Source organism: Massilia sp. 9096, from assembly GCF_000745265.1.
In the GTDB taxonomy this organism is placed as follows: domain Bacteria; phylum Pseudomonadota; class Gammaproteobacteria; order Burkholderiales; family Burkholderiaceae_D; genus Telluria.
Map to the genome: position 1 here is coordinate 4,166,827 of NZ_JQNN01000001.1, position 56,853 is coordinate 4,223,679.

The 56,853-nt window shown below is 64.7% G+C and carries 52 protein-coding genes and 2 tRNA genes (2 of these 54 cut by a window edge); 11 read left to right on the top strand and 43 right to left on the bottom strand.

What is annotated here, in order from left to right:
* On the top strand, positions 1-200 hold the 3' portion of the coding sequence (locus FA90_RS18000) for a catalase (protein WP_036171055.1). It extends 1,435 nt beyond the left edge of the window; 200 of the gene's 1,635 nt are visible here — the last part of the coding sequence; its start codon lies beyond the left edge, outside the window; its stop codon occupies positions 198-200.
* Positions 201-319: 119 nt separating this feature from the next.
* Here FA90_RS18000 and FA90_RS18005 read toward each other — a convergent pair whose 3' ends face one another.
* From FA90_RS18005 to FA90_RS18025, 5 genes are all read right to left on the bottom strand, one after another.
* Entirely contained in the window at positions 320-1,216 is an 897-nt protein-coding gene (locus FA90_RS18005) for a recombination-associated protein RdgC (protein ID WP_036171057.1), read from the bottom strand.
* A gap of 87 nt (positions 1,217-1,303) precedes the next feature.
* Positions 1,304-2,380, bottom strand: coding sequence for a DNA polymerase IV (dinB, locus tag FA90_RS18010; protein WP_036171059.1), 1,077 nt, complete (start codon positions 2,378-2,380; stop codon positions 1,304-1,306).
* 126 nt (positions 2,381-2,506) lie between these two features.
* On the bottom strand, positions 2,507-4,375 hold the full coding sequence (locus FA90_RS18015; protein WP_036171062.1) for a S8 family peptidase: 1,869 nt from the start codon (positions 4,373-4,375) through the stop codon (positions 2,507-2,509).
* Positions 4,376-4,572: 197 nt separating this feature from the next.
* Complete coding sequence (locus FA90_RS18020) at positions 4,573-6,399, bottom strand: S8 family peptidase (protein WP_036171065.1); 1,827 nt, start codon at positions 6,397-6,399, stop codon at positions 4,573-4,575.
* A 661-nt stretch (positions 6,400-7,060) separates the two neighbouring features.
* Positions 7,061-9,298, bottom strand: a complete 2,238-nt coding sequence (locus tag FA90_RS18025) for a TonB-dependent receptor (protein ID WP_081933920.1) — start codon at positions 9,296-9,298, stop codon at positions 7,061-7,063.
* A 334-nt stretch (positions 9,299-9,632) separates the two neighbouring features.
* On the opposite strand from FA90_RS18025, the gene FA90_RS18030 reads away from it, so the two are divergent.
* From FA90_RS18030 to FA90_RS18045, 4 genes are all read left to right on the top strand, one after another.
* Positions 9,633-9,708 (top strand) — tRNA-Val (locus FA90_RS18030).
* A 40-nt stretch (positions 9,709-9,748) separates the two neighbouring features.
* Positions 9,749-9,825 (top strand) — tRNA-Asp (locus FA90_RS18035).
* Between the two features lie 278 nt (positions 9,826-10,103).
* Positions 10,104-10,946 (top strand): DUF6159 family protein, encoded by an 843-nt coding sequence (locus FA90_RS18040; protein ID WP_036171067.1) that lies wholly within the window; start codon positions 10,104-10,106, stop codon positions 10,944-10,946.
* Positions 10,943-11,155, top strand: a complete 213-nt coding sequence (locus FA90_RS18045; RefSeq protein ID WP_036171069.1) for a hypothetical protein — start codon at positions 10,943-10,945, stop codon at positions 11,153-11,155. The genes FA90_RS18040 and FA90_RS18045 overlap by 4 nt, the downstream gene beginning before the upstream one ends.
* Positions 11,156-11,211: 56 nt before the next feature.
* On the opposite strand, the gene FA90_RS18050 is transcribed toward FA90_RS18045, so the two are convergent.
* From FA90_RS18050 to FA90_RS18105, 12 genes are all read right to left on the bottom strand, one after another.
* Complete coding sequence (locus FA90_RS18050; protein ID WP_239700810.1) at positions 11,212-12,363, bottom strand: diguanylate cyclase; 1,152 nt, start codon at positions 12,361-12,363, stop codon at positions 11,212-11,214.
* Positions 12,364-12,612: 249 nt separating this feature from the next.
* The gene (locus tag FA90_RS18055) at positions 12,613-14,937 is read right to left on the bottom strand and encodes a YgiQ family radical SAM protein (protein ID WP_081933921.1); all 2,325 of its coding nucleotides are present in this window, start codon (positions 14,935-14,937) and stop codon (positions 12,613-12,615) included.
* A gap of 112 nt (positions 14,938-15,049) precedes the next feature.
* A complete protein-coding gene (locus FA90_RS18060) occupies positions 15,050-15,340 on the bottom strand; it encodes a DUF4404 family protein (RefSeq protein ID WP_036171074.1) in 291 nt (96 codons plus the stop codon).
* A 21-nt stretch (positions 15,341-15,361) separates the two neighbouring features.
* Positions 15,362-15,568 carry a VF530 family DNA-binding protein gene (locus tag FA90_RS18065; protein WP_036171077.1) on the bottom strand — a complete coding sequence of 69 codons (207 nt, stop codon included), beginning with the start codon at positions 15,566-15,568 and terminating at the stop codon, positions 15,362-15,364.
* A gap of 140 nt (positions 15,569-15,708) precedes the next feature.
* Positions 15,709-17,835, bottom strand: a complete 2,127-nt coding sequence (locus FA90_RS18070; RefSeq protein WP_036171080.1) for a M3 family metallopeptidase — start codon at positions 17,833-17,835, stop codon at positions 15,709-15,711.
* 139 nt (positions 17,836-17,974) lie between these two features.
* Positions 17,975-20,125: a M3 family metallopeptidase gene (locus FA90_RS18075; protein ID WP_036171082.1), complete on the bottom strand. Its 2,151-nt coding sequence runs from the start codon at positions 20,123-20,125 to the stop codon at positions 17,975-17,977.
* A gap of 135 nt (positions 20,126-20,260) precedes the next feature.
* A complete protein-coding gene (locus FA90_RS18080) occupies positions 20,261-20,875 on the bottom strand; it encodes a TMEM175 family protein (protein WP_036171085.1) in 615 nt (204 codons plus the stop codon).
* A 44-nt stretch (positions 20,876-20,919) separates the two neighbouring features.
* Positions 20,920-21,297: a DUF6869 domain-containing protein gene (locus FA90_RS18085; RefSeq protein WP_036171088.1), complete on the bottom strand. Its 378-nt coding sequence runs from the start codon at positions 21,295-21,297 to the stop codon at positions 20,920-20,922.
* Positions 21,298-21,456: 159 nt separating this feature from the next.
* A complete protein-coding gene (locus FA90_RS18090) occupies positions 21,457-21,639 on the bottom strand; it encodes a hypothetical protein (protein ID WP_036171091.1) in 183 nt (60 codons plus the stop codon).
* Between the two features lie 127 nt (positions 21,640-21,766).
* Entirely contained in the window at positions 21,767-22,198 is a 432-nt protein-coding gene (locus tag FA90_RS18095; protein WP_156116764.1) for a hypothetical protein, read from the bottom strand.
* A gap of 124 nt (positions 22,199-22,322) precedes the next feature.
* Positions 22,323-22,619 carry a DUF3144 domain-containing protein gene (locus FA90_RS18100; RefSeq protein ID WP_036171097.1) on the bottom strand — a complete coding sequence of 99 codons (297 nt, stop codon included), beginning with the start codon at positions 22,617-22,619 and terminating at the stop codon, positions 22,323-22,325.
* 166 nt (positions 22,620-22,785) lie between these two features.
* Positions 22,786-24,273 carry a hypothetical protein gene (locus tag FA90_RS18105; RefSeq protein WP_036171100.1) on the bottom strand — a complete coding sequence of 496 codons (1,488 nt, stop codon included), beginning with the start codon at positions 24,271-24,273 and terminating at the stop codon, positions 22,786-22,788.
* Positions 24,274-24,282: 9 nt separating this feature from the next.
* On the opposite strand from FA90_RS18105, the gene FA90_RS26605 reads away from it, so the two are divergent.
* The gene (locus FA90_RS26605) at positions 24,283-24,438 is read left to right on the top strand and encodes a hypothetical protein (RefSeq protein ID WP_156116765.1); all 156 of its coding nucleotides are present in this window, start codon (positions 24,283-24,285) and stop codon (positions 24,436-24,438) included.
* Positions 24,439-24,744: 306 nt separating this feature from the next.
* Here FA90_RS26605 and FA90_RS18110 read toward each other — a convergent pair whose 3' ends face one another.
* Both FA90_RS18110 and FA90_RS18115 read right to left on the bottom strand, forming a co-directional pair.
* On the bottom strand, positions 24,745-24,948 hold the full coding sequence (locus tag FA90_RS18110) for a SlyX family protein (RefSeq protein WP_036171103.1): 204 nt from the start codon (positions 24,946-24,948) through the stop codon (positions 24,745-24,747).
* Positions 24,949-24,993: 45 nt separating this feature from the next.
* Positions 24,994-27,066, bottom strand: a complete 2,073-nt coding sequence (locus FA90_RS18115; RefSeq protein WP_081933922.1) for a UvrD-helicase domain-containing protein — start codon at positions 27,064-27,066, stop codon at positions 24,994-24,996.
* A 192-nt stretch (positions 27,067-27,258) separates the two neighbouring features.
* Between FA90_RS18115 and FA90_RS18120 the strand changes: the two genes are divergently transcribed.
* The gene (locus FA90_RS18120) at positions 27,259-27,744 is read left to right on the top strand and encodes an SRPBCC family protein (protein ID WP_036171105.1); all 486 of its coding nucleotides are present in this window, start codon (positions 27,259-27,261) and stop codon (positions 27,742-27,744) included.
* Between the two features lie 15 nt (positions 27,745-27,759).
* Here FA90_RS18120 and FA90_RS18125 read toward each other — a convergent pair whose 3' ends face one another.
* Entirely contained in the window at positions 27,760-29,208 is a 1,449-nt protein-coding gene (locus tag FA90_RS18125) for a dihydrolipoyl dehydrogenase (RefSeq protein ID WP_036171108.1), read from the bottom strand.
* A 106-nt stretch (positions 29,209-29,314) separates the two neighbouring features.
* Between FA90_RS18125 and FA90_RS18130 the strand changes: the two genes are divergently transcribed.
* Positions 29,315-30,496, top strand: a complete 1,182-nt coding sequence (locus FA90_RS18130) for an MFS transporter (RefSeq protein ID WP_036171111.1) — start codon at positions 29,315-29,317, stop codon at positions 30,494-30,496.
* Here FA90_RS18130 and FA90_RS18135 read toward each other — a convergent pair whose 3' ends face one another.
* Positions 30,497-32,503 carry a primosomal protein N' gene (locus FA90_RS18135; protein ID WP_036171114.1) on the bottom strand — a complete coding sequence of 669 codons (2,007 nt, stop codon included), beginning with the start codon at positions 32,501-32,503 and terminating at the stop codon, positions 30,497-30,499.
* A 543-nt stretch (positions 32,504-33,046) separates the two neighbouring features.
* Positions 33,047-34,129: a uroporphyrinogen decarboxylase gene (gene hemE, locus FA90_RS18140; protein WP_036171117.1), complete on the bottom strand. Its 1,083-nt coding sequence runs from the start codon at positions 34,127-34,129 to the stop codon at positions 33,047-33,049.
* A 150-nt stretch (positions 34,130-34,279) separates the two neighbouring features.
* Between hemE and FA90_RS18145 the strand changes: the two genes are divergently transcribed.
* The 3 genes from FA90_RS18145 (at position 34,280) to FA90_RS18155 (ending at position 42,430) form a co-directional block, all read left to right on the top strand.
* The gene (locus FA90_RS18145; RefSeq protein ID WP_036171120.1) at positions 34,280-36,232 is read left to right on the top strand and encodes a prolyl oligopeptidase family serine peptidase; all 1,953 of its coding nucleotides are present in this window, start codon (positions 34,280-34,282) and stop codon (positions 36,230-36,232) included.
* Entirely contained in the window at positions 36,229-40,413 is a 4,185-nt protein-coding gene (locus FA90_RS18150) for a DEAD/DEAH box helicase (RefSeq protein ID WP_051971899.1), read from the top strand. The genes FA90_RS18145 and FA90_RS18150 overlap by 4 nt, the downstream gene beginning before the upstream one ends.
* A 118-nt stretch (positions 40,414-40,531) precedes the next feature.
* Entirely contained in the window at positions 40,532-42,430 is a 1,899-nt protein-coding gene (locus FA90_RS18155) for a DUF885 domain-containing protein (RefSeq protein ID WP_036171123.1), read from the top strand.
* A 100-nt stretch (positions 42,431-42,530) separates the two neighbouring features.
* Here FA90_RS18155 and tatC read toward each other — a convergent pair whose 3' ends face one another.
* The 21 genes from tatC to FA90_RS18260 all read right to left on the bottom strand — a co-directional run.
* Complete coding sequence (gene tatC, locus FA90_RS18160; protein WP_036171125.1) at positions 42,531-43,283, bottom strand: twin-arginine translocase subunit TatC; 753 nt, start codon at positions 43,281-43,283, stop codon at positions 42,531-42,533.
* On the bottom strand, positions 43,284-43,799 hold the full coding sequence (gene tatB / locus FA90_RS18165; protein ID WP_036171128.1) for a Sec-independent protein translocase protein TatB: 516 nt from the start codon (positions 43,797-43,799) through the stop codon (positions 43,284-43,286).
* Between the two features lie 25 nt (positions 43,800-43,824).
* Positions 43,825-44,064, bottom strand: coding sequence for a Sec-independent protein translocase subunit TatA (gene tatA / locus FA90_RS18170; RefSeq protein ID WP_036171131.1), 240 nt, complete (start codon positions 44,062-44,064; stop codon positions 43,825-43,827).
* A 136-nt stretch (positions 44,065-44,200) separates the two neighbouring features.
* Positions 44,201-44,575 (bottom strand): histidine triad nucleotide-binding protein, encoded by a 375-nt coding sequence (locus tag FA90_RS18175; RefSeq protein WP_036171133.1) that lies wholly within the window; start codon positions 44,573-44,575, stop codon positions 44,201-44,203.
* Between the two features lie 32 nt (positions 44,576-44,607).
* Entirely contained in the window at positions 44,608-44,961 is a 354-nt protein-coding gene (locus tag FA90_RS18180) for a phosphoribosyl-ATP diphosphatase (RefSeq protein ID WP_036171136.1), read from the bottom strand.
* On the bottom strand, positions 44,958-45,392 hold the full coding sequence (gene hisI / locus FA90_RS18185) for a phosphoribosyl-AMP cyclohydrolase (protein WP_051971900.1): 435 nt from the start codon (positions 45,390-45,392) through the stop codon (positions 44,958-44,960). Before hisI ends, FA90_RS18180 begins: the two co-directional genes overlap by 4 nt.
* A gap of 16 nt (positions 45,393-45,408) precedes the next feature.
* Entirely contained in the window at positions 45,409-46,170 is a 762-nt protein-coding gene (gene hisF / locus FA90_RS18190) for an imidazole glycerol phosphate synthase subunit HisF (RefSeq protein ID WP_036171138.1), read from the bottom strand.
* A 4-nt stretch (positions 46,171-46,174) separates the two neighbouring features.
* A complete protein-coding gene (gene hisA, locus FA90_RS18195; RefSeq protein WP_036171140.1) occupies positions 46,175-46,951 on the bottom strand; it encodes a 1-(5-phosphoribosyl)-5-[(5-phosphoribosylamino)methylideneamino]imidazole-4-carboxamide isomerase in 777 nt (258 codons plus the stop codon).
* 39 nt (positions 46,952-46,990) lie between these two features.
* Entirely contained in the window at positions 46,991-47,632 is a 642-nt protein-coding gene (gene hisH / locus FA90_RS18200) for an imidazole glycerol phosphate synthase subunit HisH (protein ID WP_036171143.1), read from the bottom strand.
* A 7-nt stretch (positions 47,633-47,639) separates the two neighbouring features.
* A complete protein-coding gene (gene hisB, locus FA90_RS18205) occupies positions 47,640-48,230 on the bottom strand; it encodes an imidazoleglycerol-phosphate dehydratase HisB (RefSeq protein ID WP_036171146.1) in 591 nt (196 codons plus the stop codon).
* Complete coding sequence (gene hisC / locus FA90_RS18210) at positions 48,230-49,330, bottom strand: histidinol-phosphate transaminase (RefSeq protein ID WP_036171149.1); 1,101 nt, start codon at positions 49,328-49,330, stop codon at positions 48,230-48,232. The genes hisB and hisC overlap by 1 nt, the downstream gene beginning before the upstream one ends.
* Positions 49,327-50,157, bottom strand: coding sequence for a site-specific DNA-methyltransferase (locus FA90_RS18215; protein ID WP_036171152.1), 831 nt, complete (start codon positions 50,155-50,157; stop codon positions 49,327-49,329). The genes hisC and FA90_RS18215 overlap by 4 nt, the downstream gene beginning before the upstream one ends.
* Positions 50,157-51,476 carry a histidinol dehydrogenase gene (gene hisD / locus FA90_RS18220; RefSeq protein WP_036171155.1) on the bottom strand — a complete coding sequence of 440 codons (1,320 nt, stop codon included), beginning with the start codon at positions 51,474-51,476 and terminating at the stop codon, positions 50,157-50,159. The genes FA90_RS18215 and hisD overlap by 1 nt, the downstream gene beginning before the upstream one ends.
* A gap of 3 nt (positions 51,477-51,479) precedes the next feature.
* Positions 51,480-52,154 carry an ATP phosphoribosyltransferase gene (gene hisG, locus FA90_RS18225; protein WP_036171158.1) on the bottom strand — a complete coding sequence of 225 codons (675 nt, stop codon included), beginning with the start codon at positions 52,152-52,154 and terminating at the stop codon, positions 51,480-51,482.
* Between the two features lie 38 nt (positions 52,155-52,192).
* Positions 52,193-53,455 (bottom strand): UDP-N-acetylglucosamine 1-carboxyvinyltransferase, encoded by a 1,263-nt coding sequence (gene murA / locus FA90_RS18230; RefSeq protein WP_036171162.1) that lies wholly within the window; start codon positions 53,453-53,455, stop codon positions 52,193-52,195.
* Between the two features lie 9 nt (positions 53,456-53,464).
* On the bottom strand, positions 53,465-53,701 hold the full coding sequence (locus FA90_RS18235; protein WP_036171165.1) for a BolA family protein: 237 nt from the start codon (positions 53,699-53,701) through the stop codon (positions 53,465-53,467).
* 15 nt (positions 53,702-53,716) lie between these two features.
* A complete protein-coding gene (locus tag FA90_RS18240; protein WP_036171168.1) occupies positions 53,717-54,484 on the bottom strand; it encodes an ABC transporter permease in 768 nt (255 codons plus the stop codon).
* Positions 54,481-55,419, bottom strand: coding sequence for an ABC transporter ATP-binding protein (locus tag FA90_RS18245; RefSeq protein WP_036171171.1), 939 nt, complete (start codon positions 55,417-55,419; stop codon positions 54,481-54,483). Before FA90_RS18245 ends, FA90_RS18240 begins: the two co-directional genes overlap by 4 nt.
* 161 nt (positions 55,420-55,580) lie before the next feature.
* Positions 55,581-55,856 (bottom strand): lipid asymmetry maintenance protein MlaB, encoded by a 276-nt coding sequence (locus tag FA90_RS18250; RefSeq protein ID WP_036171173.1) that lies wholly within the window; start codon positions 55,854-55,856, stop codon positions 55,581-55,583.
* Between the two features lie 2 nt (positions 55,857-55,858).
* Positions 55,859-56,509 carry a phospholipid-binding protein MlaC gene (locus FA90_RS18255; RefSeq protein ID WP_036171178.1) on the bottom strand — a complete coding sequence of 217 codons (651 nt, stop codon included), beginning with the start codon at positions 56,507-56,509 and terminating at the stop codon, positions 55,859-55,861.
* An 83-nt stretch (positions 56,510-56,592) separates the two neighbouring features.
* Positions 56,593-56,853, bottom strand: partial view of a VacJ family lipoprotein gene (locus FA90_RS18260; protein ID WP_036171181.1) — the 3' end only. The gene runs 657 nt beyond the window's last position; only the last 261 of its 918 coding nucleotides appear in the window; its start codon lies off the right edge, out of view; the stop codon is at positions 56,593-56,595.

The window sequence follows — 56,853 nt, forward strand, 5'->3', positions numbered from 1 at the left end:
ACTACGGCCGCCGCGTGGCGGAAGTGGCCGGCATCGACCTGGAACAGGCCAAGGCCTTGCCGCCGATGCCGGGCAAGCCGGCCCCGCACGCGAACCGCCAGGGCGCGACCTACACCAGCGGCCAGTCCGAGCAAGCCGGCGCCGGCGCCGGCGCAGCCAAGGAACCGTCGACCAGCGAGGAAGCCGCGGCGGCCAAGTAAGCGCCCTCGCGCGCGCGTACACACGTACGCACGCGCATGAACGAAAAACGGCCCGGGCATGCACCCGGGCCGTTTTTCCTCGTCCCCGCGCAGGCGGGGTTCCAGGTTTCTTACCTGCCTTACGCCTTGGCTTCCCCGCCCAGCGCCTCGACCAGGTCGGCCAGCAGCTTGGCCAGTTCGCCGGTCATCAGCATGATGTCGTTGTCGAAACGCTCGTCGTCGCTGTAGGTGATGGTTTCGCCTTCCTTGATCACGTCGAGCGGCTTGATCGACTTGACGGCCAGCTGCTCGGTCAGCGTGAACGAGATGCGGCTGGTCCAGGTCATCGCCAGGCGCGTGCACTGCTTGCCCGAGGAGATGTGGCGGCGGATGTCTTCCGGATCGAGCGAGTGTTTTACGTAACGCACGGTCGCCTTGCTTTCGCCGGTGGCGCGCAGCTCGGTATCCTGGTCGATCGTGAAGTTGTACGGCGCCTCGTCCGATTCCAGCCAGGCGGTCATCACGCCCACCGGAGAGCGCTGCACGCGCAGCGATTCCAGCGGCATCTTGTCCACGGCCTTGAGCAGCAGCTTGATGACGTCGTCGGCTTTCGACGGGCTGGCGGCATCGACGACCAGCCAGCCGTTGACCGGATCGACCCAGACCCAGGTATTGCTGCGGATCGAGAAGGCGCGCGGCAGCAGCTCGTCGGCGACGCGCTCCTTGAGTTCCTTCATCGCCTTTTTGCCCGGCGGGAAGCCCTGCTGCTCTTCCAGCTCGGCGGCGCGCGCCTTGGCGACCTGGTTGATGACCGAGCTCGGCAGCAGTTTCTTTTCGGTGCCCAGCATCATCAGCATCTGCTTGTTCACCACGTGCACCAGCTTGCCATTGCCGCGCGGCGAATCCCAGCCTTGCTGCAGCAGCTCATTGCTGTTGGCCGGTACGAACGCTTGCGATTGCAGCGCGTCTTCCATTTGTTCAGGGGTGAACGCCCAGGGAGCGGGCAAGCGGTAAATCTGCAGATTCTTGAACCACATAACGTTAGTCGAGTTATCCAGTATTTCGAAGGAACGACATTCTACACGCTGCCGAGCAGCAATCTTCAGGTCGTCGGTAAGGGTTTTTCAGTGTGTTGTGCGTTCGTCAAACAAGCTCAGTTGCTCGACTTGCTCGACGTCGGCCAGGCGTACGCCGACGCCGAGCAGGCGCACCGGGCGGCTGGCGCGCTGCCAGCCGGTTTCCATCAGGCGCCGGTAGGTTTCCAGGTTGGGCGCATGGCCGACGCACTCGACCGTCGTTTGCTGGAAGTCGGAAAATTTAATTTTCACGAATAATTTGTTGATGAACTTGTCGGCATTGTTTCTCTTGATACGGCCTTGCAAATGCTCCATCAGCTCGGGCAACAGCGCCAGGCAGGCCGGCAGATCCGGCACGTCGGGTGTGTACGTTTCTTCGGTGCTGATCGATTTGCGTTCACGCACCGGGTTGACCTCGCGGTCGTCGATCCCGCGGCATAAATCGTACAGGCGCGCGCCGAACGAGCCGAAATGCTCCTGCAGCCGCGCCATGCTCCAGTTGCGCAGGTCGGCGCAGGTCTGGACGCCGAGCCCGTTCATCTTGGCCGCCGTCACTTTCCCGACACCGTGCAATTTCTTGACCGGCAGCGCGGAGACGAACGCGTCGACTTCATCCGGGCGGACCAGAAACAATCCATCCGGCTTGTTCCAGTCGCTCGCGATCTTGGCCACGAATTTATTCGGCGCCACCCCGGCCGAGGCCGTGATGCCGACGGTGTCGAAGATGCGGCGCCGGATCTCCTGCGCGATCAGGGTGGCGCTGCCCTTGCAGTGTGGCGAATTCGTCACGTCCAGGTAGGCTTCGTCCAGCGACAGCGGCTCCACGAGTTCCGTGTAGTCCTGGTAGATCTCCATGATCTGGCGCGAAGCGATGCGGTACTTCTCCATGTTCGGCGGGATCATCAGCAGATCCGGACACAGCTTGATCGCCTGCGCCGTCGCCATCGCCGAGTGGATGCCGTACCGTCTCGCTTCGTAATTGCAGGTGGCGACCACGCCGCGCTGGTCCGGCCGTCCACCGACCGCCAGCGGCCGTCCACGCAGCGACGGGTCATCCCGCATCTCGACGGACGCGTAGAAACAATCGCAATCGCAGTGGATGATCTTGCGGACGGGGTCGTTCATACTGTAATTGCATACAGTATCGCCGAAGCGATGTTGTTGTGCAAGCCAATGACAAAAAGGCCCACCCCGGTTCGCCGGAATGGACCTGTTATTTCAACCTGGCTCAAACAGCCTCAACTACCCGGATTACCAGGCCAGCTTCAGTGAATACTTGCCGTTGGTGGCGCCGGTGCCGCCGCGGTAATACACCACGCGCACGTAGCGCGCCGCGGCCGTCGTGCCGGTGTTGGCGGTCGATGCCGCTTCCACCACGCCATTGCCGTCCTTGGCGCTGTAGGCCAGGCGCGTGCCCGCTGCATTGTAGATGTAAAGGTCGTAGTCCGAGCTGGCGTTCGGGCTCAGGGTCGCGCTCAGGGTCTTGCCGGCCGGGAGCTGGACCACGAAATAATCCGTATCCGCGCTGTTGGCGATGGTGCCGTTGACGATCGTGCCCGAGGTCGCGATCTTGTTGGCGGTGGTGACGGTGTTGTTCGACTCGGTTTCCGCGATCGTCGGCGCGACCGGCGCCGGGGCCGGCGCCGGCGTCGTGCTCGCGCCGCCGAGCGCCGCGTTCACGGCCGCGCCGGCGTCGACGATGCCGGCGCCGCAACCCGGGCAGGCGGCCGGGAAGGCGCGCGCGGTCGACTTCAGCTTGGCGGCGACGTCGTCCGGGGTCAGGTTCGGATTGGCCGACAGCATCAGCGCGACGACGCCGGCCACATGCGGGGTCGCCATCGAGGTGCCCATGTAATAGGCATAGCTGTCCGCGCCCGGCGTGGTGGTGCCGGCGTTCAGCGTCGACAGGATGCCGGCCCCGTTGTCGCCGCCCGGGGCCGCGATGGTCACGATGCTGCCGGTATTCGAGTACGAGGCCTTGCCGCCGGTGCGGCCGGTCGCCGCCACCGCGATCACGCCGGCGCAGTTGGCCGGGCTGCTGGTGCTGGCCTCGGTGTTCGAGTTACCCGCCGCGACCACGACCACGGCGCCGCGCGAGCGCGCGCTGTTGATCGCGTTTTGCGTGGTGGTGTCGCAGGCGCCGCTGCCGCCCAGCGACAGGTTCAGTACGCGCGCCACGTTGGCGTTGGCCGGCACGCCCGAGACGCTGCCGCCCGAGGCCCAGATCATGGCGTCGGCGATGTCCGAGGTGTAGCCGCCGCATTTGCCGAGCACGCGCGCCGGGACGATCTTCGCGTTCCAGGCGATGCCCGCCACGCCGATGCCATTGTTGGCCTTGGCGGCGATGGTGCCGGCCACGTGGGTGCCGTGCCAGCTCGAGTTTTCGTCGGCCGCCGGCACGCCCGCCGCGCATTGGCCGGCCGTGGTCCAGTCGCCCGGATCGCTGGCGTCGCTGTCGCGGCCGTTGCCGTCGTTGGCGATGGTGGTGTTGGTGATGAAGTCGTAGCCTTGCAGGATCTGGTCGGCCAGGTCGGCGTGCGGGCGGTAGCCGGTGTCGATCACGGCGACGTTGACGCCGGCGCCGGTCGAGCGGTCCCAGGCGGCCGGGGCGTTGATGCCGCCGGCGCTCTCGAACAGGTCCCACTGCTGGCCGTAGCTTGGATCGGTCGGGGTCGCCTGGGCGGTCATGATGCGGTCCGGCTCGGCGTACTCGACGTTGCTGTCGCGCGCCTTCAGCTCGGCGGCCAGCTGGCGCGCCTGATCGAGCGTCATCGTGTGGTTCAGCTGGAACACGTGGGCGCCGCCGGCGGTTGCGCGCAGCGCGCGCAGGGTGGCGCCGAACTGCTGGCCGGCGCGGTCGAGGATCGCCTGGCGCGCGGCCGGAATCACAGCAAGATTCGCGGCGGCAGCAGCCGGGGGCACGATCTTGCCGTCTACGGCGTTGACGTCGACGCCTTGCGCGGCGTCCTTGTATTTGACGATCAGGCGGTCGGTCTGGGTGATGAAGTGGGGCGTCTTGTTGCCGTCCTGCTGGCCGGCATGCGCCATGGCCAACGGCCCGGCGGCGAGCAAGGCGCCCATGAGGGCCGATACGATGAGGGACGTGTGACGCTGCGTCATTTGTTTCCTTGGGAAGTAACTCTGGGGAACGATGCGAAGGGAATAAAGCTATCCTGCAGCGTAATAAAAAACGGCCCGCTTGGGGCCGTTTTTGGGTAATTTACCGCAGGAAATTTTTCTCAAGTAATTGAATATTAAGAAAATTCCAGACAACGCACGCCCGTGCGAGCGTGCATGCTGCTCATGCTACGTCCGGCTTACCACACCAGCTTCAGCGTGTACTTGCCGCTGGTCGAGCCGGTGCCGCCGCTGTAGTAGACCACGCGCACATACACCGTCACCGCCGTCGTGCCGTTGTTGACCACCGATGCCGAATCGACCGCGCCGGTGCCGTTGGTGCTGGACGTGATCTGGGTACCGGCCGAGTTGTAGATACTCAGGTCGTAGTCCGAGCTCGAGTTCGGGGTCAGGGTCGACGCCAGGGTCTTGCCGGCCGGGAGCGAGACCGAGAAGTAGTCGGTGTCCGAGCTGCTCGACATCGTACCGTTGACCGTCGTGCCGGACGTCGTCACCTTGTTGGCGGTGCTGACCGTGTTGTTCGACTCGGTTTCCGAGATCGTGGTGCCGGTGCCCGAGCCCGCGCCGGTGGCGGCGTCGATTGCGGCCGATGCATCGAGGATGCCGGCGCCGCAGCCCGAGCAGCTGGCCGGGAAGGCGCGCGCGCTCGACTTCAGGCGCGCGGCGACGTCGTCCGGGGTCAGGTTCGGGTTCTTGGCCAGCATCAACGCGACCACGGCGGAGACGTGCGGGGTCGCCATCGACGTGCCCATGTAGAACGCGTAGCTGTCGGCGCCCGGCGTGGTGGTGCCGGCGTTCAGCGTCGACAGGATGCCGGCGCCGGTGTCGCCGCCCGGGGCCGCGATCGTCACGATGGTGCCGTAGTTCGAGTAGGATGCGCGCCCGCCCGAACGGTTGGTCGCCGCCACGACGATCGTGCCCGAGCAGTTGGCCGGACTCGAATTGCTGGCGTTCTGTGCCTCGTTGCCGGCCGCGACCACGACCACGGTGTTGCGCGAGCGCGCACTGTTGATCGCGTTTTGCGTCGTGGTGTCGCAGGCGCCGCCGCCGCCCAGCGACATGCTGATCACGCGCGCCGGGTTGGCGTTGGCCGGGACACCCGAGACGCTGCCGCCCGAGGCCCAGACGATGGCGTCGGCGATGTCCGAGGTGTAGCCGCCGCACTTGCCGAGCACGCGCAAGGGCACGATCTTGGCGCCGTAGGCGATGCCGGCGACGCCGCTGCCGTTGTTGGTCAGCGCGGCGATGGTGCCGGACACGTGGGTGCCGTGCCAGCTCGAGTTCTCGGCTGGCTGGCCGCTGCCGCATTCGCCGGCGGTGACCCAGTCGCCCGGGTCGCTGGCGTCGCTGTCGCGGCCGTTGCCGTCGTTGCCGATGGTGGCGTCGGAGATGAAGTCATAACCTTGCAGGAACTGGCCGGACAGGTCCGCGTGCGGGCGGTAGCCGGTGTCGATCACGGCGACCTTGACGCCGGCCCCGGTCGACTTGTCCCAGGCGGCCGGCATGTTGATGCCGCCGGTGGCCTCGTAATAATCCCACTGCTGGCTGTAGCTGGTGTCGTTCGGGGTGAGCAGCGCGTGCATCATGCGGTCCGGCTCGGCGTACTCGACGTTCGGATCGCTGGCGACCAGGTCGGCCGCGACCTTGCGCACGTCCGCCAGCCCCATCTTGCGGTCGAGCTTGAGGATGCGGGCGCCGGTGGCGATCGAGTGCAGCTCTTTCATTTGCGTGCCGTGCTTCTGGCCGACGCTGTCGAGCAGCGCCCTGCGGGTGCTCGCGAGCGGCGCGGCCTTCAGTTGTGCAACGGCGGCGGCATTGCCCTTGACCGACATCGGCGCGGCATCCTCCTTGTATTTGACGATGAGGCGGTCGGTCTGGTCGCCGATGGCGGCCACCTGCGACGCCGGCGCGGCCGAGACGCCGGTGCTGGCGGCGGCGCCCAGGCCGATGACGGCGGCGGCGCACAACTTCAGGACTGCAGGGGTGATCGATTGCTGAGACTTCATGTTTCTTCCTTAATAAAGAAAAGCATCAAGTTTTTGATTTTCCGCAAGCACGAATGCTTGAGATCTCGTTTTATTCAGCGCCAGATCAGCACGCCGAATTTCCGTCTGAAAGCGGATAAGGCAGAGTAGCGCGAACTTTATATGTACGCGGAAATTTCACAATTGAATTCGATGCAAATACAACAGATCTGCCATGCGGTAGCGCTAAAACCTATATTGTTCGGGAAATTGTGAAATCGACAGAAGAACATATTCCTAGGCAAAAGACCCATCGATTACACTTTTGTATTGACTTTCAGGCGTTGATCGACTGCTCAGGTATTCGTATTGATCTGGAACAGATAATTGTTAAATCTCCCCCCGTTGCAGGACGCTGCGGTAGGGCGATAAAAAAGGCCGCGTTTCTTCGCGGCCTGTTACCGCATGCGGCTGCAGGCTTGCCCTGCCACCCTTGCCTATCGCTGCAGGCAGTGCAGCGCGCCGCAGCTCGTCACGTACAGCGTCCGACATCGGCGCCACATGGTGATACCAGAAAGCGTACGAGGTGCCTTCCGGATTTTTTCATGTCAAACAAAAACACCCTGCCAGCGTGCGCTGTGCAGGGTGTCGGACTTCGCATGGGCCGCGTCGCGCGCGACCCGTTTCACGTCATGCGTTCAGATCAGAAGTTGCCCTTGAACTGCAAACCGAAGACGCGCGGCTCGTTGGTGAAGCCGGTCAGGTTGTTGAAGTCGATGGCGCCGGTGATGCGGCGCTGGTCGAGGACGTTGCGGGCGAACGCGGCCAGTTCGTACTTGCCTTCCGCCCAGGTGTAGCCGACGCGCACGCCGCCTTCGGTCAACGGCTTGCCGGTGAACTCGGCGGCTTCGTACAGGAAGAAGTTGATCTTCGAACGCCACGACCAGTCGGTGTAGACGAAGAACTCGCCGTCGCCGACCGGGATGCCGTAGCGCGCCGACGCGTTCGCGATCCAGTGCGGCGCCTGCGGCAGTGCGTTGCCGTTGATCGACACCAGGCCGTTGGCGGCGATCGGGTCGGTGATCGTGCACTGGGCGCACTTGGCGACGTACAGGTTCGGATCCTTGATCTCGGTGAAGTTGTACGATGCGCTGGCGTTCAGGCGCAGCGACGGCGTGACGATGCCTTCGAGCTCGAGCTCGGCGCCGCGGCCGGACGACTTGGCGGCGTTGATCAGCTTGGTGACGTTGGAGTTGCCGCCAACCACGGTCAGCTGCTGGTTCTTGACTTCATAGTCGTACAGCGAGAACGCGACGCGGGCGCGGCGCTCGAACAGGTCGGCCTTGATACCGCCTTCGTACGAGGTGATGGTCTCGGCATCCGCGACCGTCACCGGCACCGACGCCGAAGCGGCGGCGATCGACGGGGCGCGGAAACCGGTGGCGACGCGCGCGTACAGGTTGACGTCGTTGGTCAGCTTGTAGGTGCCGGAGGCATCCCAGCTCACCTTGCTCTTGCTCTCGTTGACGCCGGCCGGTCCGATCAGGACGACGTTGTCGTGGGCCAGCGTGATGAAGTCTTTCTTGTCATCGGTGTAACGCACGCCGCCGCGCACCGTGAAGGCATCGTTGACCGCGTAGGTGACCGAACCGAACACGGCGCCGGCCTTGTTCTTCTGGTTCGACTCGACGTGCGAAGTCTGGGCCTGGGTGGTGCTGTCGTAGTTGTTGCTGTAACCGGTCGCATCTTCATTGAAGTAGTACACGCCGGCCTGCCAGTTCAGCGGGCCGCTGTTCTTCGATTCGAGACGGAATTCCTGCGACCACTGGCTCAGGTCCTTCAGGCCGCCGCCGGTCTGCACCTGGAACGGGACCACGCCCGGGCCGGCGGGGATGCCGCCGTCGATGTCGCCGCGGCTGTAGTAATGGTCGACGCCTTCGTAGCCGGTGATCGAGTACAGCTTGACGTCGCCCAGGTCCCAGGTCAGGCGCAGGTTGGTGCCGGTGGTCTTCAGGCTCTGGTTGTTGAGGGCGTTGGTGACGATGCTGTTCAGGTCAGTACCCGGCGCGAAGTCGTTCGTGCCCTTCTGGATCAGGTTGGCGCGGAACAGGCGCGCGCTGCCGTCGGTGACGCGCTCGTGGGCGTTGAACAGCGCGGTGAAGGTGCCGTCCGTCGGGGCGTACATGATCTGGACACGTTCGGCATGCTCGTTATAGCCGTCCAGGTCGCCGGTCTTGTGGGTCTTGGCGAGGTCGCTGTAGTTGCTGACGTAGTCGTCGCGGCGCTGGCGCAGGGTCGACACGCGCATCGCCCATTCCTTCGACAGCGGGATGTTGACGGCGCCTTCGAGGCTCTCGGTGGCGTGGGTGCCGGCCGACACGTTGTAGTAGCCCTCGAGCTTTTTCGTGTTCGGCTTCTCGGAATCGAACTTGACCACGCCGGCCGGGGTGTTACGGCCGAACAGGGTGCCCTGCGGACCGCGCAGCACTTCGACGCCGGCGACGTCGAAGATCGGGAAACCTTTCAGGATGCCGTTTTCCTGGACGATGTCGTCGTACACCAGCGACACCGGCTGCGACGCGAAGGTCGAGAAGTCGGTATTGCCGTAGCCGCGGATGTAAAAGCGCGGGAAGGTGCGGCCGTTGGAAGACTCAATGTTCAAGCTCGGGACCTTGGCGGCCAGCACGCGGATGTCGTCGCCGCCGGACATCAGCACGTCCAGCTTGTCGCCCTTGATGGTCGACACCGACACCGGCACGTCCTTGATATTCTCGGCGCGGCGCTGGGCGGTCACGGTCACGGTCTGCAGCTGGGTCGTCTGGGACGACTGATCGGTTTGTGCGGTCTGGGCCAGGGCGGCGCCGACCGGCAGGGTCGCCAGTGCGAGCAGCGCGCCATGCGCGGCGATGACGCGCTTATGCATCTTGGACATTTTGTTCATTGAGTTTTTTTCCTAGGGAAGAGTAAAAAAGCCGCGTGTCTCCGCTATTCCTCGTTCCCGGCGGCCGCCTGAGGGCCGCGCAACCGACGCCGCATCTTGTTGATGTCTTTACATGTCGGTTTATCAAAGGCGACATTGTCGAATATATGATTATCCTTATGCAAGGGATAAGTTTTCCAGCAGCTTACATACAACACTTTGTGATATATGCACTTTGCATGGCGCGTCGAAATGTTCAATTTTTTCGGAAAACCTCTTGCGCAGCTTTGAACCGGAGGCTATGATGCGTGCCTCTTCAGACGTGATGACAAACGTTGCAAGATACCTCGCAAGAGGGCGCTTAGCTCAGTTGGTAGAGCGGATCCCTTACAAGGATTAGGTCGGGAGTTCGAGCCTCTCAGCGCCCACCATCCTAGGTATCGGAAAATGAAGCACCGATCAAAGTAAAACGGAGCGGTAGTTCAGTTGGTTAGAATACCGGCCTGTCACGCCGGGGGTCGCGGGTTCGAGCCCCGTCCGCTCCGCCAGATGCATGAAAAAAGGTCCGCTTGCCGGGCCTTTTTTCTTTTCAGGTACAGAGGATCTCCCCTGCGGGAGATCCGGTTCGGGGCTCGAAGGGAATCGCTTGCAAGCGATTCCGCGGCCCGCGGCACGTGGGCGAGCCCCGTCCGCTCCGCCAGATGCATGAAAAAAGGTCCGCTTGCCGGGCCTTTTTTCTTTTCGGGCGTCGTGAGAATTCGACTTTCCGACTCTTGCGTTCTGGTAACCTCTTTTGTTGACACCCCCGTCAACCAAGGAGTCCGCCATGTTCGATCGCTTCAAGCGCAGTTTCGATCTCGTCCGCGCAAGCGCGCGCATCCTGCGCCGCGACAACCACCTGATGTTGTTCCCGGTGATCTCCGGCGTCACGATGATGCTGGTCGTCGCCGCCTTCCTGCTGCCCCTGTTCGGCTTCAAGTCGATCGACGGCCTGGGCCGCTCCGGCCTGTATTCGGCCGCCTTCCTGTTCTACGTGGTCCAATACTTCGTCATCTTTTATTTCAACACGGCGCTGGTCGGCGCGGTCATGGTCCGGCTCGACGGCGGCAGCCCGACGCTGGGCGACGGCCTGCGCATCGCCAACAGCCGTCTCGGCGCGATCCTCGGCTACGCCGTCATCTCGGCCACCATCGGCGTGATCCTGCGCAGCATCCAGGAGCGCGTCGGCTTCATCGGCCGCCTGATCGTCGGCCTGATCGGCGCCGGCTGGGCGGTGGCGACCTACCTGGTGGTGCCCGTCATCGTCACGCGCAACGGTGGCGCGATCGACTCGATTTCGGAAAGCGCCAGCTTGCTCAAGCGCACCTGGGGCGAAAACCTGGTCGGCCAGACCGGCCTTGGCGCCGCCTTCGGCCTGGTGTACTTCGGGCTGGCCGGCGCCATCGCCGTGCTGGCGATCGTGCTGGTGCCCGTCGCAGCCGCGCTCAGCCCATGGCTGTTCGTCGCCGCCGCCGTGTTCGTCGTGCTGGCCGTGCTGGCATGCGCGCTGGTCCATGCGACCCTGACCGGTATCTATTCGGCGGTGCTGTACCGCTACGCCGTCGACGGCAGCGGCACGCCGGGCTTCGATGCCGCCATGCTGGGGTCGGCGTTCCAGCGCAAGTCATGATCGACCAATTCATCGAGATGACCCGGGCGGTGATCGACGAGGATGGCTTCGAAGGGTATCTGCCGACGCTCGTGCTGCCGGAGCAAAACGAGGTGATGGTGCTCGACGACGTCCCCGCCGATATTGATAGCGAGCGCGCCGCCCTCGACTGGGCCGGGGCGGTTGGCGGGCAGGAGCAGGACTATCGCGCGCCTCGACGGGCAATATAGCGAGCAGGTTTGCCTCGCTTGAGATCGCGCAGCACGATGCCGCCGGCGCCTCGGCGTCAGGCGCTCTTGAAGATCGCCGGCCCGACTTCGACGCGGTTGCGCCCGCCGGTCTTGGCGGCATACAGCGCGTGGTCGGCGCGCGCCAGCGCCGCGGTCAGTTCCTCGTTCGGCTCCACCATCACCAGGCCGATACTGACGCTCATGCGGTAAGTCGGGGCGCAGTCGATCACGGCTTGGCTGAGCGTGACGCGCAGGCGTTCGGCGGCCTGCAGCGCGCCCTCCAGCGGCGTGCCGGGCAGCGCAAGCGCGAATTCCTCGCCGCCCAGGCGGCCCAGCAGATCCGGATCGCGCAGCACGCCGCGCGCGGTGTCGGCGAACAGGCGCAGCGCCTGGTCGCCGCAGGCATGGCCGAAGTTGTCGTTGAGCTGCTTGAAGTGGTCGAGGTCGAGCATCAGCAGCGCCAGCGGCTTGCGCAGGCGCAGCGTCAGCTGGCGCGCGCTTTCGGCGCGCTCGAAAAAGGCGCGCCGGTTCAGCGCATCGGTCAGCGAATCGATCGTGGCCATGCGCTGCATCTGGCGATCGTCGCGCTGCTTGCACATCAACAGGAAACCGAAGCCGGTGACGATCATCAGGAGGTAGCTGGCCAGGTAGGCGAGGCCGCCGATGACAGTCGTGCCGCCCGCATTGGCGCCTTTTTCCACCACCAGCCAGATACCGATCGCGAGCGCATACAGCACGTCGTTGACGCCGATGATGCGCTCGAGCAGCGTGCGCTTCTTGCGCAGATCCAGCAGTACCACTGATGCATTGAAGGTGTACACGGCGATCAGGCCGCCGACGACTGCAGTCATCTGCGTGCGCGATGCGCCGGCGAACAGCGCACATCCAATCGTGACGATAGCGATTCCGATCGGTACCGGCATCAAACGCCACAAGCTGCGAAAACCGAAGAAACGGCAATACGCGGCCACTTCGAGCAGAACCCCGCCGATCCAGACGCCCAGCGCGAACACCTCGAAGACGTGCGATCCCATGCGCGGTGCGATCCACCAGGCGCATTCGCCCAGGCCACATGCCAGGCGCGCCCACATCCAGTCGCGCAGCGCCAGGCTGCGCTCGGCGCCGTGCATGTAGCACGCCATCAGCAGCGCAAAAGCGACATTGCCGACGCCGAGCGCCAGCATGAAGGTCTGAATATCGATCACCACGGTTCTTTCATGAACTTACCGTAAAATGATGGTCGCAATTAAACGGTTGTTTCCTCAAAGAACTATCTTACATGGTTTTAGAAACGCCCCTTGCACAATTCGACTATGGCGCTAGTCAGATATCTTGACTGTGGTCATGAGGCCACGGATTGAAACGGCTGCCTGGCGTCCCCAGCGTAGTGCTCGGGACGAAAAAAAACCGGAGCCTGCGCCCCGGTTTCATTTGCGACTTTATTAAGCGCGAGCCCTTTACTTGCGCCCTGCCCTCGGCTTGGCCTTGATGGTCGACAGGATGCCGGCCTTGGCCTTGCCCGGAGGCGGCGCGAATCCGCCACCGGCCGGGGCACGATCGCCCCCGCGCGCGAAGACACGTTCCTCGCCACGCGGCTGGGCGCCACGGCGCGCCGCCACTTCGATCACGCGGCCCTTCGGCGCGGCGCTTCTGGCTTCGGCCACCAGCGGCAGGTGCTTGCGCTCACCGCGCTCGTGCGCCGCCTCGGCTTCGCTGCCCGGCGGCGGCACCAGGTGACGCTCGCCATTGCCGATCAGGTCGCCGCGGCCCATGCGTTTCAGGCCCTCGCGCAGCACCGGCCAGTTTTCCGGATCGTAGTAGCGCAGGAAGGCTTTATGCAGCTTGCGCGTCTTGCCGCTCTTGGCGGTGATGACTTCTTCCGACTCGTCGGTGACCTTGTGCAGCGGGTTCTTGCCGCTGTGGTACATCGTGGTCGCCATCGCCATCGGGGTCGGCGTGAAGGTCTGCACCTGGTCGAGGTGGAAGTTGTTCTTCTTGAGCCACAAGGCGAGGTTGAGCATGTCCTCGTCGGTCGAGCCCGGGTGGGCGGCGATGAAGTAGGGGATCAGGTACTGCTTCTTGCCCGCTTCCTTCGAGTACTTGTCGAACAGCGCCTTGAACTCGTCGTAGGCGCCGATGCCCGGCTTCATCATCTTGGAAAGCGTGCCCTCCTCGGTGTGCTCCGGCGCGATCTTCAGCAAACCGCCGACGTGGTGCGTGACCAGTTCCTTGACGTACTCGGGCGAACGCACGGCCAGGTCGTAGCGCAGGCCGGAACCGATCAGGATCTTCTTGATGCCGGGAATCGCGCGCGCCTTGCGGTACAGCGAGATCAGTTTGCTGTGGTCGGTGCCCAGGTTCGAGCAGATGGTCGGGTAGACGCACGACAGGCGGCGGCACGACTCCTCGATCTTCTTGTCCTTGCACGACAGGCGGTACATGTTGGCGGTCGGGCCGCCGAGGTCGGTGATGGTGCCCGCGAAATTCTTGGTCGTGTCGCGGATCAGCTCGATCTCGCGCAGGATCGACGGCTCCGAGCGGCTCTGGATGATGCGGCCTTCGTGCTCGGTAATCGAGCAGAAGGTGCAGCCGCCGAAGCAGCCGCGCATGATGTTGACCGAATAGCGGATCATTTCCCAGGCCGGGATGTGCGCCTTGCCATAGCTCGGGTGCGGCGCGCGCGCGTACGGCAGGTCGTACACGTTGTCCATCTCGTCCATGGCGAGCGGCAGCGGCGGCGGGTTCAGCCAGACGTCGCGGTCGCCGTGCTGCTGCACCAGCGCGCGCGCGTTGCCCGGGTTCGACTCGAGGTGGAACACGCGCGAGGCGTGCGCGTACATCACCGGGTCTTCGCTGACGGTCTCGAAACCCGGCAGGCGCACCACGGTCTTGCGGGCTTTTTCGCGCGCGGCGGCCTGGCGTTCTTCGCGCGTCATGATGACGATCGGTTTCAGGATCGGCTGTGAATCCGGCTCCGGCCCGGCGTTGTCGCGCGCGCACTGCTTCGGATCTTCCAGCGCCATCGCGTACGGGTTCGGCACCTTGTCGATGCGGCCCGGCACGTCCACGCGCGTGGAGTTATGCACGGTCCACTCCTCGTCCGGCATCCAGCCGTGCGGCACCAGGAAGGCGGTGCCGCGCAGGTCGCGGATCTGCTTGATGTTTTCCCCGGCCGCGATGCGGCGCGTGACGTCGACCAGCGCGCGCTCGGCGTTGCCGAAGATGACCAGGTCCGCCTTCGATTCGAACAGCACCGAGCGGCGCACCTTGTCCGACCAGTAATCGTAATGCGCGATGCGGCGCAGCGAGGCCTCGATCGAACCGGCGATGACCGGCACGCCCGGGAACGCTTCGCGCGCGCGCTGGCAGTAGACCGTCACGGCGCGGTCCGGCCGTTTATTGGGCGCGCCGTCCGGGGTATAGGCGTCGTCCGAGCGGATCTTGCGGTCGGCCGTGTAGCGGTTGACCATCGAGTCCATGTTGCCGGCGGTGATGCCCCAGTACAAATTGGGCTTGCCGAGCGCGCGGAACGGCTCCACGGAGGTCCAGTCCGGCTGGCTGATGATGCCGACGCGGTAACCCTGCGCTTCGAGCAGGCGCCCGACCAGCGCCATGCCGAAACTGGGATGGTCGATGTAGGCGTCGCCGGTGATCAGGATGATGTCGCACGAATCCCAGCCCAGCTTGTCCATCTCGGCGCGCGACATGGGCAGGAAGGGGGCAGCGGGAGCACGGCTGGAACGTTTGGCAACGTTCGAGAAGAGATTGGCGGGGGAGTTCATTGGCCGACATTCTACCGGAATTCCAATATCGTGACTGGCCCTCCCCTAAAAATTGGTTTTATTATCAAAGACTTGGCTCATCCATGGGCAAAAGCCGAGGACAAGCGTTGTTTTAGATCCCCATGCTGGTCAGGATATTGTTGAGTTCGCGCAGCGCCGGCTCGAGCTTGGGATGGCGCAGCGCAAAGCGGGCGGTCAGCTCCTGGGTGCGCGACGCCAGGCCGTAGGTATTGGCATCGGGGTCGTCGGCGTGCTTGTCGAGCACGTGCTTGATGTCGCCGTCGAGCTGGCGCAGCAGCATCTCGAGTTCGTCGTCGACCTGGCCGGTGTCCTCGAGGTGGCGGTGCAGGGTTTTGAGATGCGCCTTCAGGTTGTCGGCATTGTCGTTGTTGTCGTTCAACATGGCGTGGTCCTTTCGTGTTCCTTAGTTGGTGAAGCGGGTCTCGAGGTACAGCTTCTCGACCTTTTCCCGGGCCCAGGGCGTCTTGCGCAGGAACTTCAGGCTCGACTTGATGCTGGGATCCTTGATGAAGCAGTTGATGTCGATACGGCGGCCGAGTTCGGCCCAGCCGTAGTGCTCGACCAGCCGGGTCAGCAAGGATTCGAGGGTGATGCCGTGTAATGCCTGCATACGTATTGCTTGATGTCGTCGTGCTTGTTGTACAAAGTTTATACCCGATGCGCGCTGAGCGCCCACGAAAACAAAACGCCGCCCCGGGCGGGCCGGGACGGCGTTCAGGTCAGGCCAATAACAAGCCTAGGCCGTGGGTCTTATTCGCCGGTCAGGCCGCGGCGCTCGAGCAGCGGCTGGATCTCGGCATCGCGGCCGCGGAAGCTGCGGTACATCTGCATCGCGTCCATGGTGCCGCCTTTGGACAGCAGCATCTGGCGGAAGCGGTCGCCGTTCTTGCGCAGCAGGCCGCCGTTTTCCTTGAACCACTCGACCGTGTCGGCGTCCAGCTTTTCGGCCCACAGGTAGCCGTAGTAGCCGGACGAGTAGCCGCCCGAGAACACGTGCGAGAAGTAGGTCGTGCGGTAGCGCGGCGGCACCAGCGGGAAGTCGACGCCGTCCTTGTGCAGCGCGTCGGCTTCGAAGGCCAGCACGTCGGTCGGGATCTGGTTGGCCGACAGCTGGTGCCAGTTCTGGTCGAGCATCGCGGCGCCCAGGTACTCGGTGGTCCGATAACCCTCGTTGAACTTCTTGGACGCCTGCACCTTGTCGAGCAGTTCCTTCGGCATCGGCGCGCCGGTCTGGTAATGCTTGGCGTAGTTGGCCAGCACTTCCGGCCAGGCCATCCACATCTCGTTGACCTGCGACGGGAACTCGACGAAGTCGCGCGGGACGTGGGTGCCGCCGAAGCGCGGGTACTTCACGTTCGAGAACATGCCGTGCAGCGCATGGCCGAACTCGTGGAACATGGTGCGCACTTCATCGTAGGTCAGCAGGGTCGGCTCGCCGGCGGCCGGCTTCGGGATGTTCAGGTGGTTCGCCACCACCGGCATCGTGCCCATCAACTTGTTCTGCGTGACGTAGGCGTTCATCCAGGCGCCGCCGCGCTTGTTCGAACGCGCGTACGGGTCGTGCAGGAAGATCGCCAGCTGCTTGCCGTTCGCATCGAACACGTCGAACACGCGCACGTCCGGGTTGTACACCGGCAGGTCCTTGCGCTCCTTGAACGTGATGCCGTACTCCTTGCCGGCGGCGAAGAACACGCCGTTCAGCAGCACGTTGTTGTACTCGAAGTACGGGCGCAGCTGGCTCTGGTCGAAGGCGTACTTCTCCTGGCGCACCTTGTCGCTATAAAAATCCCAGTCGGCGGCGGTGGCCTGGAAGCCGCCCTTCTCGCGGTCGATGACGGCCTGGATCTCGGCCGCTTCCTTCTTGGCGTTGCGCACCGCCGGCGCGGCGAAGTCGGCCAGCAGCTTGTTGACGGTGGCGGTGTCCTTGGCGGTCTGGTCGTCCAGGATGTAGGCGGCATGGCTCGGGTAGCCGAGCAGCTGGGCGCGTTCGGCGCGCAGCCTGGTCAGCTGCAGCACGACGTCGCGGTTGTCGTACGGGCCACCGTGGCTGCCGCGCGCCAGCGACAGCGCCAGCAGCTTCTGGCGCGTGGCGCGGTTGGTCAGCACGGCCAGCGGGGCCTGCTGGGTGGTGTTCACGACCGGCACCTTGAACTTGCCGTCCAGGCCATCCTTCTTGGCCAGCGCAGCGGCGGCGTCGATCGCCTTGTCGCTCATGCCGGCCAGTTCCGCGCGCGAATCGACCACCAGCGCCGAGGCGTTGGCTTCCTTTAGCACGTTCTGGCTGAACTGGGTCTGCAGCGCGGCGATCTTGGCGTTGTAGTCCTTCAGCTTGGCCTTGTCCGCATCCGACAGGTTCGCGCCCGCGCGCACGAAGTCGAGGTTGTAGCGCTCGAGCAGGTACTTCGATTCCGCGTCCAGGTGCAGCTTGTCGCGCTTGTCGTACAGGGTCTTCACGCGCGCGTACAGCTTGGCGTTCAGGTGGATCGCGTCGTTGTGCGCGGCAAGCTTGGGCGCCAGTTCCTTGTCCAGCGCATCCATCTGCTCGTCGGTGTTGCAGCCGACCAGGTTGAAGAAGACGGTCGACACACGGTCCAGCAGCCGGCCCGACTTCTCCATCGCGACGATGGTGTTATCAAACGTCGGCGCGGCCTTGTTGTCGGCGATCGCTTCGACCTCGAGCGCGTGCTGGCGCATGCCTTCTTCGAACGCCGGCGCGTAGTCGGCATCGTGGATCTTGTCGAAGGCCGGATAGCGGAAAGGCAGCGTGCTCTCCTTGGCGAACGGGTTCGAGGCCGGCAGCATCGACGCCGGTGCGGCGTAGGCCAGGTTGGCGCAAGCCGCGGTAACGGCGATGGCCAGGATGTGGGAACGGTTCATTCTCGTGGGCTCCAGGGTGTTGGATTTTTGTTTCTTCGTTCTTGTGGGTGCTGCTGGGCAGTGCTCTGTGCGGCCATCCGCGCGGGCACCCGAGGCCGGGGCCTCGAATGCGTGTCCACGCGGATGTACCAGGAAATGCTTAGTTACCGGTCAAGCCGCGGCGCTCCAGCAGCGGCTTGATGTCGGCATCGCGGCCGCGGAAGTCGTGGTAGGTCTTGAGCTCGTCCTGCGAGCCGCCGCGCGAGAGCACCATCTTGCGGTAGGTGTCGCCGTTCTTGCGCTGCAGGCCGCCGTTCTCGCGGAACCAGGCCGAGGTGTCGGCCGCCAGCTTTTCGCTCCACAGGTAAGCGTAGTAGCCGGCCGAGTAGCCCAGCGAGAAGCTGTGCGAGAAGTAGGTCGTGCGGTAGCGCGGCGGGACCGGCTTGAAGTCGGCGCCGTTGTTGGCCAGCGCCTGCGCCTCGAAGCCCAGCACGTCGGTCGGGATCGCGTTCGGGGCCAGCTGGTGCCACTGCTGGTCGAGGATCGCCGCGGCCGTGTACTCGGTCGTGATGTAGCCCATGTTGAAGGTCTTGGTCGCCAGCACCTTGTCCAGCAGCGCCTTCGGCATCGGCGCACCGGTCTGGTAGTGCTTGGCGTAGCTGGCCAGCACTTCGGGCCAGCTGGCCCACATCTCGTTCTGCTGCGACGGGTACTCGACGAAGTCGCGCGCGGTGTTGGCGCCGCCGAAGGTCGGGTACTTCACGTTCGAGAACATGCTGTGCAGCGCATGGCCGAACTCGTGGAAGGCGGTGGTGACTTCGTCGAAGGTCAGCAGCGTCGGCTGGCCGGCGGGCGGCTTCGGAATGTTCAGGTGGTTCGCCACCACCGGCATCGTGCCCAGCAGCTTGTTCTGGGTGACGTACTCGTTTTCCCAGGCGCCGCCCTGCTTGTTAGGGCGGGCGTAGTAATCCATGATGAAGATCGCCAGCTGCTTGCCGTCGGTGTCGAACACGTCAAACACGCGCACGTCCGGGTCGTACACCGGCAGGTCGTGGCGCTCCTTGAAGCTGATGCCGAATTCCTTGTTGGCGGCGTAGAACACGCCGTTCAGCACCACGTTGTTCATCTCAAAATACGGCTTGAGCTGGTTCTCGTCGAACGCAAACTTTTGCGCGCGCACCTTGTCGGTGTAATAGGCCCAGTCCTGCGGACCGACCTGGAAGCCGCCCTTCTCCGCATCGATCACCTTCTGGATTTCGCCGGCTTCGTTGCGCGCGTTGGCCTCGGCCGGCTTGATCACGTCGGCCAGCAGCTTATTGACGGCTTGCGGATTCTTGGCGGTCTCGGTCTCGAGCGAATAGGCTGCGAAGTTCGGGTAGCCCAGCAGCGCGGCCTTTTGCGCGCGCAGCGTCACCAGGCGCAGCACCAGCTGGCGGTTGTCGAATTCGCCGCCGCGGCTGCCGCGCGCCATCGACGCGGCCAGCAGGCGCTCGCGCGTGGTGCGGTTGGTCAGCTGGGCCAGCGGCGCCTGGCCGGTGGTGTTGCCCAGCACGATGGCGAACTTGCCGTCCTGGCCGCGCTTCTTGGCTTCGTCGGCGGCAGCGGCGATCTGCGTGTCGGACAGGCCGGCCAGTTCCGCGCGGGTATCGACGATCAGCGCCGAGGCGTTGGCTTCCTTCAGCGTGTTCTGCGCGAACTTCGACTGCAGGCTGGCGATCTCGCCGTTGTAGGCTTTGAGTTTTTCCTTGTCGGCGTTCGACAGGTTCGCGCCCGCGCGCACGAAGTCGCGGTGGTAGCGTTCCAGCAGGTGCTCGGATTCGGCATCGAGCTTGAGGCTGGCGCGCTTGTCGTACACCGCTTTCACGCGCGCGAACAGCTTGGCGTTCATGTAGATCGCGTCCTGGTGCGCAGCCAGGACCGGCGACATCTCGCGGTCGATCGCGTCCAGGTCGTCGTTGGTGTTGGCCGACTGCAGGTTCGAGAACGTGGTCGACACGCGCGCCAGCAGGCGTCCCGATTTCTCCATCGCGACGATGGTGTTGTCGAACGTCGGCGCCGCACGGTTAGCGGCGATCGCATCGACTTCGCGCAGCTGCTCGCGCATGCCGGCTTCATACGCGGGCTTGAAGTGTTCCGGCTTGATCTTGTCGAACTGCGGGTAGTGGAAAGGCAGCGGGCTGACCTGGGCAAATGGATTCGAGGCGTCGAGGGTGCTTGCGGAGGCGGTCGATGCGGCGAAGGAAGGGGTGGCGCTCGCCGCATATGCCAGCGCGATGCTGGCCGCAACGATGAAGCTGTGGTGACGTTTCATTGGATCTTTCGCGGACACTGTAAGGACGCTGCCGGAACGGCCCCGGCAGCACGGTCGCGCAAGATCATAGCAGGGTTATTGCAGAATGGTTACATCGGATGTGTTGCGATTTCGATGTATGTATATAACGGCAAATCAGGGCTGTTTGTCGTTCGCCGCTTCTTCCTGCTCGATTTCCTCGATCACTTTTTCTTCGATGCGCCGGTCGGGAATCAGCCACATCACCGCCACCGCCGCATACACGACAAAGCCGAGCCAGGCCGCCCACCACGACAAGCCGGCCCCGACCAGGTACAGCACGATCGAGATTTTGCCTTTGCGATCGTCGCCGATGGCTTCGGCCAGCATCGCGTTCTTTTCGTGATTCACGACCAACCGGCGTGCCAGGATCGAATACGCGGCCGCGCACATCAGCAGCACGAAGCCATACGCGGCGGTCGGCCCGGTCTCGAAATGGTTCTCGCCCATCCAGCCGGTCACGAACGGAATCAAGGACAGCCAGAACAGCAAATGCAGGTTCGCCCACAGCACGCCGCCGCTGACTTCCTTCACGGCGTGCAGCATGTGATGGTGGTTGTTCCAGTAAATGCCGACGTAGACGAAGCTGAGCACATAGCTCATGAACACGGGCCACAGCGGCAGCAGCGCGCGGAAATCCGGGCTGTGCGGGACTTTGAGTTCCAGCACCATGATGGTGATGATGATGGCGATGACGCCGTCGCTGAAGGCTTCTAGTCTGTTCTTGCCCATCCATTTCCCTCATTTGATGCATTCGACTGCTCAACGATAACGGCTCAAGTGTATCGTTCAACCGTTCGCTTCAGCCCATTCCAAACGTCGTCTGACATCGCGTTGCGCCAAACCATCTGCAGGACCTTAACGAAATTAGCTTCGTTTGCGCAATATTTATCAACCCACGGCAAGGCCAGGTCGCCCTGATACACAAAAAGATCCTCTAGGGGTCCGGTAGCCAGATTCGAAAGGACTGTCTCGTCAGGCCGATTGGCGTATATCTGAACGATAACTTTCCAAGCAAGGTCAGGATTATCGCGGCATAGGCTCGAGAGGACCTCGAATGACCAGAAATCAGCCTCCCGCTCTTGGATACTGCTCTTCCCTTGATATAAGCGACACCAAGTTTCAGCAAGGTTTTTCAACTCAAAGTCAGTCATGTCATCCTGAGCCACATTTACGCTGTGCGTAACCTGTAACGCTCACCCAACGGCGAAGAGAAGCAACGCGAGGTGGGTAACAAGCAGGCTGGCGCTTGTCCCGGTAACTGCCGACGTAGACGAAGCCGGGCACGTACCTCATGAACACCCGCCGCAGCGTCAGCAATGCGCGCTAGTCGGGGCTGTCCGACCATGCAGAACTTTTCGGAAGAGGCGGCGGCCCAATTCGTTTAGAGCCTTCCTGCGCACTTCGGTGGCCGCGAGACCAATGCACTCGCTGACTTCGTCGGGCTCGAACTCATCGCCGTCGAGCGCAAAGTACACATCACCGACGTTGGTCATCGTCTGCACCTTAGCTGGCGTAGTCGATACAGCACAGTCCTATCACGCTTCCGAAGACGATAACGAGATGAAAAATCAAAGCCGGCCCAGTCAGAGCCGAGTTGCATGATATGGTCATGATCGGCTGTCAAACGTAGGAATGGGATATCTCGACCTGATCCGGGATCGCGTCGGCCACCAGAGCGAAGGAAGCCGATCCGGAGATAAATTGCCGAAAATCCGCCGGTCCATCCTGCCATTGGTTGCCAACACCCAGGATTTCCAGCTCGTGGCGAGGGACATATTTGTAGATCAGACTCAGCTGACTAATCGCATCATCGTCGTCGAGCTGCGCCTCGATGAACTGGCGCGTGATCGCAAGCTCGAAATATTTTCCCGATCCCCAATCATAAGTGCCCCACTCGTACAGCAACAGATCTTCCGAGCAGGCGGCGCAAGTCACCTCTGCCTGGAATTCGAGCATGGCCTGTATGCCGGCACGTGGCGTAGACACTCGCAAATTGACGCCCTTTGCGGATGCAAAGTCTTCGAACGCTTTGACAGATTCACTTGGTTTCATGCGGCCTCCCGAGGACATCAACAATAAGACAACTCAAATCATCGCCTGCAAATACCAGACCTATCGAAAGACAGACCAACGGCAAGCCCTTCAGGCGATGCAAGAATGATCGCGAAGATGCCGCTTACGGCGCATCCGGCCGCATGTACTTGTCGAAATTCGACGCAAAATCATCCAGGTTTGCAGCCATCATCTGGCGGAACTGGTCCGTAAAGTATTCCAGCGCGCGATCCCGTTCGAGCTTCATGTTCTCCGCCGTCCCGACGGTCTTGGCGACAATGAATGCGTTGAAGCGGGCGGCGGCGTACAAGGTGGACGCGCTGACTTCGTTCGGATGGGCGGTGCTGCACTGGTCGTTGGCCAGGTTGATGAAGGCGTTGGCGCGTTCCCAGAATTCCGGGCTGGGGGTGTTGTCACTCATGATGTCCAGTGTAGGTTGTTGAGGCAATAAAATGCAGGCGAGGCCACTCTAGCACACGCAAGTCGGCAATGATCCGCAAAGCATTCGGCCCCGGCACCCGTCTGGATAACGGGGGCCGGGGCCGAACTCACAACATCTCGGACGAACCGGCAACGCCGGCCAGAAATCAGCCGTGCACCGGCAAATCCCGCGCCGCGATCGGGCAATCCTTGCGCTCGAACAGCGTCCAGGTGCCGCTCTTCATCACCAGGCGCGGCGCGCAATCGGCGCCCTTGAACAGGTCGGCGGGCAGCGGACCGGTGTCGCGCGCGATGATGTAGCGATATGGATCGATCGGGAATTTCGCGACCGTAAACGCTTCGGCGCGGAAGGTTTCCTTGATCAGCGGCAGGTGATCGGTACGGAAACGGATGATCTGCGGCGGGAACCAGCCGAAATTGAAATCGACCAGGCCCTTCTTTTCCGATTGATACCAGGTCGCATAATGGCGGTACGCCATGTCGAGGCCGGCGTCCTCGCTGCGCGATGCATACGTCAGGGCCAGCACGCGCTGCTCCGGCTGCATCGCGGCCAGCACCGGTTCGAAATCCTTGGCTTCTTGCGCGAAGCGGTACATTTCCATCGAGTGGTAACCGAGAATGAACCACACGCAGGCCATCAGCACCAGCATGCCGCGCGCATGCGCACGGGCTATCTTGGGCGCCACCGCCACCGCCACCGCCGCCGTCGCCGCGGTAGCGCTACCGCTGTTCGCGCCGCGCGCCGCATTCGAACCCGAACCCGAGCCGAACGACGAGGCGACGAACACCAGCGCATAGGCCGGGAAGGCATACAGCGCGAAGCGCTCGTACACGTAACCGGTACTGATCATCGTGCTCGGCACGAAGAATTCGATGATCCCCAGGATGACCAGCATGACCCAGGCCGCCGGATTGCGTCGGTTCAGGCGCAGGCCCATCATCCACGGCGTGAAGAACAGGATGATGCCGGCGATGCCCAGCAGGATGCGTGGATTGTAGTAGTCGCCGGTCGCATTGATCACCAGGCGCGGCAGGCGCATGATGCTGATGTTCCACGAGACGGGCAGGTGGTATTGCGCCCAGTAGGCCGACTGGATCTTGGTGCTGACCACATACATGGCCACGCAGGCCGCGGCCGGCACGACGAATGCCCAGATGCCCTGCAGCCAGCGCTTCATCCATTGGTCGCCGGTGGCGCGGCAGCGCACCGTGTACAGGACGCCGGCGACGATGGCGCCGAAGACGAAGGCCAGTCCGTGCGACATCAGCAGCAGCACGCCGACCACCGTCACCGCCAGGCCGCGCTGCAGCGAGAACTGGCGCGCGTAGCGGTCGGCCACCAGCAGGAACAGGATCACGACCGGGGTCGACGCCAGGAAGGTATAAAAGCCCCAGGTGTAGGCGAAGCCGAAAAAGGTCGGGAAAAAGAACCAGTCCAGGCGTGGGTCGGCGTCGAATTGCGCGCGCAGGCGGCTGCCGAGCAGGACGAATGCCGCATACGCGACCGACAGGATCAGCTTCAATGCCGCCCCGACCGGCATGATGAAGCTCAGCGGCAGCGCCAAACCGTAGCCGATCAGATATGGGGTGTACAGGTTAATCAGGAAGATCTTGCTCCACGGCGAAGTCCCCATGAGGAGATCATGCCACAAGGCAACTTGCCCGGCGTGCTGCGGGAAATCGACCAGAGGGGGCCGTGGCGCAATCCAGAAGATCGCGACGCCCCAGATCAGGGTCAGATAAAAGAGAACGCGGCCAATTCGATGTTCGGCACCAGTCTTTTGCATTTTATTTCCTAAAGACAATGTGTGTTCCAGGGAATTCGCACTTTTTGATCCAGAGTCGCGCTGCCATCCAGATTACTCAAGAGCTGAAACCCCGCAGCATACGCGATAATTTAATGTTGCGAGTCTTCCAACATATCGTGCGCAACATCTTTACGGCAATTCTTTGATTTTTAAGTTGTTAGGACAGTCTTTGCGTAAATTTCTTACGCGAAAATGACTGTTTTTTTGCCATGCTGCAATGCAGCGTAATGACGCAAGCGACTCGCGCATAAAAAAACCCGCCGAGGCGGGTTCCAGTCGATCATGCGACGAGCACGGTCAATAATGCGGCGGCCGTTCGTTGACCGGGCCTTGCTCGCGGTCGCGCATCACGCGGATGTGCTCGGCCATCTTGGTCACCAGGGCTTCGAGCTGGTCGATGCGGCGGCCCTGTTCGTAGACGGTGCGGTTGAGCGCGTCGACCAGGTTTTCCTGGTCGGTCAGCTTGATTTCAATGTCGATGATGCGGTCTTCGTCGCTCACGGCGGTCCCCGGCAATAAAAGCGGCATCATAACGCGGCGCCGGCGTCAGGACGGCACTTTCGGCGTCGACGTCGACAACAGCGCCTTCAGGTTGGCCAGGCGTTCCTTGGGGCTGAGGATCTCGGTTTCCTTGGGCGCCGCATCGCCGACCTCGAGCGCCATCTCCTTGATGAAGCGCGATGGATCGCACTGCACCAGCTCACCGGCGCGCTTTCTCTTCTTGCACCAGGTCACGTGCAAGGTGCGCTGCGCACGCGTGATGCCGACGTACATCAAGCGCCGCTCTTCCTGGATGCGTGCGGCGATCTTTTCGATCGGGTCGTCCGGATCGCCCTTGTGCGGCAGGATGCCCTCCTCGACGCCGACCAGGTAGACGTGCGGATACTCCAGGCCTTTCGACGCGTGCAGGGTCGACATGCGCACCGCATCCTGCTCCTCGTCCTGGCCTTCGAGCATCGACATCAACGCTACCATCTGGGTCAGCTCGAGCAGGTTTTTCTCCTCGCCGTCACGGTCGCGTCCGCCACGGCCGCGTTCCTTCAGCCAGTTGACGAATTCGAGCACGTTCTGCCATTTGCTTTGCGCCGCCTTGTCGTCGAAGTTCTCGTACAAGTAGTGCTCGTAATTCATTTCCTTCATCATCTCGTCGAGCAGTTCGGCGGCGTTGTCGCCGCTGCCGGACGGGCCGGGACGCGTCGCCTGGTGTTCCAGCTCGTTGATCCAATTGCAGAAATCGCGCAAGGGGTGCAGCTGGCGGTCGGACAGCATCCCCTCGATGCCGCCCTTGAACGCCGCCGCGAACAGCGAGCAGTTCCACTGGCGCGAGAACTCGCCCAGCTTTTCCAGCGTCGCCATGCCGACGCCGCGCTTGGGCGTCGTGATCGCACGGATGAAAGCCGGATCGTCGTCTTCGTTGGCGATCAGGCGCAGGTAGGCGATGATGTCCTTGATCTCGGCCTTGTCGAAGAAGCTCTGGCCGCCCGAGATCGTGTACGGAATGCGTTCCTTGCGCAGCGCCTGCTCGATCACGCGCGCCTGGTGGTTGCCGCGGTACAGGATCGCGAAGTCGGCCCATTTGTTCTTGCGCTGGAAGCGTTCGGACGAGATCATCATCGCGATCTGGTCGGCCTCGGTCTCGTCGCTTTGCATGCCCAGCACTTTGATGGGCTCGCCCAGGCCGTGCTCGGACCACAGCGCCTTCTCGAACAGCTTCGGGTTGTTGCCGATGACCGCGTTGGCTGCCTGCAGGATGCGCGTGGTGGAGCGGTAATTCTGCTCCAGCTTGATCACGCGCAGGTCGGGGAAATCGGTCTGCAGCGTCCGCAGGTTTTCCACCGAAGCGCCGCGCCAGGCATAAATGGCCTGGTCGTCGTCGCCCACCGCCGTGAACATCGGCTTTTTGCCCACCCCGGTCACCATCAGCTTGACCAGTTCGTACTGACAGGTGTTGGTGTCCTGATATTCGTCCATGAGCAGGTAGCGCAGGCGGCGCTGCCAGCGATCGCGGATCGCTTCGTTGTTGCGGAACAGTTCGACCGGCAGGCGAATCAGATCGTCGAAATCGACCGCCTGGTAGGCCTGCAGCGTGGCCAGATAACTGCGGTAAATGCGCGCGGCTTGTGCTTCGTCCTCGTCCTTGGCGTCGCGGATCGCATCCTCGGGGTCGACCAGGCCGTTCTTCCACAGCGAGATGGCATTCTGGATGTGGCGAATCTCCTTCTTGTCGGTAGTCAAAGCGAGATCGGACACGACGGTGTAGCAATCGTCGCTGTCCATGATCGAAAATTTGTCCTTCAAGCCGACGCCGGCCGCTTCCTGGCGCAGGATCTTGACGCCCAGCGAGTGGAAGGTCGACACCGTCAACTGCTTGGCCTGCTTGGGCTGCTTGAGCAGCTTGCCGATGCGTTCCTGCATCTCGAGCGCGGCCTTGTTGGTGAAGGTGAGCGCCGCGATCGTGCGCGGATCGTAGCCGCGGTGCTCGATCATGTAGGCGATCTTCTGGGTGATCACGCGCGTCTTGCCGGAGCCGGCGCCCGCCAGCACCAGACAAGGACCGTCCAGATACAGCGTGGCTTCGCTTTGCGGCCCGTTCAGGCCGAAATTCGGGGTGGTGGACATGGGATCAGTGGGGAGGGATGCTTGGAAGTCAGCTCAACATTGTAACGAAGCCGCGCCATCCGCGCCCACTTGAATTGTTGCATGAACGCAGCAGCGTCGCTGTTCAGCTTGTGGAAAGCGCACGACGCCACCACATCGTGCTCTTACGGCCCTTGCGTTACCATGCCGGCATGTCCATAAGAGAGACGCACGATGAAATTCGAACACCTGATTGAGATTAATGACCCGCTGAACCCGCTGATCGACACGATCAGCGTCGAGCAGCTCTGGCGCGGCCTGGTGCTGCGCGCCGAAGACCCGAAACGCTTCATGCCGCACCTCGATGAATGCACGATCAGCGAGCGCGAGGCCGGCAGCTTCAAGCGCAGCCTGCGCTACGGCGAGCTGGTGATCGCCGACCGCGTCGTGCTCACGCCGCTGCTGCAGGTGCGCTACGAAGTCCCGTCCCAGGGCGAGATCGCCGAGTCGCGCATGACGATGACGATCGAGGCGCCGAGCGAAGGCGTGCTGTGGGTGCGCTTCTTTTACGACGACGGCAACCCGGAAGCGGGCGACGAGATGAGCAAGATGTACGAGGACTTCAAGAAGTCGGCCTACCAGGAAGCCGACATCGACACCATCAAGATCGTGCGCCAGCTGGCCGCCGATGGCAAGCTGGACGCCACTTATTTGAACTGAACCGAGTTCAACCGATCACGTCCCCGGCTCCATGTCGGCCGGGTCGGTCTTGCTGGCGTCCTTGGCCAGTTCGGTGGCGAGGTCGCGCAGCGCGGTGCGCACGCCCTCCTCGACCACCGGGTGATAGAACGGCATCTCCAGCATTTCTCCGACCGTCATGCGCGACTGCACCGCCCAGGCCAGCAAATGGCCCAGGTGTTCGCCGCGCGGCGCGATCATCTCCGCGCCCAGGAAGCGGCCGCTGCCATATTCCCCGTACACGCGCAGCATGCCCTGGTTCTGCAGCATGACGCGGCTGCGGCCCTGGTTCTCGAACGAGACCTGGCCGATCGCGAACTTGGGCTTGCCCGGCGCGCACAAATCCTTGTAACCGGACCCGAGCGTGACGATGTTCGGTTCGGTGAAGGCGGTGGTCAGGGCGGCGCGGCGCAGGCCCGGGCGGATGTCCGGGTAGCGGCCGGCATTGTCGCCGGCGATCTTGCCGTGGTCGGCCGCTTCGGGCAGCACCGGGCGCTCGTTGTTGGCGTCGCCGGCGATGAAGATGTGGCTGGATCCGCACTGCATGGTGCGGCTGTCGAACAGCGGCACGCCGTTGGCGCCGCAGGCCAGGCCGGCCTTCTCGATGTCCAGGTCGAATACGTTGGGCGTGCGCCCGATCGCCATCAACACGTACTGGAAGCGCGCGGCCTGTTCCTCGCCGGCTTCGCGCGTGGTGAGCACGACCTCGTCGCCGTCCTGCACCGCGTTGACCACCTCGGACTGGAAATGCAGATCGAGCGCCTCGCCCATCACGCGCGCGGCGTTGCGCAGCACCACCGGGTCGCTCAGCTGGGCCACGCTGCCTCCGCGCGCGTACACGCTCACGCGCACGCCCAGGCGCGTGAGAGCCTGGCCGAGCTCCAGGCCGATCACGCCGGTGCCGATCACCGCCACCGAGCGCGGCAGGTCCTGCCAATAAAATACGTCATCGCTGGTGACCACGCCGGGGCCGACGTTTTCCAGGCGCGGCACGCGCGTCGGCGTCGAACCGGTCGCGATCACGATGCGCGCCGCCTCGATTTTGGCGACCGGGCCGTCTTCGCCGTCGACCTGCAGCGTGTGCGGCCCGGTGAAGCGCGCATGGCCGCGCAGCTTGTCTTCCGCCGGGATATGCTCGACGCCTTCGACTACGAAGCCGACGAAGCGGTCGCGCTCGTTGCGCACGCGCGCCATCACGGCCACGCCATCGACGCGCTTTTCGCCCGCATGCACGCCAAAGCCGGGCGCGGCATCGATCATGTGCGCGGCCTCGGCCGCCGCGATCAGCAGCTTGCTGGGCATGCAGCCCACGCGCGCGCAGGTGGTGCCGTAGGGTCCACCCTCGATCAGGATCGTGCGCGCCCCCTGCGCCTTGGCGGCGCGGTAGGCCACCAGGCCGGCGGTACCGGCGCCGATCACGGCGACATCGACGTTCAATTGCTGCATGCCTTCTCCTTGCGTTCGCGACCTGGCACCATTCTACCCCCGGCCGGCTCGCTCGTTCTTACCGTGCAATAATGCATTCCCGATGAATCCCAATGAGCGTGCCCGAATGCGACTGGACTTGAGCGAGCGGTGGCAGCGCAATCTCATCGTTTGCCTGTTCGGCTCGTTCACGACCGTGCTGGGGATGACCTTGATGCTGCCGTTCCTGCCTTTGTATGTGGAACAACTCGGCGTCAGCGGCCACGCCGCGGTCGTGCAATGGTCGGGCGTCGCCTACAGCGCGACCTTCGTCATGGCCGGCCTGGTCGCCCCGCTGTGGGGCCGCCTGGGCGACCGCTACGGACGCAAGTCGATGCTGCTGCGCGCCAGCCTGAGCATGACGGTCTGCGTTTCGCTGATGGGGCTGGCGGCCAATATCTGGCAGCTGGTCGGCCTGCGCCTGCTGCTGGGCCTGGCGAGCGGCTATTCGTCCGGCGCGACCATCCTGGTGGCGGTGCAGACGCCGAAGGCACGTTCGGGCCAGGCGCTCGGCCTGCTGGCCTCGGGCATCATGGCTGGCAACCTGGCCGGTCCGCTGGTCGGCGGCGCCTTGCCGCCCCTGATCGGCATCCGCGCCACCTTCTGGAGCGCCAGCGCGCTGATCCTGGTCGCCTTCGTCGTCACGGCCTGGCTGGTCAAGGAAGTGCCACGCAGCGCCGACGCGCCGGTGCGCAAGGCCGTCAGCTGGTCGCAGATCCCGAATAAGAAGCCGGTGCTGGCGATGCTGGTGACCGGCCTGATGCTGATGATCGCGAACATGTCGATCGAACCGATCATCACCGTGTACGTACGCACCCTGGTGGCCGATCCGGCCCACGTGACCTTCACCGCCGGGCTGGTGATGTCGGCAGCGGCGCTGGGCAGCGTGCTGTCGGCTTCGCGCCTGGGCCGCCTGGCCGACCGGATCGGCCACGTGCGCGTGATCGCCTATGCCTTGACTGCGGCCGCCCTGCTGCTGCTGCCGCAGGCTTTCGTCACGGCGAGCTGGCAGCTGATCGTGCTGCGCTTCTTGATGGGCCTGGCCCTGGGCGGGCTGATGCCCTGCATTACCGCCGTGATCCGCCACAACGTACCCGAGCACGTGGTCGGCGCCACGCTCGGCTATTCGCTGTCGTCGCAGTTTGCCGGGCAGTTCACCGGACCGCTGATCGGCGGCTTCGTCGGTGGGCATATCGGCATGCGCGCGGTCTTTTTGGCGACTAGCGGCCTGCTGCTGGTCACCGCGCTGTATGCCCGGCGCGCGGCCTGATCAGATATCGAGCGGATCGACCTCCAACGACCATCTTACCCTGCTCTTCATTGCACGTAACACATCTACCCAGGTCGTCAGGAAGGCTTGCAGCGCCGGGCGCGAGTTCGACTCGATCAGCAGCTGGGCGCGGTCGACGTTGTGCACGCGCGTCATCGTCATCGGGATCGGGTCGTTGATGACGACGGCGTCGGTCGGCACCGCGTCGCGCGCCTGCTCGAGGAATTCGATCGCGGTGGCCAGTTCGGGCGCCTCGGCGCGCAGCAGGGCCTGGTACATGTAGGGCGGCAGCGCGGCCTGGTGGCGCTCCTCCAGCAGTTCGCCGGCGAAGCGCTCGTAATCGTGGCGCATGACGGCCGCATACAGCGGGTGCTGCACGTAGCGCGACTGGATCAGCACCTCGGATTCGAGACCGGCGCGCCCGGCCCGGCCGGCGACCTGCATCAGCTGGGCGAACAGGCGCTCGCTGGCGCGGTAATCCTGCGAGAACAGGGCCGTGTCCGGGTTCAGGATGCCGACCAGCGTCAGCTTCTTGAAGTCGTGGCCCTTGGCGACCATCTGCGTGCCGATCAGGATGTCGACCTCGCCGCGGTGCACGGTGTCGAACGCGGCCTGGGCGCTGCCCTTGCGGCGCGTCGAATCGGCGTCGATGCGCAGGATGCGCGCCTCGGGGAACATCGCCTGCAGGCCTTCCTCGACGCGCTGGGTGCCGCGTCCCAGCGGCTGCAAATCGATGTTGCCGCAGGTCGGGCAGGCGTGCGGGATGCGCAGCTCGAGCGAGCAGTGGTGGCAGCGCAGGCGCCGCTCGGGCCGGTGCAGGACCATGAAGGCGGTGCAGCGGGTGCAGTTGCTGATCCAGCCGCAGGCGTCGCAGCTCAGCACCGGGGCGTAGCCGCGCCGGTTCAGGAACAGCAGCGACTGCTCGCCCTTCTCGATGCGCGCGCGCAGGGCGCGCACCAGCGTCGGCGTCAGGCCTTCCACCGGCTTGTCGCGCTCCATGTCGATCATGCGCACGCGCGGCAGCACGGCGTCGCGCACCGCGCGTTCCTTCAATTCGAGCAGGCGGTAGCGGCCGGTCTGGGCATGGTGCCAGCTCTCCAGCGAAGGCGTGGCCGAGCCGAGCACGATCGGGATCTGCAGCTGGCGCGCGCGCCACACGGCCAGGTCGCGCGCCGAGTAGCGCAGCCCTTCCTGCTGCTTGTACGAGGGGTCGTGCTCCTCGTCGATCACGATCAGTTTCAGGTTCGGCAGCGAGGCCAGGATCGCCAGGCGCGTGCCCAGCACGATGCGCGCACGGCCCTGGTGCGCCGCCAGCCAGTGCAGCATGCGCTCGCCTTCGGACAGGCTGCTGTGCAGCGTCGCCAGCATCACGCCGGGGAAGCGCGCGCGGATGTTGCCCTCCAGCTGCGGGGTCAGGTTGATCTCGGGGACCAGGATCAGGATCTGCGCATGATCGTCATGCGCCAGCACCTGCGCGCAGGCCTGCAGGTACACCTCGGTCTTGCCGCTGCCGGTCACGCCGTACAGCAGCATCGGACTGAAGCCCTCGGCCGCGCCGATCGCGTCGGCGGCCTGCTGCTGGCCCGGATTCAGCGCCGGCATGCCGGCTGGGGTGGCGTCGTGCGCATCCTCGAGCTTGGCCAGCTTCTTGAGGGCGCGGTCCAGCGCGACCGTGGTGTCCAGGCGCAGGTTCTTGGGCAGGCCCGGCATCGCGACTTCGCCCAGTGGCCGGTGATAGTAAGTGGCGGCGAAGCTGGCCAGCGCCAGCCATTTGCCCGACAACGGCGCCAGCTGGCTGCGCACCGCCAGCGCATCCTTGAGCTTGTCGGCGGGGACGTCGGTGCCCTCCTTGATCGCGACGATCACCCCGACCACTTGGCGCCGCCCGAACGGCACCAGCGCCAGTTGCCCGACCAGGGGTTCGCCGCCCGGTTCGCATGGCCACCGGTAATCGAACACGCTGTCGAGCGGGGTATCGAGGGCGATTTGGAGGATGCAGTGGGCCAAGCCGAACCTTGTGTGTAGAACTGTGGGTAACTGTGGAAAACTTTGTGGAAAATGGAAAACTTGACCGGGACAAAGGTTTACGTTAGGTCAAAGCACTTATCAATTCCCTAAGTTCATTAAATTATTTTCCCTATTAATTCAACGGCTTACAATCGCCGTGTTGAACCAGGGGAAATTGTGCATCGCTGTGACGCTTCTGTGTATAACTGCGCGTTTCCATTGAAGAACTTATAAGCATTGCAGCAAAATCTTGATGAATCACTTGAAGAAATCGCGTAAGCCTCGGTAAACCAAGAGTTTTTATCCATTATTCACAGAATCTGTGCATAACTTTGTGAACAATGGTCGGGAAAGTGCAGTGGATAACTCGGCCGGTCTGCATAAACGCCCTGGAAGCCCTTTGTGGCAAGGACGCAAAAACCATAAGAATCAAGCACTTATGATACCACAACCAGTACTGTACATTTTCACAGGAAGGCTGGGCCTAGTCCTGATTTTTGTGAATAAGTGTGATTGTGGCTTGCTTGAGCAGCGCGCTCGAACTCAGACCGCGCGCTGGCGGCGGCTGAAGCTGTGCACCGCCTCGACCATCGCCGTGACCGATTCCGGCGGCGTGAATTGCGAGATGCCGTGGCCGAGGTTGAACACGTGGCCATGGCCGGCCTGCGGCGTACCGTAGCTGCTCAGGGCTTTTTCGACTTCGGCGGCGATCTGCTCCGGACCGGCGAACAGGATCGCCGGATCGAGGTTGCCCTGCAGCGCGACGCGGTCGCCGACCTGGGCGCGTGCGCGGCCGAGGTTGACGGTCCAGTCCAGGCCGAGCGCATCGGCGCCGATGCCGGCCATCTCGTCGAGCCACAAGCCGCCGCCCTTGGTGAACACGATCGCCGGGATGCGCTGTCCATCTTTCTCGCGCTGCAGCCTGGCCACCACCTTGTGCATATAGGCCAGCGAGAACGCCTGGTAGGCGCCGTCGGCCAGCGCGCCGCCCCAGGAATCGAAGATCATGACGGCTTGCGCGCCGGCGTCGATCTGGGCGTTCAGGTACTGGGCCACGGCCTCGGCATTGATCTCGAGGATGCGGTGCATCAGGTCGGGGCGCGCATACGCCATCTTTTTGATGGTGTGGAATTCGCGCGAACCGCTGCCCTCGACCATGTAGCAGGCAAGCGTCCAGGGGCTGCCCGAGAAGCCGATCAGCGGCACGCGGCCGTTCAGGGCGGTGCGGATCGAGGTCACGGCGTCGAACACGTACTGCAGGTCGGCCATGTCGGGCACGCGCAGCGCAGCGACGTCGGCTTCGGTCTGCACCTTGCGCTCGAACTTCGGGCCTTCGCCGTCTTCGAAATACAGGCCCAGGCCCATCGCATCCGGCACCGTCAGGATGTCCGAGAACAGGATCGAGGCGTCCAGCGGATAGCGGTCGATCGGCTGCAGCGTGACTTCGGTGGCGAAGTCAGGATTCTTGGCCAGGCCAAGGAAGGAGCCGGCACGCGCGCGCGTGGCGCGATACTCGGGCAGGTAGCGCCCCGCCTGGCGCATCAGCCACACCGGGGTGTAGTCGGTCGGCTGGCGCAACAGCGCACGCAGGAAGGTGTCGTTCTGGAGCGGGGCGAATTGTGGCATGGCTGACAATAAGTGACGAGTGAGTGCCGAGGGCAAACCTCTATTATCGCATTCCTTGGCCGGGTCACGGCGCGCATTGTCGGACTGGCATGCGCTGCTCGATCGCGGACAAGTTCATATAATGCTGTCTTCCACTTCCCAGGATCGATCATGCTAGAGCCCATCCGCCAACCAGCCGCACCCTGCGGCGCCTGGACGTCCCCGATCACCGCCGCCATCGTCGCGGCCGGCGCTTCCCCGCTGTCGCAAGTGCTGCTCGACGGCGCCGACGTGCTGTGGCTGGCCGGGCGCGCCAGCGAAGGCGGACGCAACACGCTGCTGCGCGCACGCGCGGACGAGGTCAACGAGATGACGCCGGCGCCGTTCAACGTGCGCACCCGCGTGCACGAATATGGCGGCGGCGCGCTGCTGGCGTCCGGCGGCGCGGTCTGGTTCTCGAATTTCGCCGACAACCGGGTGTACCACATCCCGGCCAATGGGCGCGAGCCGCAGCCGGTCAGCGGCGGCGGCGACCTGCGCTACGCCGATTTCGTGCTCGACGCGGCGCGCCGGCGCCTGGTCGGCGTGCGCGAGGACCACTCGGCCGGCGCAAGCTACCCGGTCAACACGATCTGCGCGCTGGCGTTCGACGGCAGCGAGACGGTCCTGGTCGACGGCAACGATTTTTATTCGTCGCCGCGCATCTCCCCGGACGGCAAACGGATCGCCTGGCTGTGCTGGGACCATCCGCGCATGCCGTGGCAGGGCACGGAACTGTGGCTGGCCGAGATCGGCGACGATGGCACGCTCGTCAACGGGCGCCTGGTCGCCGGCGGCGCGCACGAATCGATCTGCCAGCCGGAATGGTCGCCGGACGGCCTGCTCTACTTCGTCTCGGACCGCAGCGGCTGGTGGAACATCCACCGTTACGACCACGGCGTGGTGCATCCGGTCTGCGTCAAGGAGGCGGAATTCGCCGGTCCGCACTGGACTTTCGGGAATGCGATGTACGGCTTCGCTTCAAGCAGCGAGATCGTCTGCACCTATATCGAGGATGGCGTCAGCCGCCTGGCGCGACTGGGCCTCGCCGATGGCCGGCTCACCCCGATCGACAACCCGTACCAGGAGATCCGCGAGCTGCGCGTGGCCGGCGGCACGGTCGCGCTGATGGCGGGCGCGCCGACCATTGCCCAGGAACTGGCGCTGCTCGACCTGGCCGGCGGCACACGCAAAGTGCTGGCCAAATCGATCGAGACCCTGCCGGATGTCGGCTACCTGTCGGTCCCGCAGAGCATCTCCTACCCGAGCATGCAGGGCCGCAGCGCCTACGCCTTCTACTACCCGCCGACCAATGCCGACTACCAGCCGCTGCCGGGCGAACTGCCGCCGCTGATGGTGATCGGCCATGGCGGCCCGACCAGCATGGCGAGCAGCACCTTGAAGCTTGCGACCCAGTTCTGGACCAGCCGCGGCATCGCCGTGCTGGACGTAAACTACGGCGGCAGCAGCGGCTTCGGGCGCGCCTACCGCGACCTGCTGAAGGGCCAGTGGGGCGTGGTCGACGTCGAGGATTGCGTGGCCGGCGCCCAGCACCTGGCGGACCAGGGCCTGGTCGACCGCGAGCGCCTGGTGATCCGCGGCGGCAGCGCCGGCGGCTTGACGACCTTGTGCGCGCTCGAATTCTTCGACGTGTTCAAGGCCGGCGCCAGCTATTACGGCGTGTCCGATCTGAAGGGGCTGGACGCCGACTCGCACAAGTTCGAATCGCGCTACAACGAATATCTGATCGCACCGAAGGCGCAGGCCGACGCCGTGTATGCGGCGCGCTCGCCGATCAACCATACGGACAAATTGCGCCGCCCGATGATCTTCTTCCAGGGCCTGGACGACAAGGTGGTGCCGCCGCCGCAATCCGAGGTGATGGTCGAAGCCTTGCGCGCGCGCGGCGTGCCGGTCGCCTACCTGACCCTGGAAGGCGAAGGCCACGGCTTTCGCAAGGCGGACAGCATCGTGCGCACGCTCGAGGCGGAGCTTTACTTTTACCTGCGTATCTTCGGCATCGACATTCCCGCCGGGCTGCCGCCGGTCGAGATCGAGAACCTCGTGGACCCAGGGCGCGCATGACGCCGGAAGTCGTACTCGCCGTCTTCGAGGCATGCAGTGAAAAACGCAAGCTGATCCTGGCCCTGCTGGCGCTGTCCGGCGAGCCGATGGGCCGGCGCCGCATCCACGATCACCTGTTCCTGTTCCGCGAAAGCGAGAGCGAGGAAGCGCTGGCGCCCGACCTGGAAGCCTTGCGCGCCGACGGCCTGATCGGCGAGCTGCCCTCGCGCGGCTACGTGATCTCGCCCGACCTGGCCTGGCCGGCGATGGCCTGGTCGCTGCGCGCGCGCCGCTTCAACCTGCTGCGCGAAGCCTACCTGACGGTGCTGCCGCTGCGCGTCGACTGGCAAGGCACGCCGATGCTGCGCAGCTACCGCCAGGGGGTGGCGCTGCTGCGCATGGCGCTGCTGGCCGGCGACGGCCCGAAGGCGATCGCGCCGCTGCTGGCGGCCTGCCTGCGCTGCCACGAGGCGGCTTACCTGCATCCGCTGGTCGACATCTGCATGCGCCCGTTCGAGCCCGACCTGATCGAGCGCATCAACGGCGCCGTGCGCGACGAGGTGCTGGCCGTGCTGGTCAACCACGTCCAGCGCGAGCCGGCCAGTGCGCCGGCGGTGCGCGCCTACGCCGAGGAACATGTGGCGCAAGGCGGCGCTTCCATGGCGCTGCGCGTCGCGCTGGCCGAGCACCTGGTGCTGTGCGGCCGGCTGGACGCCGCCGGGGCGCTCCTGCACGACCTGGACGAATCGGCCGAGCTGACGTTCAGGAGCCTGCTGCAGCTGCTGCGCGGCGATGTCGAGCCCGCGCTGGCCGGCTTCGACAAGGCATTGAAGGCCTTGCGCCGCGAGACCGGCAAGCGCAAGGCCGTGTTCGAAGGCATCGCCGGCCATTTGTACGTGACGGCGCTGATCCGCAGCGGCGACCCGAAACACCAGAAGACGCTCGACGCCTATCTCGACGCCGCCACGCGCGCGGTGCAAAGCCACGACACTGCCGTCTACCAGCAGCTGTCGATGCTGCGCCAGATCCGCGGCGGCACCGTCGACGCCGAAGTCCTCCCCTCACGCAACTGGGAAACCTCGCTGCAGCCGGTGATGTTCCGCGCGCTGCTGCACTGGTGGCTCGGCATCCCGCAGCTGGCCGAGAAGCGCGCCATGCTCGAGCAGCAGATGGACGTCGCGCAAGCGGCCGGCTTCGACTTCATCGCCGCGCAGATCGGCTCGGTGCTGGGCCAGCTCGGACTGGAAGGTGCGATCGCCATCGACAAGCGCGCGATTGCCCTGCGCCAGCAGCACCGCTTCGTCGACCTGGCCTTGTGGTTCGAGCGCGAGCAGGCGTGGGAGCGTCAGCTCAACGCGCTGATCAACCTGCAGCCGGCGGTGAACGTCGAAGTCGTCAAGGAGTCGCGCCTGGCCTGGCTGATCTCGTGGGACGCGCACCTGGGCGTGCGCGCGCTCGAGCCGCGCGAACAGAAGCGCGACGCCACCGGCGGCTGGAGCCGCGGGCGCGCCTTCAGCCTGAAACGCCTGGCCGAGGAAGCGGACGAACTCGAATTCCTTACCGCGCAGGACGTGGCCGTGGCCGGCACGATCGGCGCACACCGCTACTACAGCGGCACCGGCACGCGCTACGAATTCGACCTCGACCGCGCCGTCGCCGCGCTGGCCGGGCACCCGCTGCTGTTCTGGATGGATGCGCCGGGTTCGCGCGTCGAGCTGCTGCCGGGCGAGCCGCAGCTGGTGGTGCGCGCCGGCGGCGGCATGGTCCACATCACGCTCGAGCCGAAGATCGCCGAGCAGCAGGGCGACGTGGTCGTGACGAAGGAAAGCCCGACGCGCCTGCGCATCGTGAAGATCAAGGACGAGCACCGCCGCATCGGCGCCATCGTCGGCGAGGGCCTGGACGTGCCCTTGGAAGCCGAGCGGCGCGTGCTGCAGGCGATCAGCGCCATCTCCGCGATCGTCACCGTGCAGTCGGACATCGGCGGCAGCCCCGGCGACATCGAACAGGTCGAGGCCGACCCGCGCCTGCACGTGCACCTGCTGCCCTATCAGCAGGGTTTGAGAATCCGCGTGATGGTGCGCCCGCTGCCGGATGCCGGTCCCTACCTGCGCCCCGGCGAGGGCGCCGAGAGCATCATCGCGGATGTCAACGGCGTGCGCCTGGAAGCCAAGCGCCACCTGAACGCCGAGCGCGACGCCGAGCGCCAGCTGATCGCCGATTGCCATGCGTTCGAGGCGGCCGAGGACGAGCACGGCGAGTGGCTGCTCGCCGGGCCGGTGCAGTGCCTGGAGCTGCTGGCCGAGCTGCAGGAGCTGGACGCCTTCAAGGTGCTGGTGGCCTGGCCCGAGGGCGAGTCGTTCCGCGTGTCGAAAAAGATCAGCTCGAAGTCGGTGCGCCTGCAGATCCGGCGCGACAAGGACTGGTTCGCGGCCAATGGCGAGGTGCAGATCGACGAGGGGCGCGTGATGAACCTGCGCGAGCTGCTCGCGCGCGTGCGCGAGGACCGTTTCATCGCGCTCGGCGACAACCAGTTCCTGGCGCTGACCCACGAGCTGCACCGGCGCCTGATGGACCTGTCGGCCTACAGCGACGCCGACGCTCATGTTGCCGATGATGCGCTGCGCTTCCACCCATTGGCCAGCTTCGCGCTGGAAGAGATGGCCGGCGAGGCGGGCGAGATCGACGCCGACGCCGCCTGGCGCAAGCACCTGGAGCACATGCAGGCCAACGCCCACTACCAGCCGCAGCTGCCCTCCACCCTGCAGGCCGAGCTGCGCGACTACCAGCTCGAAGGCTTCGAGTGGCTGGCGCGCCTGGCGCACTGGGGCGTCGGCGCCTGCCTGGCCGACGACATGGGTCTCGGTAAGACGCTGCAGGCGCTGGCGCTGGTGCTGTCGCGCGCGCCCGGCGGGCCGACCCTGGTGGTGGCGCCGACCTCGGTCGCGACCAACTGGCTGTCGGAATCCGAGCGCTTCGCGCCGACCCTGAAGGTCAAGCTGTTCGGTCCCGGCGACCGCGCGTCGATGCTCAAGGGCGCCGGCGCTTTCGATGTGATCGTGGTCAGCTACGGCTTGCTGCAGCTGGAGGCGGCGCTGTTCGAGGCGGTGCGCTGGCACACGATCGTGCTCGACGAAGCGCAGGCGATCAAGAACGCGCACACGCGCCGCTCGGCGGCGGTGATGGCCTTGAAGGGCGATTTCAAGATGGTCGCCACCGGCACGCCGCTGGAGAATCACCTGGGCGAATTGTGGAACCTTTTCAGGTTCATCAACCCGGGCCTGCTCGGCACCGCCGACCAGTTTCAACTGCGCTTCTCTGGCCCGATCGAAAAGGCTTCCGACAAGCGCGCGGAGCTGGCCGCGCGCACGCGCCTGAAGCGCCTGACCCAGCCCTTCATCCTGCGCCGGACCAAGGCGCAGGTGCTGTCCGAGCTGCCGCCGCGCACCGAGATCGTGCTGCCGGTGGAACTGAGCCAGGAAGAGACGGCGCTGTACGAATCGCTGCGGCGCGATGCGCTGGAACGCATCGAAGCGCTGGAGGCGCCGCAAAGCCAGAAGCAGATCCAGATCCTGGCCGAGATCATGAAGCTGCGCCGCGCCTGCTGCAATCCGCAGCTGGTCGCGCCCGACAGCGGCATCAAGAGCAGCAAGCTGGAAGCTTTTGCGGGGTTGCTCGACGAGCTGCTCGAGAACCGCCACAAGGCGCTGGTGTTCAGCCAGTTCGTCGATCACCTGACGCTGATCCGCCAGCACCTCGACGAGCGCGGCATCCGCTACCAGTACCTCGACGGCTCGACGCCGATGCAGGAGAGGAAGCGCCGCGTCGACGCCTTCCAGGCCGGCGACGGCGACCTGTTCCTGATTTCGCTGAAGGCCGGCGGCGTCGGCATCAACCTGACCGCGGCCGATTACGTGATCCACATGGACCCGTGGTGGAACCCGGCGGTCGAGGACCAGGCATCGGATCGCGCGCACCGCATGGGCCAGCAACGCCCGGTGACGATCTACCGCCTGGTCACGCGCCACACGATCGAGGAAGGCATCGTCGACCTGCATCGCCACAAGCGCGACCTGGCCGACAGCCTGCTCGATGGCACCGACGTCGCGGCGCGCATGACCCCTGGCGACATGCTGGCCATGCTGCAGCAGGGTTTATCCGGCATCCGCGTGCCGTCGCTGGCGGACTGGCAGTCGATGTAGCGAATTGTTTCGAGGGGTCGGCAAGCGCCGGGATTGATGCTAATCTGACGCGCTCCCGTGCGCGCCCGCGCGTGCGCTGGCCATCTCGCCCATCATATTCACAGGCAGAGTATTCACGATGATAAAAACGAAAATCGCGCTTGCCGTTTTGCTGACCAGCGTCGCGCTGGCGCCGGCGAGCGCGAACACCCACAAGGCCGCAAAGCACGCCACCAGCGCCAAGGCAGTCAAGGCCGCCGGCAAAAAAGGCAAGGCGGCCAAGGCCGTCGAGCGTGACGACGATGCGGCGCCGGCGAAAGCCGCCGCACCCGTCGCCGCGGCCGCACCGGCCGCCGCATCCAACGCCAACCGCAACGACCGCTACATGGACACGCTGTCCATGCAGTACCTGACCGCGCTGTGGCGCATCGATCCGGAAGGCGGCATCTACGTCGGCAAGTTCGACGCCGCCGCCAAGCTGACCATCCCCGACAACGCCACGCGCACCAAACAGCTCGCCTTCATCGACGAGTGGCGCGACAAGTTCGGCAAGCTCAACGCCGACCGCCTCTCACCCAACCAGCGCACCGACCTGGCCCTGCTGACCAACAAGCTGCAGTACGACCGCTGGCGCCTGACCACCTTCCGCGAATTCGAGTGGAACCCGGCCCAGTACAACGTAGCCCAGTCGCTCGACCTGATCCTCAATACCGACTACGCCGCCAAGCCGCAGCGCCTGCGCACCATCCTCAAGCGCCTGGCCGACGTGCCGGCCTATTACCAGGCGGCGCAGGCGTCGATCGTGAACCCGACCCACGAGCACACCCAGCTCGCGATCACGCAGGCGCCGGGTACGCTGGCCGTGCTGGCCGACATCGGCAAGGCGGCACAGGACTCGATCCTGACGGCGCAGGAAAAGACCATCTTCGCGCAGCGCGTGGCCAATGCCGGCAGTGCGGTGCTGAAGTGGGTCGACTTCCTGTCCGACCTGGACAAGTCGCAGACCCAGATGCACACCGCGCGCTCGTTCCGCATCGGCAAAGCCTTCTACGAGCAGAAGTTCGCCTACGAGATCCAGTCGACCAGCTCGGCCGAGCAGACCTATCAAAAGGCGCTGGCCGCGCGCGAGGAGCTGCTCACGCGCATGGACGGTTATGCCGACCAGCTGTGGGACAAGACCATGGGCGGCGTGGCCAAGCCCACCGACCGCTACAAGAAGATCGGCATGGTCATCGACAAGCTGTCGCTGCAGCACACCACGCCTGACAACTACCTGGCGGAGATCCGCCGCCAGATCCCGCAGCTGCAGGACTGGGTGGTCTCGCACAACCTGGTCTACATGGACCCGAGCAAGCCGCTGGTGGTGCGCGAGACGCCGATGTACCAGCGCGGCGTGGCCGGCGCCAGCATCGACGCGCCCGGCCCCTACCGCCCGAAGGACAAGACCTATTACAACGTCACGCCGCTCGACGGCCTGAGCCCGGCGCAGCAGGAAAGCAGCCTGCGCGAGTACAACAACTGGATGCTGCAGATCCTGAACATCCACGAGGCGATCCCGGGCCACTACACCCAGCTGATGAACGCCAACCGCTCGCCGTCGCTGGTCAAATCGCTGTTCGGGAATGGCGCGATGGTCGAAGGCTGGGCGGTGTATGGCGAGCGCATGATGCTCGAATCGGGCTACGGCGACAACGCGCCCGAGCTGTGGCTGTTCTGGTGCAAGTGGAACCTGCGCAGCGTCTCGAACGCGATCCTCGACTACAGCGTCCACGTGCAAGGCATGAACCGCGACCAGGCGATGGACCTGCTGGTGCGCCAGGCCTTCCAGACGCCGCAGGAAGCCGCCGAGAAGTGGCGCCGCGTGCAGCTGTCGTCGGTGCAGCTGGCCAGCTACTTCAGCGGCTACAACGACATCATGGAATTGCGCGAGCGCCGCAAGCAGCAGCTCGGCGACAAGTTTGACCTGCGCCAGTTCCACGACCAGTTCCTCGGCTACGGCAATGCGCCGGTGAAGATGATCGGGCAGCTGATGCAGTAAAGGACGCGAAGTGCGATCCAACGAAACGGCGCCTCGCGGGCGCCGTTTTTTCATGTGCGGTGGAAGCGGATCACGCCGCGCCAATCGAGCGCAGGCCTAATCAGGCTTCCTTGGGCGCCTGGCTGACCCGCACGAACACCGGCGCCAGCAGCAGCCCGAGCTCGAACAGCAGGCACATCGGCACGGCCAGGGCCAGCATGCTGATCGCATCCGGCGGGGTGACGATCGCCGAGATCACGAAGGCGACCACCACGGCATAGCGGCGCATCGACTTGAATTTCTCGACGCTGACCAGGCCCATGCGCACCAGGATCACGACCACCACCGGCACCTCGAACGCCGCCCCGAACGCCAGGCACATCGACATGACGAAGTCGAGGTAGTTCTCGACGTCGGGCATGACCGCGATCGAAGTCGGCGAGAATTCGGCGATGAAGTGGAACACGCGCCCGAACACCAGGAAGTAGCAGAACGCCACGCCGGTCACGAACAGCACGGAAGACGAAACGACCAGCGGCAGCACCAGGCGCTTCTCGTGCGCGTACAGGCCGGGGGCGATGAAGGCCCAGGCCTGGTAGAACACCCAGGGCAAGGCGACCAGCAACGCCAGCACCAGCGTGACCTTCATCGGCACCAGGAAGGGGGACGCGATGCCGGTGGCGATCATTTTCGCGCCCGAGGGCAGCGAATCGATCATCGGCTTGGCCAGGAAATCGTAGATGCGCGCCGGCCCCGGCCACAGCAGCAGGATGCCGCACGCGATCGCGACCCCGATGGAGGCGCGGACCAGGCGGTCGCGCAGCTCGACCAGATGGGATATGAATGTTTCTTCGCCCGCAGCTTCTTCAGTCATCTAGAAAAACGTCGTGTTGGAGCCCGTCGAACGCGGACGGAACTTGCGGACCCGGGCGGCACCTGACAGCACGTGCTGGCGGGCGCCATTGCGGTTCTTGTACCAGGCCGGCACGGCCGAGGTGCGCACCAGCTTCTTGCGGCGGAAATCGCGCGCCTTGCGCTCGATGTCGTCGCTGGTGGCCGACGGCGGCGGCGGCGCTGCCGGGCTGTCGCCGCGCCAGGCCGATTCGACCTCGCCCATGTGGGTCGAGACCGTGTTCTCGACTTCCGACTTGAAGCTGGCGACCTCGGTCTTGAAGCTTTGCGCGCTCTCCTGCACGTCCTTGTGCAGGTTGCGCAACTCTTCCATCTCGATCTCGCGCGACACCTCGGCCTTGACGTCGTGCAGGTAGCGCTGGGCGCGGCCGTACAGGGTGCCGGCCATGCGCGCCACCTTCGGCAGTTTCTCGGGGCCGATGACGACCAGCGCCACCGCGCCGATCACGGCGAGTTTGGTCAGTCCAAGATCGATCATGGATGCATCAAACGATCAGGGACGCTTAATGACGCGTCTTTTCGCGCGCCTCGACGTCGATCGTCGACTGGTCGGGCACGACCGGCTGCTGCGGCGGCACGGTGCGGTTGGCGGCAGTGGTGTCCTCGCCATCCTTCATGCCATCCTTGAAGCCTTTCACGGCCTTGCCCAGGTCCGAGCCCGCGTTGCGCAGCTTGCCCGTACCGAACACCACCACCACCACCACCAGCACGATCAACCAGTGCCAAACACTCATCGAACCCATTGTCTTCTCCTTGCGGGCCTTGGCCCGAATTCACGTAACGCTCACGCGCAGTATAAGCGATGCGAGCCCGGAATGCTTCTTTCCTTTTGTTATCAGTCGCTTAGTCGCGCCTCAGTACAACTTTTCGCTGCGGTTTTCACGTACCCAGACCGCGCCACGGGCGTGGTCCGCCGTACACATGCAGGTGCAGGTGATACACCTCCTGCCCGCCGTCGGGACCGGCGTTGATCAGCGTCTTGTAGCCGCCGCTGCGCTCGCCCTCGGCGTCGGCCTGGACCGCGATCCCGTGCTGCGCCGCCAGCTGCGGCGCCAGCGCCAGCATCTTGCCCAGCAAGGGCGCCTGCGCGTCGGTGCAATCGGACAGGGTGGCGATGTGCTGCTTCGGGATCACCAGCAGGTGCACCGGCGCGGCCGGGTTGATGTCCTTGAACGCGAGCAGCTCGTCGTCTTCGTACACGACGCTGGCCGGGATCTGCTTCGCGGCGATCTTGCAAAAGATGCAGTTATCCATGGTGTCTCCGGTCGGGACTCGATGCCCGGTTTTCAGTTTTGCGGACGGGCGGCTTTTTCTTCCAGCCCGGACAGGCCTTCGCGGCGCGCCAGCTCGTCCAGCACCTGTTGCGGCGACAAACCGAAGCGCGCCAGCAGCACGGCCGAGTGGAACCACAGGTCGGCCACTTCGTACAGCAGCTTGCTGGCGTCGGCGCCGGCGCGCACGTCCTTGGCCGCCATCACGGTCTCGGTGGCTTCCTCGCCGATCTTTTTCAGGATCGCGTCGTCGCCTTTCGAAAACAGGCGCGCCACGTACGATGTGGCGGGGTCGCCGCCGTGTTCCGGCTTGCGCGATTCGATGACCTCGGCCAGGCGCGCCAGGGTCGTGTCTTGGGTGCCGCTCATTTGCTCTTCTTCGGTTTGGTGTAGATGGTGTCCGGATCCTTCAGCACCGGGTCGATCGCGTTCCAGTCGCCGTTTTCGAACTTCTGGAAGAAGCACGAGTGGCGGCCGGTGTGGCAGGCGATGCCGCCGGCCTGCTCGACCTTCAGCAGCACCACGTCTTCGTCGCAGTCTAGGCGGATTTCCAGCACTTTCTGAACGTTGCCGGATTCCTCGCCCTTGTGCCACAGCTTCTTGCGCGAGCGGCTCCAGTAGACCGCTTCGCCGGTTTCCACGGTCTTGGCCAGCGCCTCGCGGTTCATCCAGGCGAACATCAGGATGTCGCCGGTCGCCGCTTCCTGCGCGATCACCGGCACCAGGCCGTGTTCGTCCCACTGGATCTTCTTGAGCCAGGGCTGGGCGGGAATGCTTGGGGGTGTGGTCGGGGTCGCCATGTGCTGGGTTCTTTAATCAATCGAGGCGCATCGGGATGCCACGCTCGGCCATGAAGCGCTTGGCTTCGCCGACCGTGTGCTGCCCGTAGTGGAAGATGCTGGCGGCCAGCACCGCATCGGCATGGCCTTCCAGGACGCCGGCGGCCAGGTCGGCCACGCCGCCCACGCCGCCCGAGGCGATCACCGGGATGCCGACCGCGTCCGAGACGGCGCGCGTCAGGCCCAGGTCGAAGCCGGACTTGGTGCCGTCGCGGTCCATGCTGGTCAGCAGCAGTTCGCCGGCGCCCAGGCCTTCCATCTTCCGGGCCCATTCGACGGCGTCCAGGCCGGTCGCGTTGCGCCCGCCATGGGTAAACACTTCCCACTTGCCGGGTGCGACCTGCTTGGCGTCGATCGCGACGACGATGCATTGCGAGCCGTGCTTTTGCGAGGCGTCGAACACCAGCTGCGGGTTGGTCACCGCCGAGGTGTTCATCGAGACTTTATCCGCGCCGGCGTTCAGCAGGCGGCGCACGTCCTCGACCTTGCGCACGCCGCCGCCCACGGTCAGCGGGATGAACACGGTCGAGGCCACCGCCTCGATGATCGGCAGGATCAGGTCGCGCCCGTCTGAGGACGCGGTGATGTCGAGGAAGGTGATCTCGTCGGCGCCCTGTCCGTCGTAGCGGCGCGCGATCTCGACCGGGTCGCCGGCGTCGCGCAGCTCGGTGAAATTGACGCCCTTGACCACGCGGCCGCCGGTCACGTCCAGGCAGGGGATGATGCGTTTTGCGAGCATGAGCTTAAGCCTGGGCCCCTTCGCTCAAGGCGTCGGCGCGTTCCTGCGCGGACGCCAGGTCGAGCGTGCCTTCGTAGATCGAACGGCCGCAGATCACGCCTTCGATGCCTTCGTCCTGCACCGCGCACAGCGCTTCGACGTCGCTCAGGTTGTGCAGGCCGCCCGACGCGATGATCGGGATCTTGACCGCCTGCGCCAGGCGCACGGTTGCTTCGATGTTCACGCCGCCCATCATGCCGTCGCGGCCGATGTCGGTGTAGACGATCGATTCGACGCCGTAGCCTTCGAATTTACGCGCCAGGTCGATCACTTCGTGGCCCGACATCTTGCTCCAGCCGTCGGTGGCGACCTTGCCGTCCTTGGCGTCCAGGCCGACGATGATCGAGCCCGGGAAGGCGCCGCAGGCGTCGTGCAGGAAGCCCGGGTTCTTCACCGCGGCGGTGCCGACGATGATGTAGGTGATGCCGTCGTCCAGGTAGCGCTCGATGGTGTCGAGGTCGCGGATGCCGCCGCCGAGCTGGACCGGGATCTCGTCCAGGCCGTTGTCTTCGGCGTAGCTCTGCACGGTTCGCAGGATCGATTTGATCGCTTCCTCGTTCTTCGGCTTGCCCGCGAATGCCCCGTTCAGGTCGACCAGATGCAGGCGCCGCGCGCCTTTCTTCAGCCAGTGCAGCGCCATCTCGGCGGGATCTTCGGAGAACACGGTGGCAAGGTCCATATCGCCTTGTTTCAGGCGAACGCAGTGACCGTCTTTCAGGTCGATGGCGGGAATCAGCAGCATGGTCGTTGGCAGTAGGTTGACGTTGGGATGAACGAAAGTTCAGGGATTCCAGTGGATGAAATTGTGATACATGCGCAGGCCGGCGTCCGCGCTTTTTTCGGGGTGGAACTGGGCGGCGACGATGTTGTCGCGCGCGACCACGCAGCAGTACGGGCCGCCGTAGTCGGCTTCGCCGATCGTGTCGTCGGGATTGTCCGGCTGGGCGTAATAGCTGTGCACGAAGTAGAACCAGGCGCCGTCCGGAATGCCGTCCCAGAGCGGATGCGCGCGCACCTGGCGCACGCGGTTCCAGCCCATCTGCGGCACCTTGAAGCGCGAGCCGTCGGGCTGCAGCTTGCCGTCCAGCTGAAAACGCACGACCTTGCCGGGCAACAGGCCCAGGCCCGGCGTGCCTTCGTTTTCCTCGCTCGCGTCGAACAGCATCTGCTCGCCGACGCACACGCCCATCACCGGGCGCGTCTTCATGGCGCGCAGCACGGCTTCCTGTGCGCCGGATTCGCGCAGGCCGCGCATGCAGTCGCGCATCGCGCCCTGCCCCGGCAGCACCACGCGGTCGGCGGCGTCGATGACGGACCCCTCGCTGGACACGATCACCTCGGCTTCGGGCGCGGCCGCGCGCAGCGCCTGCGCCACCGAGCGCAGGTTGCCCAAGCCGTCGACCACTACGATTTTATTGGCCATGATGACGTTACAGGCTGCCTTTGGTGGACGGAATCTGGCCGGCGGCGCGGTCGTCGAGTTCGGACGCCATGCGCAACGCGCGCCCGAAGGCCTTGAACACGGTCTCGCACTGGTGGTGCGCGTTCACGCCGCGCAGGTTATCCACGTGCAGGGTCACGCCGGCATGGTTGACGAAGCCGCGGAAGAACTCGATGGTCAGGTCGACGTCGAACTTGCCGATGGTCGCGCGGGTAAACGGCACGTGCCATTCCAGGCCCGGGCGGCCGGAAAAGTCGACCACGACGCGCGACAGCGCCTCGTCCAGCGGCACGTAGGCATGGCCGTAGCGGCGGATGCCTTTCTTGTCGCCGATGGCCTTGGCGACCGCCATGCCGAGCGTGATGCCGGTGTCTTCGACGGTGTGGTGGTCGTCGATGTGCAGGTCGCCGACGGCTTCGACTTCCAGGTCGATCAGGCCATGACGGGCGATCTGGTCGAGCATGTGGTCCAGGAAAGGGACGCCGGTGTTGAGTTTCTGGCGGCCGGTGCCGTCCAGATTGAGCGCAACGCGGATTTGCGTTTCGCTGGTGTTGCGCGTGATTTCTGCAGTGCGGGTCATTACAGGGAAGCCTTCAAGGCATTCAGGAATTGTGCGTTCTCTTCCGGGGTGCTGACCGTTACACGGATGCAATTGGCCAGCAATACATGCATTTTACTCAAATTTTTGATCAATACCTTTTCGGCGAACAGTTTAGCGCAGGTGCGCTCGGCGTCCGGCACGCGCACGGTAATGAAATTCGCGCTCGACGGGAAGACCGTCACGCCCGCCAGCGCGGCCATGGCGCCCGACAGTTCGGCGCGCGCGGCGTTCAGGCGCGCCGCCTGCGCGTCCAGCACGTCGAGGTGGTCGAGCGCGAATTCGGCCGCCACCTGGCTCAGCACGTTGACGTTGTACGGCGGGCGCACCTTGTCGAACTGCTCCAGCAGCGGCTGCGCGGCGGCCAGATACCCGAGACGGATGCCGGCCAGGCCCAGCTTCGACAGTGTACGCATCACCACCATGTTCGGAAACGAGGGCAGGCGTTCCATGAAGCTCGCGCGCGCGAACGGCTGATACGCTTCGTCGAGCACGGCGATGCCGCTGTCCCCGAGCGCCTCGACGATCGCGACGATGTCGTCGGCAGCAAACAGGTTGCCGGTCGGGTTGTTCGGGTAGGCCAGGAACACCAGCGAGGGCTTGTGTTCGGCAATCGCTTCCAGCATCGCCGGGCGGTCCAGCGAAAAGTCGGCTTTCAAGGGCACGCCGACGAAATCCATGCCGGCGAACTGGGCCGAGCGGCGGAACATCACGAAGTCGGGCACCGGGGCCAGGGTCACGGCGCGGCCGCGTCCTTCGCCGGCCTGGCGCGCGCAGGCCATCGTCAGGATGGAAATGATCTCGTCCGAGCCGTTGCCGAGGATCACGTCGTACCCGGCCGGCACGCCCAGCTTGGCGCGGATGCGGCGCTTCAATGTCTCGTACGACGGCACCGGATAGCGGTTCAGCGCGGCGTCGGCCAGGCGCTGGCCCAGCTCGGCGCGCAAGGCGTCCGGCAACTGGTACGGGTTCTCCATCGCGTCCAGTTTGACGTAGCCGATCGAGTCCGGCACCTTGTAGCTCGAGCCGGCGCGCACGTCGGCGCGGATCGTGTTGGCGATCAGCTTGTCGATGTCGGTCATGGGTCGATTTCCTCGGGGGCGGGCGTAGTCGCCTTGGCGGTGGTCTTGCGCTTTTTGGCCACCAGCGCCGGCGTGGCGGGCGCGGCCAGGCGCTGGGCGATGATCTCGCAATAGGCCGGGTTCAGCTCGAAACCGGCGTAACGGCGGCCGAGGCGCTGGGCGGCCAGCGCGGTGGTGCCGCTGCCCATGAACGGGTCGAGCACGACCCCGCCCGGCGGACACGAGGCCTTGATCATGCGCTCGATGATCTCGAGCGGCTTCTGGGTCGGATGATCCACCCGCTCGGCATGCTCGCGGTGCAGGCGCGACACGCTCCACAGGTCTTTCGGGTTGTAGCCGACCTCGAGCCACTTGGCGCCCACGAAAATCGAGCGCGAGCGCGCCTTCTTGGTCGCGGCGTCGTACGGGATGCGCACGGCGTCGAGGTCGAAATAGTAATCCTTGCGCCGGGCGAAAAAGCCGATCGTGTCGTGCACCGAGCTGAAGCTGCGGGTGCTGCCGCCCATCGAGGGCACGCGGCGGTCCCAGATGATCTCGTTCATCATCGTCATGCGCCGTTTCAGCATCACGAAGATCTCTGGAGCGTAGCGCCAGGTGAGAAAAATATACAGGCTGCCGTTGGCCTTCAGCTTCGGGACGGCGATGTCGATCCACTGCTCGGTCCAGGCCAGATAGTCTTCGACGCTTTGCTGGTCCGAGCCGTTGCCGTAGTCCTTGCCCAGGTTGTAGGGCGGATCGGTGAGGATCAGGTCGATGGACCCGTCGGGGATGCGCGCCATGCCGGCCAGCGCATCCTCGCAGAAGACCTTGTCGACCCAGTCAGCCATCAGCTGCTTTTCAAGCGGAGTTCTGCACTGCGCGCGTGCGCCTGCAAGCCCTCGCCGTAGGCCAGCTCGGCCGCCACCTTGCCCAGCGTCTGCGCGCCGGCTTCGGACACGAACAGCACCGACGAGCGCTTCTGGAAGTCGTACACGCCCAGCGGCGACGAGAAACGCGCGGTGCGCGAGGTCGGCAGCACGTGGTTCGGACCGCAGCAATAGTCGCCCAGCGACTCCGACGAGAAGCGGCCCAGGAACATCGCGCCGGCGTGGCGGATCCGGTCGGCCCACTGCTGCGGGTTCTCGGCCGAGATCTCCAGGTGTTCGGCGGCGATCGAATTGGCGATCGTGCACGCCTCTTCCATGTCGCGCACCTTGATGAGGGCGCCGCGGTCGGTCATCGAGGTCGCAATCGTCTCCTTGCGCGGCATGGTCGGCAGCAGTGCATGGATGCTGGCTTCGACTTTGGCGATGTAGTCCGCATCAGGGCACAGCAGGATGGCCTGGGCCAGTTCGTCGTGCTCGGCCTGCGAGAACAGGTCCATCGCCACCCAGTCCGGGTCGGTGGTGCCGTCGCACAGCACCAGGATCTCGGAGGGACCGGCGATCATGTCGATGCCGACCGTGCCGAACACGCGGCGCTTGGCGGCCGCCACGTAGGCGTTGCCGGGCCCGACGATCTTGTCGACCGCAGGGATGGTCTCGGTGCCGTAGGCCAGCGCCCCGACCGCCTGGGCGCCGCCGATGGTGATCACGCGCGTCACGCCGGCAATGGCCGCCGCGGCCAGCACCATGCGGTTTTTCACGCCGTCCGGGGTCGGCACGACCATCACGATTTCCTTCACGCCGGCGACCTGCGCCGGAATCGCGTTCATCAGCACCGAGGACGGATACGCGGCCTTGCCGCCCGGGACGTAGATGCCGACGCGGTCCAGCGGCGTGACGCGCTGGCCCAGCACGGTGCCGTCCGGTTCGGTATAGGTAAAGCCGTTCAGCTCTTGCTTCTGGCGCTCGTGGAACACGCGGATGCGCTCGGCTGCAGTTTGCAGCGCGGCGCGCTGGGCCTCCGGCAGCGCGGCCAGCGCCTCATCGAGTTCGGCCTGCGTGACGTCGAACGCGGCCATGCTGCTCGCGCCGCCCGGGATGCGGTCGAACTTGACCGTGTACTCGAGCACCGCGGCGTCGCCGCGCGCCTTGACGTCGGCCAGGATCCTGGCGACCGCCGATTCGATCGCGTCGTCGGTCTCGGCCTCGAAGGCGAGCAGCGTGGTCAGCTGCTTCTGGAAATCGGAATCGTTGGAATCGAGCTTGCGGACGGTGATAGTCATTTCTTAGCCTTGACTCTGTGAAGCGCGTTCGAACGCCTCGATGATCGGTTGCAGGCGCTCGCGCTTGAGCTTGAGCGCAGCCTGGTTCACCACCAGGCGCGAGGAGATCTCCATGATCTTCTCGACTTCGACCAGGTTGTTGGCGCGCAGCGTGCCGCCGGTCGAGACGACGTCGACGATGGCGTCCGACAGGCCGACCAGCGGCGCCAGTTCCATCGATCCGTACAGTTTGATGAGGTCGACGTGCACGCCCTTCTTGGCGAAGTGTTCGCGCGCGGTGTGCACGAACTTGGTCGCCACGCGCAGGCGCGCGCCCTGGCGCACGGCGTTCTCGTAGTCGAAGCCGGCATTCACGGCCACCGACATGCGGCAGCAGGCGATGCGCAGGTCGACCGGCTGGTACAGCCCTTCCCCGCCATGCTCGAGCAGCACGTCCTTGCCGGCCACGCCGAAATCGGCGGCACCGTGCTGGACATAGGTCGGCACGTCGGTCGCGCGCACGATCAGCACGCGCACGCCGGGGTCGTTGGTGGCCAGGATCAGCTTGCGCGAGGTCTCCGGGTTTTCCAGCACCTCGATGCCGGCGGCGGACAGCAGCGGCAGCGTGTCCTCGAAGATGCGTCCCTTGGACAGGGCCAGGATCAGCTGCGAGCCGTCCTGGCGTGTTGTTGTGGTCATGACTCTCTCTCGGTCCCGCCTGCGCGGGAACGTCTGTTTTACTTGATGCGGACGATCTCTGCGCCCACCGCCGACAGCTTCGCTTCCATGCGGTCGTAGCCGCGGTCGAGGTGGTAGATGCGGTCGACCAGGGTCGTTCCCTCGGCGGCCAGGCCGGCGATCACCAGCGAGGCCGAGGCGCGCAGGTCGGTCGCCATCACCGGCGCGCCGACCAGGCGCTCGACGCCCTTGATGAAGGCGGTGTTGCCCTCGGTGAGGATGTGCGCGCCCAGGCGGTTCAGCTCCTGCACGTGCATGAAGCGGTTTTCGAAAATGGTCTCGGTGACGCGGCTCGCGCCGTTCGCGATGATGTTCACCGCCATGAACTGGGCCTGCATGTCGGTCGGGAAGCCCGGGTACTCGGTGGTGCGGAACGACACCGGGCTGGGCCGGGCGTCCATGCGTGCGCGGATGCTGTCGCCGTCGACGCTCAGTTGCAGGCCCATCTCGCGCAGCTTATCCAGCGCGACGTCGAAAATGTCGGTGCGGGTGCGCGTGATGCGGATATCGCCGCCGGCCGCGGCCACGGCGCAGAGAAAAGTCGCCGCCTCGATGCGGTCCGAAATCACGCTGTGCTTGGCGCCATGCAGCGATTCGACACCCTGGATCACCAGGCGGTCGGTGCCGATGCCCTCGATCTTCGCGCCCATCGCCACCAGCAGGTTGGCCAGGTCCGACACTTCCGGCTCGCGCGCGGCGTTTTCCAGCACGGTCTCGCCTTCGGCCAGGGTCGCGGCCATCAGCAGGTTCTCGGTGCCGGTGACGGTGATCATGTCGGTGTAGATGCGCGCGCCTTTCAGCTTCGCGCACTTGGCGTGGATGTAGCCGCCTTCGATCGTGATCTCGGCGCCCATCGCACGCAGGCCCTTGATGTGCTGGTCGACCGGACGCGAACCGATCGCGCAGCCGCCCGGCAGCGAGACCTTGGCTTCGCCGAAGCGCGCCAGCAGTGGACCGAGCACCAGGATCGACGCGCGCATCGTCTTGACCAGTTCGTACGGCGCTTCCAGCTTGTCGACGTTGGCGCCGTTAAGGGTGACGTTTTCGCTGTCGTTGCCACGGGGCTGCGTCACCTTCAGGCCGGTCTGTTCGAGCAGCTTGAGCATGGTGCGCACGTCGTGCAGGCGCGGCACGTTGGACAGTTCGACGTCGCCCGAGGTCAGCAGGCCCGCGCACAGGATCGGCAGCGCCGCGTTCTTGGCGCCCGAGATCGGGATGTCGCCGGACAGGCGCTTGCCGCCGACGATCTGCAGTTTATCCATGCTGAGCCCTTAGCCTTGGTATTCGTCGGGAGTGAGCGTCTTCATCGACAGCGCGTGGATTTCCTCGCGCATGCGGTCGCCGAGCGCGGCGTAGACGATCTGGTGGCGCTGGATACGGCTCTTGCCGGCAAACGCCGGGGAGACGATCACGGCGGAAAAGTGCTGGCCGTCGCCCTCGACTTCGAGGTGGGTGCACTCCATGCCGTTCTGGATGTAGCCGTGGATGAGTTCAGGGGTGGTAACCATAGTCTTGCGAAAGTCTTAGTGGCGTAGTTTGTAGCCGCGGCGCAGCATGTTGATCGCGATGGCCGCCAGCGCCACGAAGAACACGGCGACGATGGCCAGGCTGGTCCAGGGCGAGACGTCGGACTGGCCGAAGAAACCGAAACGGAACCCGTCAATCATATAAAAGAACGGGTTGAAATGCGAGACCACCAGCCAGAACGGAGGCAGTTTCTTTACGGAATAGAATACGCCGGCCAAAAATGTTGCAGGCATGATCAGGAAATTCTGGAACGCGGCCAGCTGGTCGAATTTCTCGGCCCAGATGCCGGCGATCACGCCCATGGTGCCGAGGATGGCCGCACCCAGGATCGCGAACACGACGATCCACAGCGGCGCCACGAAACTCAGGTGGGCGAACCAGGCGGTGACGATGAACACGCCCAGGCCGACCGCCAGCCCGCGCGCGATCGAGGCGGTCACGTAGGCCGAGACGATTTCCCAGTGCGACAGCGGCGGCAGCAGGATGAACACCAGGTTGCCGGTGATCTTGGATTGGATCAGCGACGAGGACGAGTTGGCGAACGCATTCTGCAGCACGCTCATCATGACCAGGCCGGGGATCAGGAAGGCGGTGTAGTCGACGCCTTCGAGCATCTGCACGCGGCCTTGCAGCACGTGGCCGAAGATCAGCAGGTACAGCATCGAGGTCACCACCGGCGCGGCGATGGTCTGGGTCGCGACCTTCCAGAAACGCAGGATCTCTTTGTAGAACAGGGTGCGGAAACCCACCGAAATAAAGCTCATTGGGCAACGCCCCCATCCATGATTTGCAAGAAGATATCCTCCAGGTCGGCCTGCTGCAGCTGCATCTCTTCGATCGTGGCGCCCGACTCGCGCAGGCGCGCGAGGATGCCTTCGACTTCGTTGTAGTCGTTGACGCGCAGCGTGTACTTGTTGCCGGCCGGGTGGGCGGCGGTGGCGTCTTCGTGTTCGCCGTGCGCGACCAGGTGGCGCAGGCCTTCCGGCAAGCCGCCGTTCTTGAGGTGCACCACCAGCGACGAACCCGACACGCGGCGCAGCAGCTGCGCCATGGTGTCGAGCGCGACCACGTTGCCGGTCTTGAGCATGGCGACGCGCTGGCACATCGCCTGGGCTTCTTCCAGGTAGTGGGTGGTCAGCACGACGGTGTGGCCCTCGCGGTTCAGGCGCGAGATGAACTTCCACAGGGTCTGGCGCAGCTCGACGTCGACGCCGGCGGTCGGCTCGTCCAGCACGATCACCGGCGGCTTGTGCACCAGCGCCTGGGCGACCAGCACGCGCCGCTTCATGCCGCCCGAGAGCGCGCGCATGTTGACGTCGGCCTTGGCGGTCAGGTCGAGGTTTTCCATGACCTCGTCGATCCACTTGTCGTTGTTGCGCAGGCCGAAGTAGCCCGACTGCAGGCGCAGCGTCTCGCGCACCGTGAAGAAGGGGTCGAACACCAGCTCCTGCGGCACCACGCCGAGGTTCATGCGCGCCTGGCGCTGGGCGGTGACGACGTCGTGGCCGTGGATGCGCACGCTGCCCACGTCCGGCCGGATCAGGCCGGCGATGGTGGAGATCAGGGTGGTCTTGCCGGCGCCGTTCGGGCCGAGGAGGCCGAAGAACTCGCCTTGTTCGATGTTCAGGGAAACGCCCTTGAGGGCTTTGAAACCCTTGTAGCTTTTCTCGACGCGGTCAATCTGGATGGCTGTCGTCATGCGTAGGGGCCGCGCTGGATGCGGGCCGTGCGAGGGGAAAACGAGCCATTATAGAAGAAAACGCCATACCGGGCCGGACGCGGCCGGTTTATGCAGCGGGGATGCGAGGAAGGAGGCGGGAAGGCGATCGATGCCGCGGCGCCGATCGCCCGCCGCGATGCTTACGCCCGGCCGATCAGGCCGTCGACGCCGTACAGCCGCGCCAGCGCATCGACGCCGGCCGGCACGTTGATGAACTTCAGGCTGCGGCCCTCGGTCTGGGCGCGGCGCTCCCAGGCCAGCATCAGGGCCACCGCGCTCGAATCGACGGCCTTGACGCCGCCGAGGTCGAACACGGTCTCGCCGGCCGCCAGCGCGGCGCAGCCCTGCTTCAACGCCGCCTGCGCATTGTCGAAGGTCAGGGCCTCGAGCGAGAGCATGGAGCTGGATGCGGCCATGCTTACTTCTGCGGAGCCTGCAGCGGCTTGCTGGCCAGCTGCTGGTTGCGGTCGTGCAGCTTCTTGATCAGGCCGTCGACGCCGCTCTTGCCGATCTCGGAGGCGAAGGTGCTTTGATAGGTCTGCACCAGCCAGGCGCCCAGCACGTTGATGTCATAGATCTTCCAGCCCTGCGGGGTCTTGGACAGGCGGTAGTTCAGGGTGATCGGCTCGCCGCGGGTCATGTTCACCTGCGACTGCACTTCGACGTCGGTGTCGGCCGGATCGGCGCGGAACGGCTTGAATTCGACGGTTTCGTTCTTGATCTGGGCCAGCGCACCCGAGTAGGTGTAGACCAGCAGCGTGCGGAATTCGTCGGACAGCTGCTTCTGCTGTTCCGGCGACGCCTGGCGCCAGTAGCGGCCGGCGGCCTGCTGGGTCATCTTCTGGGCATCGACGTAGGGCAGGATCTTGCTGTTGACCAGGTCCATGATCTTGTTGCGGTTGCCGCCCTGGATGTCCTTGTCCGACTTGACGGTGTCGATCACGTCGGTGCTGACGCGCTTGACCAGCTGGTCCGGCTGCTCGGCGGCGGCAAAGGCCGGGGCGACGATGGCGCTGGTGGAGAAGGCCACGGCGGCGGCGGTCACGATCAGTTGTGCGATTGGCTTCATACGCTTCCTTTTATGGTTTAGGGGCGGGCCGGGCGGCGCGGCGCACGTTTGCGCTTCTGCGGCCCTGGCCTGTCCGTCGTTAACTACTTCTGCACCGGTTCGGATGACACCGGCGCCGGCGTCGGCGGATTATTCGGCGCCGAATCCTGGCTTTGCGGCGCGTTTTGCTCCGCGCCGGCGGCCGGTTCGGCGGCGCCGTCGTTGCCGTTGTCCACCTTCGGGGTCTTCACGTGCAGTTTCTGCTCCACCTGTTCCTGCACCTTGTCGATGCGGCCCTGGACCTTCTCGGCGCGTTCCTGCGCCTTGTCGGTATCCAGCACCTTGCTGGTGCGGCGCTGCAGGTA

Coding starts and splice junctions, on each gene's coding strand:
- FA90_RS18215 (WP_036171152.1), bottom strand. CDS start 50,157: ATGGCTGACTGGGTCGACAAGGTCTTCTGCGAGGATGCGCTGGCCGGC.
- FA90_RS18045 (WP_036171069.1), top strand. CDS start 10,943: ATGATCGACCAATTCATCGAGATGACCCGGGCGGTGATCGACGAGGAT.
- FA90_RS18065 (WP_036171077.1), bottom strand. CDS start 15,568: ATGCAGGCATTACACGGCATCACCCTCGAATCCTTGCTGACCCGGCTG.
- FA90_RS18235 (WP_036171165.1), bottom strand. CDS start 53,701: ATGGTTACCACCCCTGAACTCATCCACGGCTACATCCAGAACGGCATG.
- FA90_RS18155 (WP_036171123.1), top strand. CDS start 40,532: ATGATAAAAACGAAAATCGCGCTTGCCGTTTTGCTGACCAGCGTCGCG.
- FA90_RS18100 (WP_036171097.1), bottom strand. CDS start 22,619: ATGAGTGACAACACCCCCAGCCCGGAATTCTGGGAACGCGCCAACGCC.
- FA90_RS18070 (WP_036171080.1), bottom strand. CDS start 17,835: ATGAACCGTTCCCACATCCTGGCCATCGCCGTTACCGCGGCTTGCGCC.
- FA90_RS18120 (WP_036171105.1), top strand. CDS start 27,259: ATGAAATTCGAACACCTGATTGAGATTAATGACCCGCTGAACCCGCTG.
- hisF (WP_036171138.1), bottom strand. CDS start 46,170: ATGCTCGCAAAACGCATCATCCCCTGCCTGGACGTGACCGGCGGCCGC.
- tatB (WP_036171128.1), bottom strand. CDS start 43,799: ATGATCGATCTTGGACTGACCAAACTCGCCGTGATCGGCGCGGTGGCG.
- FA90_RS18180 (WP_036171136.1), bottom strand. CDS start 44,961: ATGAGCGGCACCCAAGACACGACCCTGGCGCGCCTGGCCGAGGTCATC.
- hisG (WP_036171158.1), bottom strand. CDS start 52,154: ATGACCACAACAACACGCCAGGACGGCTCGCAGCTGATCCTGGCCCTG.
- FA90_RS18175 (WP_036171133.1), bottom strand. CDS start 44,575: ATGGATAACTGCATCTTTTGCAAGATCGCCGCGAAGCAGATCCCGGCC.
- hisD (WP_036171155.1), bottom strand. CDS start 51,476: ATGACTATCACCGTCCGCAAGCTCGATTCCAACGATTCCGATTTCCAG.
- FA90_RS18020 (WP_036171065.1), bottom strand. CDS start 6,399: ATGAAGTCTCAGCAATCGATCACCCCTGCAGTCCTGAAGTTGTGCGCC.
- FA90_RS18250 (WP_036171173.1), bottom strand. CDS start 55,856: ATGGCCGCATCCAGCTCCATGCTCTCGCTCGAGGCCCTGACCTTCGAC.
- FA90_RS18245 (WP_036171171.1), bottom strand. CDS start 55,419: ATGACGACAGCCATCCAGATTGACCGCGTCGAGAAAAGCTACAAGGGT.
- hisC (WP_036171149.1), bottom strand. CDS start 49,330: ATGACCGACATCGACAAGCTGATCGCCAACACGATCCGCGCCGACGTG.
- hisH (WP_036171143.1), bottom strand. CDS start 47,632: ATGGCCAATAAAATCGTAGTGGTCGACGGCTTGGGCAACCTGCGCTCG.
- FA90_RS26605 (WP_156116765.1), top strand. CDS start 24,283: ATGCCACAAGGCAACTTGCCCGGCGTGCTGCGGGAAATCGACCAGAGG.
- FA90_RS18115 (WP_081933922.1), bottom strand. CDS start 27,066: ATGTCCACCACCCCGAATTTCGGCCTGAACGGGCCGCAAAGCGAAGCC.
- FA90_RS18145 (WP_036171120.1), top strand. CDS start 34,280: ATGCTAGAGCCCATCCGCCAACCAGCCGCACCCTGCGGCGCCTGGACG.
- tatC (WP_036171125.1), bottom strand. CDS start 43,283: ATGACTGAAGAAGCTGCGGGCGAAGAAACATTCATATCCCATCTGGTC.
- murA (WP_036171162.1), bottom strand. CDS start 53,455: ATGGATAAACTGCAGATCGTCGGCGGCAAGCGCCTGTCCGGCGACATC.
- hisB (WP_036171146.1), bottom strand. CDS start 48,230: ATGACCCGCACTGCAGAAATCACGCGCAACACCAGCGAAACGCAAATC.
- tatA (WP_036171131.1), bottom strand. CDS start 44,064: ATGGGTTCGATGAGTGTTTGGCACTGGTTGATCGTGCTGGTGGTGGTG.
- hisI (WP_051971900.1), bottom strand. CDS start 45,392: ATGGCGACCCCGACCACACCCCCAAGCATTCCCGCCCAGCCCTGGCTC.
- hemE (WP_036171117.1), bottom strand. CDS start 34,129: ATGCCACAATTCGCCCCGCTCCAGAACGACACCTTCCTGCGTGCGCTG.
- FA90_RS18080 (WP_036171085.1), bottom strand. CDS start 20,875: ATGGGCAAGAACAGACTAGAAGCCTTCAGCGACGGCGTCATCGCCATC.
- FA90_RS18015 (WP_036171062.1), bottom strand. CDS start 4,375: ATGACGCAGCGTCACACGTCCCTCATCGTATCGGCCCTCATGGGCGCC.
- FA90_RS18060 (WP_036171074.1), bottom strand. CDS start 15,340: ATGTTGAACGACAACAACGACAATGCCGACAACCTGAAGGCGCATCTC.
- FA90_RS18025 (WP_081933920.1), bottom strand. CDS start 9,298: ATGAACAAAATGTCCAAGATGCATAAGCGCGTCATCGCCGCGCATGGC.
- FA90_RS18095 (WP_156116764.1), bottom strand. CDS start 22,198: ATGAAACCAAGTGAATCTGTCAAAGCGTTCGAAGACTTTGCATCCGCA.
- FA90_RS18130 (WP_036171111.1), top strand. CDS start 29,315: ATGCGACTGGACTTGAGCGAGCGGTGGCAGCGCAATCTCATCGTTTGC.
- FA90_RS18150 (WP_051971899.1), top strand. CDS start 36,229: ATGACGCCGGAAGTCGTACTCGCCGTCTTCGAGGCATGCAGTGAAAAA.
- FA90_RS18075 (WP_036171082.1), bottom strand. CDS start 20,125: ATGAAACGTCACCACAGCTTCATCGTTGCGGCCAGCATCGCGCTGGCA.
- FA90_RS18105 (WP_036171100.1), bottom strand. CDS start 24,273: ATGGGGACTTCGCCGTGGAGCAAGATCTTCCTGATTAACCTGTACACC.
- FA90_RS18085 (WP_036171088.1), bottom strand. CDS start 21,297: ATGACTGACTTTGAGTTGAAAAACCTTGCTGAAACTTGGTGTCGCTTA.
- FA90_RS18240 (WP_036171168.1), bottom strand. CDS start 54,484: ATGAGCTTTATTTCGGTGGGTTTCCGCACCCTGTTCTACAAAGAGATC.
- dinB (WP_036171059.1), bottom strand. CDS start 2,380: ATGAACGACCCCGTCCGCAAGATCATCCACTGCGATTGCGATTGTTTC.
- FA90_RS18090 (WP_036171091.1), bottom strand. CDS start 21,639: ATGACCAACGTCGGTGATGTGTACTTTGCGCTCGACGGCGATGAGTTC.
- FA90_RS18125 (WP_036171108.1), bottom strand. CDS start 29,208: ATGCAGCAATTGAACGTCGATGTCGCCGTGATCGGCGCCGGTACCGCC.
- FA90_RS18055 (WP_081933921.1), bottom strand. CDS start 14,937: ATGAACTCCCCCGCCAATCTCTTCTCGAACGTTGCCAAACGTTCCAGC.
- hisA (WP_036171140.1), bottom strand. CDS start 46,951: ATGCTGCTGATTCCCGCCATCGACCTGAAAGACGGTCACTGCGTTCGC.
- FA90_RS18255 (WP_036171178.1), bottom strand. CDS start 56,509: ATGAAGCCAATCGCACAACTGATCGTGACCGCCGCCGCCGTGGCCTTC.
- FA90_RS18040 (WP_036171067.1), top strand. CDS start 10,104: ATGTTCGATCGCTTCAAGCGCAGTTTCGATCTCGTCCGCGCAAGCGCG.
- FA90_RS18005 (WP_036171057.1), bottom strand. CDS start 1,216: ATGTGGTTCAAGAATCTGCAGATTTACCGCTTGCCCGCTCCCTGGGCG.